The organism is Vibrio sp. 10N.222.52.B12 (assembly GCF_002875385.1).
GTDB lineage: Bacteria > Pseudomonadota > Gammaproteobacteria > Enterobacterales > Vibrionaceae > Vibrio > Vibrio jasicida.
This window is the reverse complement of record NZ_MDAW01000036.1, coordinates 115344-173014: the sequence shown is the minus strand read 5'-3', so window position 1 is coordinate 173014 and position 57671 is coordinate 115344. Positions and strand designations below refer to the sequence as shown.

Below are 57671 nucleotides of genomic sequence, written 5' to 3'. Positions count from 1 at the left end.
TGAATCAGTTCGGAACCAAGTAATGCCAGCGCAATCCACAGTCCAAACATACCGATGATGCCGAGCAGACCATTACTGCCAATCGGCAAGTCATATGGATATGGGCCAACATCGAACTTAGCTATGGTTTGTACTTCCATCATGGTGATCCAACGAACCGTCCACGCTGTGGTCAGTGCCATCCCAGACATGAATAACACTCGAATGAAGTGACGGTTGGTATCACGCAGCGTAAACAGTGCAAGCAGCACGCTACCCAGCAGCAAAGACGTTAGTAATGCGATGTGCTGTACCCATAATGGAGAAGCGTAAAGGGATGAACTGGCATTGTTAGAAGCCCAGATAGGAATCAACAACAGCGATAATGCGCCGCTAATTGCTGTCGTCTGACGCAGTAAACGAGTATCTCCGAAGGTCAGGCGGTCCGACTTCGATGGAATCAAAAGCCAAATAAGTAAGGTAAAGCCGACCGCGCCGATAAATGCCGTGACAAACCAAAGCACAGGCGATGCAGGTTGATGCCACAACGAACGAGATTTCACGATCGCAATCTCTGCGCCAGTGTAAAGCGCGATGGTGAGGCCAGATAAGACGGTCACAATCGATGCTGCCATCATTAGCTTACGGCTGGTTTTCCAACGGCCTAGCGAGAGCTTCGCAAGTAGCGGAAATACCTTACCCGGTTGGTTCTCTAGGTTGATCAAATCATTACGCAGATATAACCATGCCGTTGCCACAGCCAAGCCAGAGAACAGAGGTAAGAACAACGAACCTAATGACATCCAAGACCATGGCGTTAGGTGTGCGTAGAAATGCCACGCGCGTCCCGGCTGGTGGAGATCGCCTGTTAACGCGAGCGGGCCAACGATCGCGCCAATTGCCAAAGTCAGCACCAAGGCCGCGCGCAGACGATGGCTGGTGTGAGATTCAAACAACAGCGCGATTAAGAACAAAATAGCTGCCGCATAAGCTGAGCCGATGTAGAAGAAATATTGCACCGCCCACGGAAGCCAAGCGATGGCCTGAGGCTGTACGAGCACTTCGGTTATGTTCATGCTTTTTCTCCTTGTGGATCGTAAATCGCAGGCTGACCTTCAATGTGTTGAGTGAAGCGTTCATTCATGCCGATGTAGAACACGTGAGGTTTGGTGCCTTCGTTTGGTTTTAGCACCTTGATGTCGTCTTGGTGCTCTGTCATCAGGCGACGAACTTCACTGTTCGGATCGTTGATGTCACCAATCACGCGAGCGCCACCGACGCACGTTTCCACACAAGCTGGCAGCAAACCTTCTTCAAGGCGATGTGCGCAGAAAGTACATTTGTCCGCAGTTAGGGTCTCTTCGTTAATGAAGCGCGCATCGTAAGGGCAGGCTTGAACACAGTAAGCACACGCCACGCAGCGACTGTTATCGACCATCACGATGCCGTCTTCCCGTTGGAATGTGGCTTGCACCGGACAAACGGCCACACACGGTGGGTTATCACAGTGGTTACACAAGCGTGGCAGCATGAAAGACTTCACTTCTTTCGTTGCGGTTGAGCCATCATCGAGGGTGACTTCATACTGTTTTACTGTGGTTCGGAACTGGCCAATCGGGGCTTGGTTCTCGATGCTGCAACCGACGGTACACGCCTGACAGCCAACGCATTTACGCAAGTCGACAACCATGGCGTAGCGTTTACCGACTTGGCCTTTGCGGTCGGGTTCATTGTTGTTTCTGATCACTGTGCCTGCTGTGGCTGTGCCAATTCCGGCGATCGGAATCAGCGCAGCGCCTGCGGTAACGGCACTGAGAAAACGGCGTTTGGTGGAATCCATAACTCACCTGCTAAGATTGATTAGAGCTTGTTTTCATTGTCAGAATTGCAGCCCTTTGCCGATATAGTGGATTTCCACATACCGAGAGCAAAGTTGATCTAAAACAAATGTGGATTCCGCTATGTTGCTGTTATTCTGATGCTCCCAATACCGAGGATTAAGAAACAATTCATGCTGAAAAAATCGCTAAACTTCATTCGCTTATGGATTGTTTTTATCAGTCTTATGCTCGGCTGCCTCACGATTTCTTTTGCTCATGCAGCACCAACGCAGACATTAGATTCCAGCGCTTTCTCTAAACCGCAAGTCGATGTGGGTGTGCTAGCCATACGCGGCCATTTATATGCGGAGCAGCGTTGGCAACCGACGATTTACTGGCTTAATCAACAGATCCCTGAAGTGCGGTTTGTTCTCCATCCGTTAGATCTCGATGGCATGACCAACGCAGTCGAAAACCAAAGCATGGACTTCATTCTCACTAACCCCGGACAAGCAGTGCGTTTGGGGCGTCAGTACGCGTTGTCTTGGATCGCGACGTTGACCAGCCAAGCGCCAGAAAACTCCAATTACGGCATTGGGTCGGCGTTGGTGGTGCGTTCTGATTCGACTTATTCCACTCTCAATGATGTTTCCGGTTTGCCGATTGCGGCGGTGTCAGAGAAAGCCTTTGGCGGTTACCTCACATTGCGTTATCAAGTGATAGAGAAAGGATTAGATCCGAATGACTTCTTCTCGGACGTGCGCTTTTTAGGCTTCCCAATTGATGCCAACCTCTACCAACTGCGTGACCACAATGTGGAAGCGGCGGTGGTTCCAGCTTGTTTGGTTGAACAAATGGAAGGTGAAGGGTTATTGGAAGAGAGGCAACTTCGGGTTTTAAGTCCGCTTAAACTTCCTCAAACCGAGTGTGCAGTATCGACGCCCCTGTATCCAAACTGGTCTTTTGCGAAAACGGAACGTGGATCGTCTCAATTAGCCAAGAAGATCAGTCGAGCCTTGCTTGCGATGCCTGCCGATAATCCCGCTGCGATTGCTGCTAAAGCATCCGGTTGGACATCACCAGTCAGTTTGTTGTCGATAGATAAACTCTACCAAGCGATGGACTTGCACCCATTGCAGCAACCTTGGTGGAAAGAGGCGTTACGCTGGTTGCGTTTTCATCAAGAATGGGCGTGGGCGTTGTTTCTGTTTGTGATTGTGTTGAACATTTATCACTTTTGGCTGGAATATCGTTTCAGCAAGAGTAAACAAGCGCTAGAGAAAACCTTACTGCGTTTAAAAGAGAAGAGCGAAATGCTAGAGCACTCGCAACGAGTGGCTATTGTGGGCGAATTAGGCAGCAGTCTTGCGCACGAGATTAACCAACCTTTGGCGGCGATCCGAAACTACAGCGAAGGTGGCTTGTTACGGTTAGCTAAGAAGCGTCCTCATGAAGATATCGTGCCAGTATTAGAAAAGATCCAGACCCAAGTAGAACGTGCCGATGCGATCGTTTGTCGCCTGCGAACCTTGATTAAAAAGCGCAGCGTCGACATGGCTGCGTGCGATGTTGAGCAACTGATTTCTGATACGGTTGAGCTGCTGAATTTCCGCTTGCAGAAGCAAGGCATTGAAGTGGTTCGCAGCACCGAAGGACAACCTCAATGGGTCGAAGCTGATGCCGTAGGTCTGCAGCAAGTGTTGGTGAACGTGATGAACAACTCGATAGATGCTTGTGTGATGTACGCAGAAAATCACCCTAATAGTTATCAAGGCAAAATTGCGCTTCACACGGATTATCAAGCCCAAAGTATGTCGATTCGAGTGTTGGATAACGGTACGGGCTTGGAGCATGAGAACCCAACCGCCGCCTTTGTGAGTACAAAACAGGAAGGGTTAGGGCTAGGCTTGGCGATCTGTCGTGATGTGATGGAGATGCATGGTGGTGAATTCGTTATTCAATCTACTCAGCCACACGGTTGCTTGGTGGTATTAACCTTGCCGTATCAAACCATGAAAACCGCCAATACAAAACGCAACGACGAAGAACAAACAAAAAGAAACACAGGAGAAGTGAATGAGTGATAAGCAACTACCCGTATTTGTGGTCGACGATGATGAGTCGGTGCGAGATTCGTTGGCGTTTATGCTCGAAGAACATGACTTCTCTGTGACGACGTTTGCCGATGGGCAGGAATTTCTCGATGGCGTGGATATCCATCAAGCGGGCTGCGTGATTCTGGATAGCCGAATGCCGAATCTACGTGGCCAGCAAGTGCATCAAATTCTCAATGAAGCCAAGAGCCCACTGGCGGTGATTTACTTAACCGGACATGGCGATGTGCCAATGGCGGTGGATGCGCTGCAAGCCGGCGCGGTTAATTTTTTCCAAAAGCCCGTAAAAGGGGATGAGCTGGCACAAGCGATTTTAAAAGGCCAAGTTCAGTCTGCGGCGAATTTGGATATTGCGGGCGCGAAAGCTGCGTACGAATCACTGACGCCAAGAGAGAAAGACATTCTGCGTTTGATCATCGCTGGCAAGCGCAATATTCGCATTGCCGATGAGCTGTGCATTGCGATGCGAACGGTGGAAGTGCATCGAGCAAGCCTGTTGAAAAAGTTCTCGGCGAAAACGGTGGCAGAGCTCGCTTACATCTACGGCAAACTGGCTCAATAAGACAGGCATAAAACTTATACTCAAATAAAAAATCCCCAAGCCGAAACTTGGGGATTAAGCCACACTGACGTGTTTTTTGTTTAGGGTATCAATCGATTACTGAGCGGGTTTAAACGTCACTTTGTAAGCGTATTGATTGTCCGTTAACTGGAATTCCTTGTGCACACTTGGGCTCCAAGAGTCATCACCGCCCACGCCCATGTGTTTATGGTCTAGGCGCACGTAAATCTTCTCTTCTGTGACCAAATCGTTGGTGTGTTTCGCTGCTGCTAAGTGCTGCTGAGCGTACTGACTCACACTGAACTGGAAGTCCCCCGAGATTTCTAACTCATTCACCTTCAACCATTGCGTACCACAGCGCAGACCGCTGTCAGTTGGGAAAATGTATGGCGTGTGCATTTGTTCAAGCGTTTGTGTGTGCAGGCCGAAGCGCGCCGCTGCCAAACGGTCAGGGTAGTTTTCAAATGGACCTAAGCCTTGCCATGTGATCGGCGCGTTTTGCTCGTTCAATGGCAGTTCGAACTCCAAACCGATGCGTGGCATTGGTGGTAAATCATCAGCCAATTTCACGTCGACAGCCAATGCCATCTCACCGTTATTGCTTAGTGTGTGTGTCCAAGTCGTGATCGCCTGTACTTCACCATTAAAGTGGTAAGCGAACGTCGAAGTCACTTTCACTGCATGCGCCAGAGTTTCACTGTGGCAAGCGACGCATTGGCGTTCCCACTGGCCGATACCCGCCATGTCCCAACGACACATCCAAGCGTTTGGATCGACGTTGTCGATTTCGCTCACACCGATGTCGTTATCCAGTGGCGCACGGAAGAAGTTATCTTGTGGTGCCGCGAGCATTTGTGCCTCGCCATCGACACGCCAATCGGTCATCAAGCCAGTTTGGCTATCCCAACGCCATTGATGTTTTTCATCCAAGCTAGACACCAAAACGGCGTTGTCTTGCTGCGTTAGCATTGGTGCTGGTTGCGTTTCCAATGTTGGCAGAGCAAGGCCTGCTGTATTGCGTAGTGACATTTGCTCAGAAGCGACGACGTGTTCTGCGTCAGCCCAAGGCGTTGCAGCAATCAGAGTAATGTCGGTATTAAAGTGGTATTGCGCTTCCGCTTTTGGCGTGAAGTTAAGGGCAATCTCAATACTTGCTTGGCTGTCGGCTTCAACATTAAGCGTGAGCGAACCTGTTTGGATCACTTTGCCATCTTCCAACAGAGACCAGTTCAATTGCTCATTATCGGTCGCGCGGAATAAGTTCTCGTTAGTCACCAACAGTGTACAAGCTTCTTTGGTTTGTTCTTGCAGTGATACGGTGATCATACGTTGGCAGTATTTTGCTTCTTCCAACGTTGGATGAACTGTGCGATCTGGGAAGATCAAACCGTTGATGCAGAACTGACGGTCATTGATTTCATCGCCAAAGTCGCCGCCGTAAGCCCAGAAGTGTTGGCCGTTTTCATCCCATTGGCTCAAGCCTTGATCCACCCAATCCCAAATAAAGCCGCCTTGTAAGCGAGGGTAATCGCGGAACGCATCCCAGTAGTCATTAAAGCTACCCAGACTGTTGCCCATCGCGTGTGCGTATTCACACAAAATCAAAGGACGAGTTTCATTTGGTAACGACACCCATTTCTTGATTGCCCATTTAGGAACGGCTTCGTCTTCAATGACAGTGTTCACACGCGCGTACATTGGCGCAATGATGTCGGTTGCTGTGGTGTTTGAACCGCCGCCTTCGTACTGTACTGGGCGAGAAGGGTCGTAGTTTTTAGACCAAGCGTACATGGCATTGTGGTTGCTGCCGTGACCGGATTCGTTACCTAAAGACCAGATGATGATTGAAGGGTGGTTCTTATCGCGCATCACCATTTGGGTGTAGCGACTCATGTAAGCGTGCGCCCATTGTGGGTCGCTCGATAGGCGGTTCATTGGCTGCATGCCATGGGTTTCGATGTTCGCCTCATCGCACACGTACAAGCCGTATTGGTCACACAGTTCGTACCAACGAGGGTGGTTCGGGTAGTGCGCCGTACGTACCGCATTGAAGTTGTATTGTTTCATCAAGCAGATGTCGCGGATCATGTCTTCTTCCGTCATCACATGACCAAGCTCTGGGTGATGTTCGTGACGGTTCACGCCGCGGATCAACAGAGGCTTACCGTTTAGCTTCAATTGGCCATCGGTGATTTCGACTTTACGGAAGCCCACAGGGTACGCTTCGCTTTCTAAGTGCGTGCCATTTTCATCCAACAGTGAAACAACTAAGCGGTAAAGGTTCGGTGTTTCCGCCGTCCATTTCTTTGGCTCGCGTACGTGCAATGTTTGGAATACCACGTCATCCCATGTGCCACGTTCGTCAATGCGACGGTTGTGCGGACGGTCGATGCGTGGCTCTGTCACGGCTTGTTCGCCATCAAACAGTTGCACTTGAACTTGGTAGGTGTCCGGCGCAGAAATCGAAGTCACGACCGACAGTGAACCATCGCGGTAACACGCGTCTAAATCCGGTGTGATGAACACATCTTCAATGCAGTGTTGTGGTTTAGATAGCAAAGTCACGTCGCGGAAGATACCACTTAGCCACCACATATCTTGGTCTTCTAGGTAGCTGCCATCACTCCAACGAATCACCATGACGGCTAAGCTGTTGTCACCCGCAACAAGGTGAGGCGTTAGGTCGAATTCAGAAGGCAGGCGGCTATCTTGACTGTAGCCAACCCAAGTACCGTTACACCAAAGATGGAAAGCCGAGTTCACGCCATCAAAGATAATGCGCTGCGTATTGGCTAAATCTTCTGCTGAAAATGACACGGTAGTGCGGTAGCAACCCGTTGGGTTATCGCTTGGTACAAACGGCGGGTTTACTTCGAATGGGTATTTCACGTTGGCGTAGATAGGCTTATCGTAACCTTGCATTTGCCAGTTTGAAGGGACAGTAATCTCATCCCAGTCTTTGTCATTGAATTGTGACTCGATGAACTCGCCGTCAACTTGCTCTGGCGCATCAAACAGTTTGAATTTCCATTGTCCGTTCAGCGATTGACGCTGGGCTTGAATACCGTCGCGGGCATGGTCAATATCGCGGAAACTGGAAAGAGGGCTGTGAGCCTTAAGACAGTGAATGTTCACTGATTGCGGGTTTTCCCAGTCGCGTCTTTGGAGAATTTCTGAAAATGCCTTCATGGTTTTCCTACTTAACTTTTTGTTTCTAATCTTGTTTCGCTACGGAGTTTGAGCCCGTAGCGAGAGTGTCTTTGTTCTTGTTGTGAAGCGTTATTTCGCTAATTGCTTCACGAGATAATCTTTTGCTTGGGTAAAGCCTTGCTCAGCTGCTTGGTTGGCAACCGCCGCAGCTTGTTTTACGTCGTTGTCTTTGAGCGCTGCATCGATTTGAGATTGGTACAACGTCCATTCATCTTGTGCTTCAGGCGGTGCGGCAGGAGTTAACTCTGCTTTTGTGGTGTCGTTGGTTTGTGTGCCCAATTCCGCCAAAAGCGTTAATACCGCGTTGTTGTCGGAGGCACTCGCCGTAACATCAATAACGCCAAAAGGTTGGAACTGAGCAGTGAGCGGAAGCTGTTTACTGCCAATGACGTTTTGTGTTTCTGCGTAAACTTCTTCTGGGTGCTTACGAGTCAATTCGGTGCCAAGTAGTGTCGAATCTGAAGCGATGACCACGTATTGCGCGCCATTAAGTTGTGGGTTCACCGTGATCACTTGTTCAACACGTTCTAAGCCGCGCATACCCGTTGTGTGGTAGTTAAAGTCTTTCGCCGAGTAATCGGTTAGAAGCTGCCATTTCGCGTCATAAATAAGAACGTTCGCAGCAAATAGCGCATTGTTATCAACATAAGAGCGAACAAGTAGCGAAAATGGCGCGTCAGAAGTGATTTGATAGCTCATCACCGGGAGCGGTTTGGATGAGGCAGAATCTGAAGAAAGTAAAACCGCACTGCTCATGCTTGGCAGATTTGCATCCATAACCACCTGCTGGTGGAAAGGAATCGATAGGGCGGTCAGAGGCAAAGCATCTAACGTTGAGCAACATTGTGGTTGGCTCAAATCGGTATTGAAGGTTTGCTCTGGTAATCCACTGCACGCGCCAAGAGACAGAGCCATGAATAGAGTTGCTAGCGGTTTTAGTTTCATCTGCGTTGTCCTTTGTGGGGTGAGCGTATTACTCACCCCGTTGGGTTCATAAATAGTAGCGGGTTTGGATTACCACCATGTTTCGACGTTAAAGCCGAAGGTGATTTCGTCGACGTTTTGTCCACCAGTGCTGCGAGCATGGCCGTAGACCTCGCCGCCACGGTTCCACTCATCGGTTTTCTCTGAGTAGGTCGCGAATAAGCGCAGTGATGGACGAGCCCAAACGCCTTTGCCTGCTTGGAACATTTGCGCCACCGTTACTTTGTACATGTCGTTGGTGCCAGCGCCGTTTTGTGCTTCGACTGATTCGTAGCCAACTTCAAGTGCGGTTGCCATGTATTCTGTCCAGCTGTATTGAGGGCGAGCGCCCACGCTGAACCATTTCTCACCTTCGTTGTTATCCAGATTTTTGTCTTGGTAAGCGATGGAGTACATCACTTGGAAATCTTCATTCACGTTAAGATCGCCAGAGTTGAAAATACGCCAGCTGTAACCATCGTGCTCAACGCCAGTGTTGTATTTACGGTTTGAGCCGCCTTCAGCACTCATCAAACCGCCCGCAAGCGCATCCGTACCGTATTGGAAAGCGAATGTGTTTGAACCATAGTTCCAAGCTTGACGGTAAAGTGCAGAAAGCATGGCGCCAGAAGTGGTGATGTCACTTTCGTCATAACTAGAGTTTTGCGTGAACACGTAGTTCAAACCGACCGTAAGATCTGCGCTGTCGCTCAGTTCAATGCCGCTTAGACGTGCGTCGATGTTGTGTAAGCTGCGGCCATCTGCGCTAGAGTTTGGCGCCATCCATGCGATGTGGCCTTTAGCAAAGCCAAGATCCCAGTTTTCAATACCGATGCCTGTGCTCGATGTGTCCCAGTATTTAATGTCGATCATGTGCACTTCATGACGGCGGTAAAAACGTTCGCCCGCCCAAACAGTCGCATCTGCTTGGCCTTCAAACAGACCATGACCTGCTGACCACATTTGGATCAAGCTAACGTCACCCCAGCTTTCGCCACTACCAAGGTAAAGTGTGGTATCAAAGTACGCGTCGCCTTGTTGCCAAACGTCGGCTTTGAGGCCCGCTTCCCACCAGTTCAGTTCGTTACCCAAACGGTAGTTACCGTAACCTTGACCAGCACGAATCACATCGTTGCGTTCGCCTTTGCCACCATTGTGTTCATCGTTATCGGTGTAAATGTTGCCCCACTTGGCGTAGCCGAAGTAAGTGATGTTCTCCACTGCAGCCATACCAGCAAGCGGTGCTAGGGCGAGGGTTAACCCAAGCGCTCTTACAAGCGTCTTTTGTTTCATGAAGTGTCTCCATTCTATTTTTATGGATTTATTTTTTATTGGTTTGAGTCCTAACTCGCTGCGCAGTGTAAATAAACTCTGGAAACGTTTTCATGATGAGGTTGGCATTTTTGTCGTAATGAGGGGTTTATTACTATTTTGTGTGATTGCGATCTCTTAAATTGAGGTTTTAAGCGCGATTTTAGATTGATTTCTAACCGCGTAAGTTGGAATCGTTTACTTTGGTTGGGCTGTGTTTGGGGTTGGATATTTGGGTTGATGTTATTTAAGGTGCTGATTTAAATTGGTTTTTATCTAAGGAGAGGGGGTTGTTAGGAAGAAGAGGAAAGAGAGCCCAATTGAAATCAACTGGGCATGTGAGACAAGGAAGCATATACAACAAGTGGTTCGCGGGCGCACTGCACACGAGCATTTGCGGTATCGTCAAACTGGGATTTTGAGTTAGGACCCAAGAGAGACACTTCATAAAGAATCTCGAAGCCTCAAGAATACGGTTGTCGGTTAACCACTTCAAGAGGTGAGGAGTTCAACTGAGCGGTCTGTAACCTTATTTATGATTTTATTGTTGTAAGGTAATGAATTAAATAACGAAAAATTCTTTATAAATCAGCTTAGTATTCGAACTTACGTGCAGTGCATTAAAGAACTCAGTCACCAAAGAATCTGAGGTTTTTGGATCTGATCGCTGCGTAATATAAGAAGGAATAAGGCGTAGTGGGCGATGGCACAAGTTTTAAAAAATAACTGTAAACGTTTCCATGATTTTGGTATGGCTCACAGATTCTTTTGTTTTTTTCATTATGATGCAGCGTAATTTCCAGTTTCAAGGTAAGACAAGATGACGGACAAAACACTGATTGAGCTAACCGGTCAGCAAACTCAATTGATTGTAGAGTTGGGCGAATATGCAGAGATTCTGCATTGGGGACAAAAAGTAAGTGGTGACCTTAGTGGTTTCCGCATGGCTTTACATCGTCCCGTGCCATACGGTCGTTTGGACAGCGACGTATCCATGACTCTACACCCAGAGCTTGGTCGTGGCGTTTTCAGCAGCCCTGGTGTGGAAGGGCATCGCGATGGTCAAGATTGGGCTCCAGTGTTTGTCATCTCCCATATTGAACAACAGCAAGATAGTATTGTGATTGAGAGCGAAGATGCAATCGCAGGTCTTCGTTTACAAACCGAGCTTAAGCTTGATAGCAACGATGTAGTGAAAACGCGTCATACGCTCACCAACAAAAAAGCGGGTGTTTATCATGTGAACCGTCTTGCCAATACGTTGCCTTTGCCAGCTCGTGCGAATGAGTTGATGACTTACTACGGTCGCTGGGTTCATGAATTCCAGACGGTGCGCCAGCCATTGCTGCAAGGCGGCTACCAACAAGAAAACCGTCGTGGACGTACTTCTCATGAGCACTATCCTGCGCTTGTTGCCGGCACGACTCACTTTGATGAAATGAATGGTGACGTGTGGGGCTTTCATTTCGCATGGAGTGGCAACCACAGATTGCGTGTAGACGTGAAAGCCGATGGCCGTCGTTACATGCAAGCTGAAGTCATTTACCTGCCTGGTGAAGTAGCGCTAAAAGAAGGTGAGAGCATTACAACGCCTTGGCTGTATGCGAGCCAAAGTAATTGTGGTTTGAATGGTATGAGCCATCACTTCCACTCTCATGTGCGTGAAACGATTTTGCCGAGTGATTTCACGGTCAAACCTCGCCCAATCCACCTCAACACGTGGGAAGGCATCTACTTCGACCACGATCCAGAATACATCATGTCGATGGCAACTCAGTCGGCGGAGATGGGTGTTGAACGCTTTATCATTGATGATGGCTGGTTCAAAGGGCGCAACGGTGACAAAGCAGGGCTAGGGGATTGGTTTCTGTGTGAAGCCAAATACCCAAATGGCTTGCACCCGATTGTGGAACACGTAAACAAATTGGGCATGGAATTTGGCTTGTGGTTTGAGCCAGAGATGATCAACAAAGATTCTGAATTGTTCCGTACGCATCCTGATTGGTTACTGGCTGTAAACGGTTACGATCAGCCAACTGGTCGCAACCAATACGTAATTAACCTGCAAAACGATGATGCGTTTAACTTCTTGTTTGAGCGATTGGATCACTTCCTCTCGACTTACAACATTGCTTACATCAAGTGGGATATGAACCGCGAAGTGGTTCAGCCTGCGCATTTAGGTCAGGCTGCGGCGCACAATCAAACCCAACGTTACTATCAGTTAGTCGATAAAGTTCGTGAAAAGCACCCGAAAGTCGAGATTGAATCTTGTGCAGCTGGTGGTGGTCGTATTGATTTTGAGGTTCTGAAACGTACGCATCGATTCTGGGCTTCAGACAATAACGATGCACTTGAGCGCCAAACCATTCAACGCGGTATGAGTTACTTCTTCCCGCCGGAAGTGATGGGCAGCCATATTGGTGCTAGCCACTGTCATAGCACGCGCCGTCGTCACAGTATCGAGTTCCGTGGGCTTACAGCGCTGTTCGGTCATATGGGGATTGAGCTTGACCCAGTGAAAGAAGAACAAACGGAAAAAGAAGGTTTTGAACGCTACATCAAGCTGCACAAGATGCTGCGCCCATTACTACACAGCGGCAGAACTTGGCGAATCCCAACGGACGATAAAGCACATCAAATTCATGCGGTTGTCTCAAACGATCAATCGGAAGCCGTGGTGATGATTGCTCAGCTCGCGATGCCAACGAACTCTTTAAGTGGGCATTTGCGTGTACCGGGCTTGGATCCACAAGCGACATATCGAGTGACGGTACTGGACAAACCGTCTAACTACGATGACATCGTGAATTACCAACCGCCTTGGACTGAATCTGGTTGTGAGTTATCTGGTGCATGGTGTGAAGAGGTTGGCTTAACCATGCCAATCCTCGATGCAGAAAGTGCCATGTTGGTGAAGTTCGAACGTATTCACTAAGTCTTACCGATTTAGAACCTTGCCTATTTAGAATCATAGCTATTTAGACGATTTCATCGTTTCTCATTGGTTTTCTATCGCCGTACAGACATCAGGTTTGTACGGCTTTTTGCGTTGGTTTTAATTGGCCGTTTTGAAATCGTTCTCATGCTTAATGAGCGTAAAGTGTTGATAAAATGACGTAAATAACACGATCTCCTCACATTAATAGGTCTAAATATTGTTCGATGTCTCATTTTGAAAACTTGTCTGTAAACGTTTCCATAAAGCGGTTTTTGATCACAGTAAGGCATTCAGTGTGTGAGTAGCATTAGCATCGAAATATAAATAAAAGACGTCGACGTTATGAATTCTAGTTAGGGGAATGAATAGCAGTACGACACTAAGGAACTATTATGTCTGATAAAATTACGCTACAAACCAAGCTGTCCTACGGCCTTGGCGCACTCGGTAAAGACTTTGCCTGTGCACCTATCTACATCTTCTTAATGTTCTACTTCACTGACGTAGCCGGCTTGTCTGCTGCTTTCGTTGGTACTATCTTCTTAGCCGCTCGTGTTATCGATGCCATCACTGACCCAATGATGGGAGTGATTGTTGACAACACGCGCTCAAAATTCGGTAAATTCCGTCCTTGGATTGTGATTGGTACGCTTTTAAACGCAGTAGTGCTGGTCGGCCTTTTCAGTACTCACATGTTTGAAGGCACTACGCTTTACATCTACGCAGCGGCGGCATACATCCTTTGGGGCCTAACGTACACCATTATGGATATCCCATACTGGTCAATGATTCCAGCGCTATCAAGCTCTCGCCAAGAACGTGAAAAGCTTGTGGTATGGCCACGTTTGTTCGCGAGCCTTGCATGGTTCATTACTGGTACTTACGGTCTGCACATTGTGGGCGAGTTAGGTAACGGCAACCAAGGCGACGGTTTCTTCAATGTTGCGATGCTGATTGCGGTTCTGTTTGTGATGAGCGCATTCTTAATTGCTCGTAACGTAAAAGAGAAAGCAGCACCAGCTAACGCAAAACCAGCAGAGAAATTCAGCTTCAAAGACGTTTTGACTATCATCGGTAAAAACGACCAGCTTAAAGCGCTAATCGGCACGGTTCTGTCTTTCCAAATTGCGAACCTATTGGTTGGTGGCTTTGCGATTTACTACTTCTCTTACGCACTGGGTAACGCAGAGCTATTCCCAGTTTACATGGCGGTCGCAGGCGCGGCAGAAGTCGCGGGTGTGTTCTTATTCCCACGTCTTGCGGCATTCCTTCCACGCAAGCTTCTATGGCCTATCGCGTGTGGCTTCCCAATTCTGTCTTGTGTACTTCTACTGTTGATGGGCTTTATCGCTCCAGCTAACGCGCTAATGATTGGTATGGCGGGTGCAGCAATTAAGTTTGGTGTGGGTATTGCGAACGCGCTGCAAACTGTAATGCTGGCTGACGTTGTGGACTACGGTGAGCACAAAACAGGTCGTCGTAGCGAGAGCGTTATCTTCTCAGTACAAACCATGCTTGTGAAGTTCGCAGGCGCAGCAGGTGGCTTCATTGTGGGTGTTGGTCTGTCTGTTGTGGGTTACGTACCAAACGTAGAGCAATCAGCAAGCACCATTATGGGCTTAGAATTTATGATGATTGGTCTACCTGCCATCATGATGACCATCAGTGGCGTGATTTACCAACGTTACTACCATCTACACGAAGGCTTCAACAAAGAAGAAGCTGAGCAACAAACTCAAGTTGAAAGCGTTCCAGCACAAGCATAATCGTTACGTTTTCACTTAAGTACCCCAACTCAATTTAGTCACTAAGATAAAGCGCCTCCCGATGGAGGCGTTTTTGTTTGCTTCGATCAAATTTCGTGATTGGCTTAAATTCAATTTTTAGACAATAATTTCAGTTGGTTAAAGGATTAAGGCGCTTGGATTACTCCAAGCTGAAACGATGAAGAAACGTAAACGGATTTCGTTAAGGACAGTGCTAGGGTTGATGTTTGTCTTCTGTACCCTAGTGACAGCAGGTGTGGCGATTACTTTGCAATACCATTTTGCAAGGAAAACTGAGCTGCAACACACCCTCACCCGATATCAAACCATCGCGACAGGTGTATCGAGTCATTTATCTAATCTACAAAATTTAGCTGAGAACGTGGCACGAAGCGGCGCGTAGTTAGTGTCGCTCATCGGGGTAGATACGCCCGAAGAGAGCATCATTATCCCTTTGTCTAAATTGTTGGTAAGAGAGCCCGGCATTCATAGTATTTTTGTTGCCAAAGCGAACAACGACTTCTTCCAGTTGATCAACCTTTCCTCAGAGGAAATTCGCTCACGTGTAGATGCTCAACCAGGGGACAAGTGGTTGTTGATCGCGCATAGCGGAGTGAAGCGAGATCGTCGTAAGGTAAGTATTTACTATGATGAAAACTTTGTATCACGCCATGCTTCAGATGAGTTCAGTAACTTTATTCCGACTCAGCGTAGCTGGTTTGAAAATGCCGATTACGATGATACTTACAACACCTCTCCGTATCTGTTTAACACGCTAAAAGTGTCGGGGGAAACCTTCTCGATTAAGGTGCCAGAATCCGATACTGTGGTGGGTGTGGACATTCTTCTCTCCTCGTTAGAGGCGCAACTCACCAACCGTTTTGTCGAAAACAAGAAAGCGCCAGAAGCGGAGGCGTTTATCTATCAAGCCAATGGCCGATTGATTGCAACTAACAAGATGGTCGACATCGAAGATCGCTTACCTTTGGTCTCTCCGGTGAACTTAACTGACGAGCAACGAGCACTGGTCGCCCAAACGCCAGATTTGAAAGTGTCGAACCAAAATAACTGGGCTCCGGTTGATTACACCGTTGGCGGTCGCCCAAATGGCTTCTCGATTGATTTGTTCAAGATGATTTCTGAAATGACCGGCTTAAAGTTTAAGTTTGTGAACGGTCGACGTTGGAATGAGCTCGTCAACGATTTTAAAAATGGCAATATCGACATTCTTCAATCGATTGCCAACCAAGATGACCTTTCGAGCATCGGTGTCGTCGGTGAACCTCTTTATCACGCAAAGTTTGCTTTGCTCACCACAGAAGAGAACAAGCACATCAATACCTTAGAGCAAGTGAAGAACGAAAGAATTGGCTTGCTGAAAGGGTGGAGCATTCAAGATGACTTGTTAGAAGCTTACCCACAAATGACCATCGTCAATTACGCTTCTTTGCACGATGCGATCGACGGGGTATTGAATGGTGACATCGTAGCTGTGCTCGACATCCGTCAAATATTGGCCAACAAAATACGCGAAACATTTCGTCAGAACTTAGCCATCACTTTGGTTAAGGATTCAAACCTCTCCAACGCGTTTTACTACTTGGCGAATGAGGAACAAAGACCTTTAGTTGAGATCATTAACCGCGCTATTGACGCGATTACGCCAGAGCAAAGAAAAGAGCTGCGTGAAAAATGGTTTGAGGGTAAGGCAGCAGTGTCGACCTATACCTTTACGCCATACGAAGAGCTGGTCAAATTTGCCAAAGATCCTAAGTTCATCAATTCCGTTCAACTAGTGACGCTCAATGGGAAAGACAAGTATGTTTTTGTCTCCAAACTCACTCATAAGGAAGAGCGTTACTTTGCTGTCGTGATTCCACAGTCTTACGTCATGTCAGGCGTAAATGAAGTGACGCTATATGCTGTGGGCGCATCGTTGTTTGTTCTTGCATTACTCATTCCAGTCGCGTGGGAAATGGCAAAACCGATCTCAGACCCCATCAATGCATTGAGAAAGCAAGTCAGGTTTGTACGTGATCGCGAATACGACAAAGTGCAGCGTGTTCATTCTCGCATTGAAGAAATTCATCAACTTAGTCTTTCGCTGATGCGAGGCAGCAACTCGCTTAAGCAGTTTGAACAAAGGCAAAATGAGTTTTTTGATTCCGTGATTCAACTTATCGCACGCGCCATCGATGAAAAATCACATTATACGGCAGGTCACTGTAACCGTGTGCCGGAGATTGCGTTGATGCTTGCGGAAGAAGCAGAGAAATCTGACCAAGGCGTGTTTGGAGCTTTTGAGTTTGCCAATGACGAGGAGCGCCGTGAATTCCGTATTGCCGCTTGGCTTCATGATTGCGGTAAGATCGCCACGCCGGAATACGTGGTAGATAAAGGCAGTAAGCTAGAAACCAACTACAATCGAATTCACGAAGTTCGCATGCGCTTTGAGGTGCTGTGGCGAGATGCGCAGATTCAATATCTACTCAAAAAACTAAAAATTATGGGTGTCGATGAACAACCTGAGCAAGCACTTGAACAAGAATTTTCTGCGCTGAAAGAAGAGTTCGAATTTATCGCCAGTGCGAACGTGGGGGCGGAGTTTATGTCGGATCAAGGCATCGAACGTTTACACAAGTTGGCTGAGAAAGAGTGGACGCGTTACTTCGATTGCGGGCTTGGCTTATCGCCATTAGAAGAAACACGCTATGAACCACAACCAACGCCAGCAACGGAGAAGCTGCTTTCTGACCGTCCTGAGCATGTGATTGAGCGTGAGCAGCCGTTTGATCTTGACCCTGAGTTTGGCATTAATATGACGGTGCCAGAGAAGCTTTACAACCATGGTGAACTTTATAACCTGGCGGTGCAGCGCGGTACGTTATCAGCAGAAGAGCGCTTTAAAATTAATGAGCACATGATCAGCGGCATTAAGATGCTAGAGAGCATCCCATTCCCGCCAGAGTTAGAACGTGTACCTCGTTATGCTACGACTCACCACGAGGCGATGGAAGGGTTTGGTTATCCGCGTGGATTGATGGGCGAAGACCTGTCGATTCCGGAGCGTATTCTTGCGGTTGCTGACATCTTTGAAGCGTTAACCGCGGCCGATCGACCTTACAAGAAAGCCAAATCCTTGAGTGAGGCAATCAGCATTATGTCGAAAATGGCACTCGGTGGTCACATTGATAAAGACGTATTTAAGCTGCTGTTAACCAGTGGCACTTACCTAAGTTACGCCAAGCGCTATTTACCGGATGAGCTTATCGATGATGTCGATATAGAGAGCTATTTAGAAAAGTTATCTTAGCCTTCAATCCAGCTTGAAAAATGTGCGTAAGAGCTTCGGTTCTTACGCACTTTTTTATGCGCCAAACTTAAACATCAAAGTCTTGTGAAAATTTGGTTTTGACGAAATCGATGAAGGTGCGCAGGCGCTTAGGTTGGTAGCGATCACGGTGGTAAATCGCTGATAGCGGCACCGACGGAATTTCCCATTCCGGCATTACTTTAACCAGTTTGCCTTGTTCGACCTCGTCATCACAATAACTGAGAGGGACACGGATGATGCCGTTATCGAATAGCGCGCCCATTACCAGTGCACGTCCGTTTTTACAGCGTAGATTACCTTTCACGATGACATCGCTGTGCTCTTGTGGGTTAGCCACGTTACGGTAACTCCAGCGAGTGACTGAGCCTGTCAGAGTACGATGCTTCGCCAGTTCTTTTGGCGTGACAGGTTCGCCGTACGTTTTGAGATAGTTCGGACTTGCAAGCGTAACCATATCGATCATCATCAATTTGCGTGCGACGAATCCTGCGTCTTCCAACTCGCCCATGCGAATCGCGACATCGAATTGGTCTTCAATCAAATCAATACGTGGTGAAGAGAAATCCAAATCTACGGTGATGTTCGGATATTCCAACATGAACTCATTGACGTATTTAGCAATGATGTCTTCACCGATGTAGCCACCCACACAGTTCACTCTAATCAAGCCGCGCACTTCTTGAGTATCGTCAACAGCAGCGATTAACGCTTGGTCGATGTCGTGCAGCGCTTTTTCGCACTCTTGATAGAAATGCTCGCCAGCGTGAGTGAGGCGTAATGTTCTCGTGGTGCGAGTCAGTAAGGTCACACCCATTTGTGCTTCAAGTCCACTGATTTGGCGAGACACATGAGACCGAGAGACGGAAAGCGCTTCTGCCGCTTTGGTGAAGTTACCCAGTTGAGCGATCAAAACGAAGGAGCGAATATCAGCAAGATTAACTTTATTGAGCATGTTGAATTATTTACAGAAACGGTAGTCATAAGACTATCACAGTTAGTTACGAAAACGCGCTGTTCAAAAAATCATACTACTTGAGGTTTATATTAACTTGCGTATGATTTCCCGCGTTTCCACATTTATCGAAGTTAGAATGCACTCATCCACTCTACAATCTGCCGCGTCCCGACAACAGGGAAAATGGTTCCTAGCACTAATCGGCTGGGTGATTGTTGTGTGCTTGATGAAAAATTCTGGCTTGATGTTCAGTTGTGCTATGCAATATGACTCTAGCTCTAGCTCTACCTCTGTGCTCATTGGCGATGAAGTTAAAATCGTAAAAGCAGAAAAAGGGCATGACACGAGTAAATGTGAATTGTCTGAAAAGCTGATTCAATTTGCTCAGCAACAACTGGAAACCTTGGTCGTTGTATTATTTGTTGGCATTTTCGCGCTTGTCGTGTGGCGCTGTTGTGCGTTCGCTAGCAAAAGACAATGGACCGAACCGATAGTCCAAAAGTATCGAGTCCATCTCACCCTGTGTGTATTCCGCGAATGACAAGTGATTTCTGACGAGTTTCGTATCGTCAGTTTTTCTCTACACTTGTTTTTAACTAGGAATAACTATGAACCACATGAAAAAAACGACTCAAGCCGCGTTGATGCTTATCATGACGCTGGCACTGAGCTTATTCTCGCTAATTGCCCAAGCACAAACGACAGACACGGGATGGTTGACCAACCCTCAGCATCCACCTGTGCAAACGCGCTTTGTCCTTACTGGCCAACACGATCCTAAAGCAAAAACGCTGACGGGATATCTCGATGTCAAATTGAGCGGCGACTGGAAAACCTACTGGCGTTCGCCGGGCGAGGGCGGTGTTGCGCCATCCATTGATTGGGAAAAATCACAAAACCTAACTAAGGTGGATTGGCAGTGGCCATATCCGCAGAAATATGAACTGCTTGGTATTGAAACGCTGGGTTACAAAGGCGACACGCTTTTCCCGATGACCTTGCACGTTGAAGATATGAGTAAACCTGTGACGATTGATGCGACATTGACGCTTTCTTCGTGCACAACGATTTGTGTCCTGACGGATTACCATATTCAATTGTCCTTCATGCCTTCTGACTTACAAGTCGATGAAGGTGTGATGTTCAGCTATGCGCAAGCGGTGAGCAGTGTGCCTCAAGCTTCGCCATTTATTGATGTGACAGAAGCAAACTGGGATGCCAACCAATCTAAACTACAAATCAAACTGACCAATTCACAAGGTTGGCAAAAACCAGAGGTGCTGGTTGATGGTGTCGATGAAAACACCAGCGATTACAGTTTCAAACTGCTTGGGCTGCACCAAGAAGGCAATACCCTGACAGCAAACTACAAAGTAAACACGTGGCTGGGTGATGTGGAACTGGATAACCAATCGGTTTTCGTTTCAATTAAAGACAGCAACTTGCTAGCAGAAGAAGTGGCACCTGTTAAAACAGGATTGATCACAGAGACGTTGCCAAGTACATCACTGGTGAGCATCTTCCTATTTGCGTTGCTCGGTGGCTTGATTCTCAACATTATGCCTTGTGTGTTACCGGTTCTGGGCATGAAGCTAAGTAGTATTGTTGCCGCGCAGGGGGTAGAACGCCGCCAAATTCGCACGCAATTCATCGCGTCTTCATTAGGTATTTTGACTTCGTTCTGGATCTTAGCTGGCTTTATCTTGGTGCTTAAGCTTACAGGCAGCGCTATCGGCTGGGGCGTTCAATTCCAAAGCCCTTGGTTCCTTGGTGTGATGGTTTTAGTTACTGCACTGTTCGGTGCCAATATGTTGGGCTTGTTTGAGATTCGTCTTTCTTCAGGTACCAATACTTGGTTGGCGTCAAAAGGCGATAACTCGTTAGTGGGGCATTACGTTCAAGGCATGTTTGCGACACTATTAGCTACGCCTTGCTCTGCACCTTTCCTTGGCACAGCGGTGGCTTTCGCATTGGGTGCTGATGTCATCACGTTATTCGCAGTCTTTACCGCACTTGCGATTGGTATGGCGCTGCCATGGATTTTAGTGGCGATCTTCCCAGGTATTGCCTTAAAACTGCCAAAACCGGGTCAGTGGATGAATGTCGTAAAAATCGTCTTTGGCATCATGATGCTGGCAACTAGCGTTTGGTTGTTGTCATTGATGGCAAACCACTTACCAATCTTCTGGGTTATCTTGATTGGCTTGGTAGCGTTTATCGCGATCATGGCACGTGTGAAGCATATTTATGGCAACAAAGCGTTAGCTATCTCAGGAGGCGCCTCTTTGATTCTGATCGCTGGTGGTTTGGTGTTAGGCAGTGTGACTGCAAATCATTGGGCTACGCCATTGCCAGAAGATTTGGCTTGGGAAAAACTCTCTAACGAAGCCATCACTGAGCATGTGAAAAATGGTCGTGTGGTATTTGTCGATGTGACGGCAGATTGGTGTGTGACCTGTAAAGCCAACAAGATTGGTGTGATCTGGCAAGATCCGGTTTATTCACTGTTGCAAAGTCCGAACGTGGCGACACTGAAAGGCGATTGGACACATCCGAACGGCTCAGTGACCGACTTCCTACGTGCACACGGTCGCTTTGGTGTGCCATTTAACATCGTATATGGACCAGCAGCGCCAGAGGGTATTCCTTTGCCTGTGATTCTGACTGACGATGTTGTGGTGAAAGCAATCGAACAAGCAAGTGGAGGCACGATTAAGTGAACACAGTAAAAAAGCGCAAATCGCTGAAATACTGGCTTAGTCAAGCGTTGCAAATGGTGCTTATGGTGACAGTGATTTCGGTCGCCATGGATTGGTATCGCACCAAAGACATTCCTAAAGAGCAAGCGCCGCCGCTAAGCGTAGTCATGGCTGATGGTGAATATATGGACGTGATCGCCAAAAGTCATGAAGAGCCCGTTGTGGTCTACTTTTGGGCAACCTGGTGTCCGGCATGTAAGTTTGTTAGCCCAAGCGTGAGTTGGCTGAGTGATTACTATGAAGTGGTTGCGGTATCTGGCGCGTCTGGCCCGCAAGAACGGGTAGACCAATTCATGCAGGTGAAAGGTTACCAGTTCGATAACATCAACGATCCGAAAAGCGCCATCATGCAAGAATGGAGCATCAGTGTGACGCCCACTATCTATGTATTAAAAGATGGAGAGGTGAGCTCAATCACCACTGGCGTTACGACACCGGTTGGCATTCTGGCAAGGATCTGGATGGCATAAACTAATGCGTAGCACGTCGACTTTTTTCACGCTTTTACAATGACATAAGTGTGCAGGTGAGTATGGCGTGCTACATTGGCAAACGTTCAAAGATCAAGGAGGAATCATGGACGTTGCCAAAATGTATGATGAAGTATCTGAGCGCTATCAGAAATTAATCGAAGACAGCCAATATGTTGGTCCGCGTTGGATAGATGGAAAGCTAAAAACATTCAATCTCCAACAAGCTTCTGCTCTTGATTTGGCTTGTGCCACAGGCAGTATCGGGGAGGTCATCAAATCTCACTATCCAGACGTTTATCTGCACGGTTTGGATATTTCATCCAAAATGGTCGATAAAGCGCGCGAGACAAACCTCTATCAAAGCGTCAACGTTCATAACCTCGACCAACCTTTCTCTCCAATTTTCAATCAAACCTTCGACATCATTACCGCACTCGGTTTCACGGAATTTCTTACCAATCCCCAATCGCTACTTCAATGCGTTGCCAACAAGCTAAATGCTGACGGACGCTGTTTTATCAGTTTCCAATGTCACGACCCAGATGGAAAAGACCTGCCAAGAAATACCTACAGTGGCACCGTTGTACATACGGCTTACACTGAGAGCGAAGTCCGCGAATTCAGCCAAAATGCAGGGCTAGAAGTGGTGTCTTTAGAAAACCTCGTCGGCTACACATCAGGTGCAGGTTATGTATGTCGTTACCTGCTCTTGGAGCTAAAAAAGCAAAGTTAATTAACTGTCACAGAGAGCAACATGCAAGGATATCGTATTAGCACCGTCTTTGAAGAGATGGATCTGGATTGCATCCATCAGTTCATTTCACAGAGCTATTGGGCGAAAGGAGTGCCAAGGGACACGCTAGATAAAGCAATACGAAACTCCTTTTGCTTTGGTGTGTTTACCGAGTCGAATCAGCAAATCGCGTTTGCTCGCCTTATTACTGACAAAGCCACTTTTGCTTATCTCGCCGATGTTTTCGTGCTCCCTGATTACCGCGGCAGTGGTATTAGTAAGTGGTTGGTTTCTGAAATTGTGTCCTACCCAGATCTTCAAGGTCTACGTAGAATGATTCTTGCGACGCGCGATGCACATGGTCTTTATGAACAATACGGCTTTAAGCCTATCGAGCCTGCCGAAAACTTTATGCAGATTTGGAACCCGGACGTGTATCAAGGTGAGAACCAATGAGGCTAGAAGCGCAAGAGATAGCAATCAGGTACCTTGAAGAAACAGATGCCGTTCCTTTGTTTGAAAACTACCTTGGTGATGAGCAAACGTGTTTGTATCTCAATCGACAAGCACATCAAAGCCCAATTCAAACGCTACAAGCGATCGGTCGATGGCGAGCTCAGTACGAGTTGGATCACCCTAATATCTTGGTACTCGCAATTGAAGAAAGCGCGACACACGTTCCCATTGGTTGTTTGGTCTTAATCCCTGAAAGCAGTCATAGCGAAATTCACTTTGGGATCTCTAGAAATTATCAAGGTAAAGGGTATGCAACTCAGGCGTGTAAGCTTGGCATTGAGTATCTGAAAAGCATCGGAATCGAGGAGATTCACACAGCTCCTCATATTGACCATCAAGCCAGTATTCGCGTGCTCGAAAAATGTGGATTTAAGAAACAAGGTGTCTTGAAAGAGTATGCGGTATTTCCTGCCCTTAGCGACGAACTTCAGGATTGTTTGGATATGCAGCTAAAAGAGTTGAAAGCATGAAATGGCTAATATGCCTAATGACTCTCATCGGATCTGAAGCAGTAGCAAATGAGAGGCTTCAAACTGCCGTTGAAGAGACTCCATACTCGGCTGTTGTGATACTAACTGGTTTTGAGGGGCCGGAGAAAGACGGGGGAGATAACTACTATAAGGTTAAAGCTAAGGTGCTGGATGGAGTTCGAGGCCACATTACTACCAACATTACTTTCGGTATGTACACAGAGATTGGAGATTCCCCTACAATTGGAATTGATCCAATAATCATCACTCTTTGTCATGATGAGCAGGGGTACTACTGGCCGGGAACAGGCTCTGAATTCAAAGCTACCCAAGAACAAATTTTGCTAGCGAAAGAAGCCGCTAAAAACCTATCTGACAAGCAAAGAGTCTTTGCACATTGTGACCAGTAGAATCTTATTCACAAAAGCCCAAAACAAGTGTTTTGGGCTTTTGTTATTTAGGCGTTATTGAACCTGCTCGTCTGGATGACTCCATATCAATGGATTATAAAAAATCCCATGTTGGTGAGATAAAAATCAAGCACGATCGAAAACGAACACCGTAAACCCCTGTCTAATCACACAATTACCATTACTTTTTTCTACAAGCATCAAACCTCGTTATTGTCTCATCCACTAAAGCGGTTCAACGTCATTAGGAGACACCATGATCGTTACCACTCTTGTTGATAATTCTCGCGTTGAGGACCGAGCCGATCTCTGTGTTGAGCGCGGTTTATCGCTGCATATCGATACAGAAGGAACCAAACTGTTGTTCGATATGGGCAGTGGGCGAACGTTTTGCGACAACGCGCCTTTACTAAACATCGATATCCAAGAAGTTGATCTCGCGGTTATTTCTCATCGGCATCATGACCATTGCAACGGCACATCTCATTTTCTAGAGCAAAACGATGTAGCCAAAGTCTATTTAAAATCGTGTGGAGATCAGGATTACTACTTTCGAGCTTTTGGTTTCAAGAGTGATGTTGGTATCGACAAAGCTTTGTTAGACACAACCAATGACCGTATCGTGCTGGTCACTGAAACGACACAAGTTGCTCCGAATGTTCATGTTATTACGAAGATCAGCGACAAGTACCCACAACCCAAAGGAAATCAGTACCTCTATACTCAATCGAAAGACGGCGGTTATGAGCAAGATGCTTTTGAACACGAGTTACTTTTGATGATCAAGGAAGAAGATGGCTTGGTTGTGTTCACGGGATGTGCGCACAGCGGAGTATTGAACATGGTTGAAACCGCCATTGAATTATTTCCAGACTGCAGAATCAAAGCGGTAGTAGGTGGCTTTCATCTTGTGGGCTTACCTGTATTTAATGGCATCGGCGGCACTAAAAACGACATAAAAGCATTAGGTAAAGCCCTGTCTGAATACCCCATTGAGAAGTTTTACACGGGCCACTGCACGGGCATGAAAGCGTATCATTTACTGAAAGAAGTGCTTGGTGATCGTCTGGAGCATTTGCCAACGGGTCGTTGTGTTGAGGTTTAATCATCGACCCTGTTAACGTTTATGATTGTGAGTGAGCCAAATTCCAATCTCAGCTATTCACCTTGCCTATTGTCAAAGCGCCCTGACAAAACCTTACCAAATATGACAGTTTTAGCGGCTTCAAACCACGGTATCCTTAGAACTTTATGTTCATCAGATGGTCACAAGACTACAAAACAATAATTGGAATCAATAATGGCAAAAACTTGGCTTGTCGCTGCTGTGAGCGTTGCATTACTTGGCGGCGGTGCGTATTTCTATCTGCAATCTTCGGCTCAACCAGAGGCGTTTCCGACGTTGGCAGTGGAAAAGGGAACCATTGAGAAACAAGCGGTGGCAGTCGGCAATATTGTCCCTGCACACTCAGTATCTATTAAGTCACAAATCGATGGTATCGTGGGCGAGATGTACGTTCAGGTCGGTGAAAAGGTCAAGCAAGGCCAACCATTGATTAAGGTTCGTCCGAACCCGACGCCTCAAGCGCTTACTGATGCTTCAACAGACTTAATGCGTAGTGAAGCGGACCTCGAATCAGCCAAACAAAAGCTCGCCAACCTAGAAAGCTTGGTGAAGCAAGACATCATTCCAAAGAATTACGATGAATACGTTAGTGCGCGTTCAACCGTGAAATCGGCTCAAGCGAACGTACTGCAAAAACGCCAGAACCTCGAATTAATTCGCAGCGGTGAAGCTTCCATTGGTGACGCTCGTTTAACCTCAACCATTTATGCACCAATTGATGGCACAGTATTAAACCGTAAAGTCGAAGTCGGTGAGCCAATCATATCAACTGAATCTAGCCAAGCCGCGACAGAAATGATGTCTCTGGCGGACATGAATAGTCTGATCTTCAAAGGCAGCGTGAGCGAGCATGATGCCGCGCAGCTTTCTCCGGGTATGCCAGTTCTACTAACCGTGGCGCCGTATCCCGATGTGGAAATCTCTGGTGTGCTAACCAAAGTGGCGATTCAATCAGAAAACCTAAATTCGCCTGAAGGCAATGCCTCTGCAAAAAGCTTCGATAACGGATTTGAGGTCGAAGTGGGTGAGCTGAAGATCCCGAAAGAAGTATTGCTGCGTTCAGGCTTTTCATCAACGGCACAAATCACACTGAAGAAATCTGAGAACGTATTAACCTTGCCAGAACGAGCGCTGCAATTTGATGGCGATACGCCAAACGTATTGATCCCTGATAGTTCAGAGCAAGGCTTCCACAAACAGGAAGTGAAGCTAGGCTTGTCGGACGGCATCAATGTAGAAGTGTTAGATGGTGTTGAGCTAGATGAAGAGATCATCGATAACAGCATGATGATGGGAGCCGCACATGGCTAAGCTGCACTTATCTAAAATTGGTGTTGCGATATTAGCGGCAACACTCAGCTTACCAAGCTATGCAATTTCGATTGAACAAGCGTGGCAACAGGCAAAGCAAAGTGATCCAAATTACGAGAAAGCCAAAATTGGTGTTCAACTTGGTGAAGTGGGTGTCGATGCAAGCCGTAGTTCACTCTTACCCGGTTTGAGTGCGACAGCATCAGCGAATTGGAGCGAATCTGCCGACAATACTAATAGTTATGGGGCATCGCTTTCTCAAACCATTTGGGACAGCAGCTTGTGGTCGGATCTAGATCAAGCGAATGCCAACTACATCAAAGCTCAGCTTGAACTGGCTCAATCACATAATGAATTAGCACAAAGATTGCTTTCATCGTATTTGGATGTTGCGAGTGCACAAGGTGATTTGCAGTTGGCGCAATCCAAGTTGGAAGAAGGCAACAAACTGCTGAAGATCATCGAGAAGCGTTATCTCGCGGGTAAAGTGAAATCGGTGGATGTCGAAGAGATTCGAGCAACACAAGTTGCGGACAGAGCCGGTATCTTGAATGCGCGTTCTGACTTAGAAGTGAAGCGAGCCGAACTGGCTGCGTTGATCAATCAAATCCCGCAAAACGTCGATCAAATTCGTACTGATTCCCTTGTTCAACCGCCCTTGCTGGTGGACTCTCAAGAGCAATGGTTAAAGCTCGCGAAGGACAGTAGTCCAGAGCTTTTAGTGGCTGCGCAAAACGTGAAAGCCAGCGAGTTTGCAAAAGATTCTGCACAAGGTGGGTATTACCCAACGTTAAAAGGGAATGTTGGCTACAACGATGATGACCGACGTAAAGACGGCGAGTTCAATGCAGGCATTACACTCAGTGTGCCCATTGATTTGAACGGCGCAACACGAGCCAGAGTCGATGAGGCGTCACTCAATACCCTAAGTGCAAAGCAAGATCTACGTCGAGTGGAAATCGATATTCAAAAGCGCGTGATCCAGCAGTTTACTCAAGTCGACATCAACTGGAATCAAGTTTTGATGGCGGACGAATTGGTTACATCCCGTGAGAAAGTGCTGCGCAGCAAAGAGAAGCTTTATGATGCGGGTTTGCTCGAAGTATCAGAAGTGATTAGTGCACACAACAGCTTGTTTGAGGCGAAAAACAGCCTACAAACCAACTTGTACAACTATTGGCGTCAGCGTATCGGCTTGTTGCAAACTGCAGGTAAGTTAGATGACGACACCATGGCACTGATCTCTCGAGCGTTTAATTCATGACCAGTTTATTGCAGCAAACATGGCAAACGCTGATGGCACACCGCATGAAAAGCATGCTCACCATCATTGCCATTGCGTGGGGCGTAATATCTGTGGTGGTTTTGATTGCGCTGGGAGAGGGCTTTTATCGCCATCAAACTCAGCAGTTGTCGTTTATGGTCAATAATGTGCAAGTCGTGTTTCCATCGAACACCAGCAAACCTTGGCACGGATTACCTTTACGACGTCAGATTCAGATCCCGCAGGATAAAGTCGATATGATCAAACAATCTGGCTTTGTAAAATCTGCATCCAGTGTGTATGCCAAGTGGGATGCAAACATCACCAATGAAAAAGGCCAAAAACTCACGAGTTTTGTTAGCGGCATAGACCCGTACTATTTCTCATTGATTCAACGCAAGTTGGAGTCGGGTTCGCGTAATCTGTCGCCTAGTGATATTGCCAATCACACTCGCGTAGCGATTTTGGGCGACCAAATTGCCAAGATGGGTGAAATCAGTATTGGTCAAATGGCCAAAGTTAACGGCGTGCCTTTTTTGGTGATCGGCATTATGAAAGACGAAGATGCGGGCATTTCATTTGGTGATAGCCGTAAGGTCTTCATCCCTCAAACTACCTACCTTGATTTGTGGGATGCCAAACCTTGGATGCTGCTACTCAAGCCAGTTGAAGGTATGGATGGCAACGCATTCCGACAAGCCATTGTTAACTTCTATGCCAAGCAATTGCACTTCGACCCGACCGACAAAGAAGCGATTAACTTGCCAGACTTCAGCGAGGGCGCAACGGTGATAACGGGTATTTTTCGTGGCATTCAAATCTTCCTTGGGGCAAGCGGTGCGATGACCATGGCCGTTGGCGCTCTTGGTGTCGCGAATATTATGTTCCTCTCTGTGACAGAACGAACGCGAGAAATCGGCGTACGCTTGGCGATTGGTGCAACGCAAAAATCCATACTCAACCAGTTCATCCTTGAAGGACTCATTTTGGTGGCGGTCGGTACAGCTCTCGGCTTAATGGTTGCTTATTTAGTGGTCGCATTGCTTGGTTCCATTACCTTACCGGAGTGGTTAGGTTTTCCGGTTATCACGCCAGACTCTATCGCCTGGTCACTGTTAGTCACGCTGGTTTTGGCGTTGCTGGCGTCTTACTTTCCGGCAAGGCGAGCATCGCGTCTCACCCCCGTAATTGCATTAAGTGCGAGGGCGTAATCATGTTGCTACCGATGAGACAAATCTTTCAAGAAATGGCAGCAGAAAAGCTGCGTTTGGGTTTAACCATTCTTGCTGTGGCATGGGCGACCTTGTGTATCGCCGCAATGCTGGCCGTGGGCGAGGGCATTCGTCAGGGCGTATTAAGAACCGCGCAAAATGGCAACGGTAATCTGATTTACTTAACCGGAGGCATGGCGACTGTCGATTATGGTGTGTTCCACCAAGGTAAGTTTCTAACCTTAAAAGCTGACGATACCGATGTCGTTAAAGCCCTACCAGAGGTGAAAAGCGTTGCGCCAACCGCAGTATGGGATGAGCGTATCACCGTGGACGATAGAGGTTCATGGCAAGAGCCATTAGCGGTCACGACGGATTTTGCGTCCATGACCAATCTGATCCCAATGGATGGCGGTCGTTGGCTCAATCCGCTCGACCAAAAGCAGATGCGTAAAGTGGTTGTCTTGGGTTATTCACTCGCCGCGGATCTGTTTAATCCTAATGAAGACTTCAGCTGGTTTGCTCCTGTGACGTTACAAGCCGATCCTGTGGGTAAAAAGGTCAAGATTGGCAGTGAAGAGTTCACTGTGATTGGCGTGTTGAAGAAAAACAGTGCTGAAATCGAACAGGGTGATCAAATTAACTACGCCAGTTTTGTGCCGTTAGCCACGTGGCAACGCTTTCACACTAATGGTGATATTGGTGGTATCAACGTAGAGCCGAATACTAATGCAGATCGTGAAAAACTCGCAGAGACCATTCGTCAGGTGATCGCTCGTAAACATGGTGCCAGTGTGAGTGACGAGCAAGTCGTCCAAGTGGAAGACATGTTCCTTAAACAGAAAAGCATGCAACAGTTCTTAGTTGGTCTACAAAGTTTTCTTGGCATCATTGGCTTTGTCACGCTTGCAGTGGCGGGCGTCGGGATTGCGAATGTGATGTACGCAACCGTGAAACGTTCAACCAGAGATATTGGCGTGCGCATGGCCGTTGGTGCTACGCCAACCGCGATTCGTCTGCACTATTTGGTGCAATCGTTGATTACCATGATGTTAGGTGGCGCATTGGGATTAGGAGTGACTTACGCGCTTGTTAGCGCAATTAGTGCGATTAATTTAGAAGGCGACATGTTTTATGAACGCCTTGGCAGACCCGTTCCTGAGCTCTCTTGGATAGTCGTTGCAATTGTAATTACCACCTTGGTGTTTATTGGCGTCGCATCTGCTTGGTTACCTGCTAACCGAGCAGCAAAAGTGAGCCCGCTGGAGGCGCTGCAAAGTGAATAATAAAAAGAATTCTGGAGAGAAAATGTCAAACGCCCCATTGGTTGAGCTGACTAACATTTGCAAATACTACGCAAGCGGAGAGGCCGAAGTGCGCGCTCTAGATGGCGTCGACTTAACCATAAACCAAGGGGAATTTCTGTCGATTCTTGGCCCATCTGGTTCGGGTAAATCGACTTTGATGAACATGCTTGGCTGTTTAGATAAACCAACCGATGGCCAATACCAATTGGGTGGTCAAAACGTCGCAAGTTTAAGCCCGAACGAGCTAGCCGGTATTCGTAACCAAAAGATAGGTTTTGTCTTCCAAAGCTTTAACTTGCTGGAATACGCCACAGCGTTGGATAACGTGGCTCTGCCGTTGGTTTACTCTGGCATTAAAGCCAAAGAACGTCGCCAGCGTGCCGCTAAATTGCTAGAGCAAGTCGGGCTAGGGGATCGTCTCGACCACAAACCAAACCAGCTTTCTGGCGGTCAAAAACAGAGGGTCGCGATTGCAAGAGCCTTGGTCAACGATCCGCAAATCATCCTAGCCGATGAGCCTACTGGTGCATTGGATTCGAAATCTGGCGCAGAGATTGAAGCCTTGTTCAATCAACTCCACGCTGAAGGCAGAACCTTGATCATCGTGACGCACGATAACACCCTAGCAGAGCGCACCAAGCGCATCATCACCATCAAAGATGGCAAGGTGATTTCGGATAGAGTGCCGGCGTGAAATTCTCGCAGTTTGGAGCTTTATTAAAATAAAGACCATTTGCCTATAAATATGGTCATTTTGGAAGTGGTGTTTTAGCCGGCCTTGTTTAAAATTTACATCTCAATTTTAAACAAGGCTGTAATATTGTAATGCATATAAATCACGCACTTTATAGAAGCGAAAAATATAGCGATGAACCAATAGAAGAGATTCTTTCTCGGTTAAACAATACTGATTATTTTTATTTGAATGAGAGTAACCCTAGTGAAGGTGCTTACTTGACTAAGAAGAAGGAAAATATCCTAATAATACGAAGAAAAACTTCTCGAAGTTTTGAAGCTCATCAAGACAGATTGTTTAATACACGTGAGCTCACAAACTCAAGTTCAATTCTTGCGGGGAGTGAAATTGGGGGCGAGCTTCGATGTAAATTAGAACAAGAAAAAAATCAAACGAAAATAACGTACTCTTGGTATCCCGATGAGTTTGTTCAAAAGTTTTGTTATGCATTTATCCTTCTAGCTTTTTTAATGTCAGCTCTTAAATTTACTCCTGGTGATTACCATATTATTTTAAATTTATTAAAAGCTGTAGTCATATTTTCAATGCCTAATTTGTTACAGATGATTTATCTTCCTGGTCAAATAAAAATGGCAAATAAGATTTTAAAGATTAATTAGTGATTTATATCGTATGGTTCTATATGAATAGTTACTATTAATCTTTCTAAGAGTCTTTTCTCTATGTGAGAGAAGGATTCGCTCAAATCAACAAAACAACGACCATGACTAACAGCCCAACTTCATCGCTTTGGTTAACCTTGCAGCATACAAAAATAAACAAAGAAAGCAGGTAGTTATGCAAGGTATTACTAATATTTCCTCTATCAGTGGACCAATCATCTCTGCACCAGTCAGCCAACCACAAAACCAAGGTCAACTTGGTGGCTTGAGTGCAAGCACGCAAATGACGCCAGATGCCATTCGCAACTTGATGCTGCAACAGATGAGTAGTGGTGCTACTGCAAACCCAGCACCAATCAGTTCGTTCTCTCTGCAAAGCGCGACACCAGAACAAAGCGCAGAGCCTCGCTCAAAGTTACAAAACTTCAAAACAGCGGTACAAACGCTGGGCGATCGTATTTTGCACGCTCTGGTTAGCACTAAAACCGCTTCATTGCGTAACTCGGCAGCAAAACACAACGGCGAAGTGACCATGAAGGTCTCTCAGGTAACGGGCAGCATCAAAAACGCCATCCTAAAAGACACCAACACCTCTGGCGGATGTTGTGAAGCACTGAGCGCTCACTGGATGAAGGCACGAGCAGAAGGCTCTAACCTTGGCGAACAGCTATTTCAATCAGGAACGGCAAGCGACAAAGGTAAGCTGAACAAAGAGACAATGCAGTCTGTCGCGCAACTGCAAACCGATGGCATGGTGGGTTATGACCAAGAAGCGATCACAGAAGGTTGGCTAAGAAGCAACAACATCGAATCGCCTTACCGAGAACTTGGTGCATTATCACGTGTGCATGGACAAACAAGCCGTGGTCGAAATGGTGCTGCTGAGCTTGCGGCGAAGATCGTTGATAACGGCCCTAAAACATCGCTATTGAAGAAGATCGGCCTTGAAGGCCCAAGTAATGCACACGCCGTTGCAGCCGCGGTTGATGGGGAGAAAGTGACCTTCTTTGACCCGAACTTTGGTGAGTTTTCTTTCCCAAGCAAGGAAGATTTTACCAGCTGGTTTGTTCAGGATTTCTGGCACAAATCAGGCTACGACCTACCGAAATTCGGCTTATCGGGAGAATTCAGCATCGTCAACTTGGAGGCTAACCACTAATGACAACCACATTCGATCACCTAGTTAAACACTTTTTCGAAAAGAACGGCCTAGAGAACCCAACCGCGCAAGATGGTATCTACAGCCTGTTGATTGACCAAAAGTATCAACTTCATTTCACGCATCAGAATGAAGAGTGGATGGTACTGTATGTAGAACTTGGTGAGGCAAACCCGATATCGGAGCAGCTGGCAAAGAGCAATATCTTTGGTGAATACTGGCCTGCACACATTGTGTCGCATCAGGAAAACAGCGCCGTTTTATGGTCGCAACAACCGATGGCGATGCTAAATGTGGCAGCGTTAGAGGCGTGGACAGAGTGCTTTATTCAAGATCTTATTGAAAAGCAGGCGGCGATTTCTGGTGTAGAGCCAACGCCAGCAAGCGCTGAGCCAACCAATATCCGACCTCATATGATCTCGGTGTAAACCCTAGAATCTAAATTCACAGGGCATAAGTAACGCCCGCATGATTGGGCGTTACTTGTTTGTGGTTTAAGCACGGCTTTTAGCCAGTAGCTGATCCACTTTTCCTTTCGCTGTCTTACTTACCGTCTGCATAAACTTAAAGCTTGGCGCGACAATGCCCGATTGCTCAAGCTCTTCTACCATCAGCAACCACAGCTTTGCCGTTACCTGTGCATCGGCTAACGCGCGGTGGAATACGCCGTCGTTTTCGATGTTCTTGTAACGAACCAATTCACCCAGCTTGTGTGACGGCGCATCTTGGATAAGGCGTCTTGCTACCAACAAAGAACAAGCGAACTCGCCAGAATAACCACAGCCGATTCGCTCTAGCTCTGCATCCAGAAATCGCTTATCGAACGACGCGTTGTGCGCGATAAGATTCTCCCCCGCAATAAACTCACTGAACGATGCCATCACTTCATCGCAGCTCGGCGCGGTGCGCAGCATGTTATTGGTAATGCCTGTGTAACCCTCAATAAATGAGCTCACACGAAAGCCAGGATTCATAAGTTGCTGAAAACTATCGACCACCTCACCATCAACGATCTTAACCGCACCGATTTCAATCGCGCGATCCCCCATATTCGGAGACAGACCTGTGGTTTCAAAGTCGAGTACGACAACGGAGTTAGCTTGAGGCATGAAGTTTTCCAACTGAACAATAAGGCGCAAGAGTATCGTTGAAAGTGTGGGAAAAGGGAAGGAGTGGGGAAGTGTTAGTTGTGTGGGGAATCATTATAAGTAGAGATAAATGAATAGGTGTTTAAAGATGCGCTGACGAGGCGTGTTACACAGGAGAACACCTAAACATTTCACGTTTAGATTAGTAAAATATAATTGCCTAAATGAAAACTAATTCAATCGAATACTCTAAATTAGCCTTTACTTGCTTTACGAACAACGCGTAGTTATGCGAACGTGATGCTAGGGCGACTCTCTGAGGAGCACTAAGAAAATATGGCGATAAAAAGCGGTCTGGCTCTTCACTTCAGCGAAACAGTATGTATTTGGGTGGCAAATCAAACGTGAAACCGATCAAGTGATATCAAATTATCATTAAAAGAGTAGTTAGAAACAAGCTCAGTATCCTCCAAGAGTCGTAGCAATGGCATAATTAAGCTGGAAGAGATAATCGTTAAATCCAACGTCAAAAAGAGTCTCAACTTAGGTGGCGAAGTATTGCTGTTACTGGGAGCGTAACTAATAAAGATTGGCATAGCGTAAAAGAATTAACCTATGGGGTCTTTGGTACAGTTTGTTGATGGTATAGTAGACCAACATACCTATAAGACGTTGTGCAAAGCCCTTGGTTGAACTACAAATTTTAATGTCATCATGGGGAGCCCCATTCCCAGAAAAAGCGCTAGAAGCTTTGGGAATCAACGCTATAGCTGACGCAAAGTAGCAGTTCGCTCGAGTCTGTCCTGAACTGCAAATATACCCTCAGGGAGCGAGCAGAACATACCCATGCTGCGACCGTTACCAGGATGGACACAAAAACTATTCGCACTCTTATGCCAAAAGCTATCCATCACGTTGTCACACTAAGATAGTTAGCGAAGTTGCTTAAACTATCTAACCAACTGGCATAACTTTGTAGCCTTGGCGTTGCCTTAAACGAAAATTAGAAACTATAAACCCACAAGCTGCTCGCCTACACTATATGTGTTGGCGAGCAGGTGAGTGTTTATGTATGATCTGAAAACTGTTTTTTCTTAATGATTTCAGTAAAACCATATTCAGAAAGGTTATTACTGTTGTACTCTAATAAAGCTTCTTTCATATCACCATTATTTAGTGCTTTAATGAACTTATTAAACTTTTGGTAATGGCTAGATAAAATTTCGAGCCGTAAAGATTTTGCGTGGCTATTAGTATGAGAAAACGTATCATAATGGCCGATACAGAACATTTCTATTGTCTTTAAAGCCTTTTCATATTTGTAACCATTACTGTGTTTTGGTGTTAATTCCAATAACTTGCGTCCACTTAATGAATTTATCAATCGGATATCAAATAGGTCATCTAATTGATCTATCAAAGGATTGACAATGAGTGGTTGCTCTTGAGTAATCGATTGTTGACAAATTCCACGAACTGAAGGTGGATATAATGGAAACTCACACCCTTTATATAAGTTGTTACAGTCTGCACACATTACAATATAATTCTTGTGGTCATAAGCAAGAAATGGATATAGTGTGGATTTCTTAGGTCTATAATGATCCATTGTGGCGTTAATTGTAATGTTAGCGCTATTATTACTTGCTCTAGTTACACTTCCGTCTAAGAGGCATTCACAGATAGGACACTTCCCTTTAGTTACCTTTAAATGTACAGGCGTAAAAAGAGACCATCGGCGTTCAGCCGTTGAAGAATTGAACGCTGTCAATGTATCAGCATAATCACCGTGACTATATAGCTCGACCATGCTAATCATTGAATAAGTCTCCAAATTCAGAAAGAAACGCATCCATTTCCTCTTCTCCAATACTTTCAAATTTATTAAAGTCAATATCTTTATGGTCTCTTAGAAACTTTAGAAACTTGTAATAATTTCTATTGTAAAGGACTTCGCTTGTGAAACTATTATCAAGAGTGCATTTTATCTCACTAATACGTTTTTGCTCTTCTTCACTAGGTTGGTCAGTTAATTGTAGAGATGAATACTCTTTAATCATCTCTTTCATGTCATTTCCAATTAGTGAAGATAAGTTAAAGTGTTCAAGAAGTATTGAAGAAATATCTAAAAATTTCGTCCCAGATTTGCTTGTGTCAATGTTAATACTATTTTGCTCAATAACTCCAATTTCATTTTTATTTCGATTTAATAAAATTAATGGGTTATGAGTAGTCGATATTATTTGCATTTTTGGATTTAATTCTTTCACACTGTCTATAAATGATGACTGCCATTCAACGTGTAAAGATGATTCAGGCTCATCCATGATTAAAATGGATGACTTTCCGGAGTTTAAAATTACGTTTAGAAATATTATTAATAACTGCTTTTCACCAGAGGAAAGTTGGTTTAAATTAATTCTTTTATTTTCATTTGACGACAATTCAATTACTAAAGCTTCATTTTCATCATCAATTATAATTTTCTTGTCTGTATCCTTAAAATACTCATCCATTATTTCTTTAAATTGATGTAGTAACTTTAATTCACCTTCTTTGATTCTATTAATTTCGACTGTTAAGTTCTTAAAGTCTAATAAAGATTCTGGTGTACTATCAGAAATGTTTTCGAGTATACTATTACGTTTTTTTTGTAATTCTTCGGTTTTGTTCGATATAATTTGATTAACATTTCTTTGATATTTACTAAACTTATTAGTCAAGTTTTCGATGACAGTATCTAGAGTTAAAACCTCATTTCTATTAGAGAACCTACTAAGATCACTAGGTGATGAGACTATGATAGGGTTTAAATCTAGAGATGGTGTATTAGCCTTTAGAACTTGTTCTATATTTTCCCCATGATCATACTCTTTCTTTATTGTTATTTCTACATATGGATAATGGTAATACTCAAGAATATCTTTATCATTAGATATACAAGCACTAAGTAAGTTTAATACAGTGCTTTTACCTGTACCATTTTTACCAACTAATAAGTTAATATCCTCTTGGAGGTTCCATACTATATCTCTCTTTCCAAAAATGTTAGTAATGGATATTTTACTAATGGTTGTTCTAATAGGTTCTTTCATTTCTAACGCTCCGGAAATAATTAGCAATTTTTTTAAATTTTTTCTAAAACTTTCAAATTCAGTGCTATTTTCACTAGGTAGAACCTTAGAAATTATGTATTTATATATAAAGTCTTTTCTATCTTGATGGGAACCGCGCCCTTCCATTTCATACGCTTGTTGCCATAAATGAGCTCTTTTAACTATTAGCTCACTATAGATGTAATTTCTAAGATTTTTAGAAAAATTTCTTTTTATTTTATTTTGCGAATCGTATATTTCAGAAACTAAGTTGTTTTTAATCAAGAATAGGTTTATATCTCGCATGATAAACGTGAGAATCCAACTCAATGGCTTTAGGTGGCGATATTCAAAGTCATGCCAGCTTAACCGCTTGCTGAATGCTTTTAATACAGCCCAATGTTCATTATTTAAACGATCAATGAACTCTTCATGAAACTCATCATTTCGTATCGTGGAGTAAAATTTTGAATAATCATACTCTAGGTCAATAATCTTTCTTTCTCTTTTACTATTTATAGTATCTAATAGTTTTCGTATTTGTCCCTTTGTGTGTGTGTTAAATTTTTTTTTATTAAGCTCCCCAAACTTAAATGTATCTTTGTTCTCAATATTAAAATCTATACTTTGTTTACTGAGTGCTGAAGATAAATTATGTAGATTTCTTCTAATGTAGCCATTGATATCTGTGTTATCTAATTTGTCTGTTTTTGAAAATACAAGTTGAAACTTATCCTGATAACCATTCAAGCATATACTTTCGATTACACTTTGTCCCCCAGTAGCAAAAGCTTCTTCAGCGTCACCTATTAGAATTATATGGTTGCAGAAATCAAAGTAGTCGTAGTGCCTTGTTGATAATGTATCGCGCTTTTCACTGTATGAGTGACCAATACCCTCACCATCAATCAAGACGAAATTCAAGTTTTTATCAAAGTTATCAGATATTAGGTCGCCTTCAATCCTGATGTATTCTACTAATGCTGAAATTGAGCCGAAGTCATTTTTTAATAGTTCTTTATTCTTGGAAATAAAATCATCTTTATTATTTATCCCACTAATTTCAATTATTTCTTGCTCAAAAAGATCTCCAGCGTCAGGGCATACTCTATGGAAGTTAGATTTAATATCATAAAGGAAATTGTTTTTTATGGTTTCAATGATGCTTATGAGCTTTGAATTTTCAAATAAATCATCATCATTGATATCTAGCGATAGAGGCTTTAATCTAGATATCAATATGGATGCCTGAGCTTCAATTTCTTTTTCAGATACTATATGCTTTAATTTAAATCTTTCATCAGGAGACTGTTCAAATTCATAACATACATCGTTCAAGCTAGAATTTGGATCTAAGGATTTTTTTATAGCTTCAAAAATCAGATCTTCGATTGCGAATAATAAATCTTCTTTTTTCTTTAGCAAGATTGTGCTTTTATATTGTAAATTCCTATTAATTACATATTCAGTTGGCGCTACTGTAGTTCTACGTTGTGTAGTTGTAGGAAAGTTAACGTCTGTTGTGCCCAGTATATGTTGTACAAGTGAGCTTTTTCCTGCACCAGTACTACCAATCAGGTAAGCTTTTGTAATGTCTTCTGGGAGATCGCCCATAAGAGTTTGTATCGTTTTGAAATCGCGCACTCTAACCTCTGACTCTTAAATTTATAACTTTGGCATATTATGCCTACGCTATATATTTTTGTTAACTATTACTTTTATATTCATAGCATTAACTAAAGAATAAAAACAGATTTTACTAAAAATATCACTTGCCATACAATCTCTGATGAGTAGGCAGGTTGTCAAAATCCTCATCTAATTGGCGAGACTTAGTTTTTCTGGCCATAAAGCGCCACTCTCTATTGTGAATATTATATGCAAGAGAACATTTCTTAACCTGTGGTTTGCTTGCGCTCACTTGCATGTTCTTGCTGTTACTATTGTCTGTAGCACTGTGTCTAACATGCAAACGATCCAACACGCCTGCAATGGAAGCTTTTTCCTCAAACCATGAAATTCCTTCATGTTCAACGTGAAGTATTACCAATGTTATTCAAGTAACGAAGCAAGTATAAAAAGCAGACTGCTCTGGTGTTAGGCACTGTGACAGCTGTTTTTGAACTGAATTTTCGAAGTAAACGCTGCACACACTGACGATTGGGAAAATCAAAAAATACAACCATCCCCAAAAACAGAGTTAGGAATCAGTCAGCGTTTATCTAAGGAAATAGGATACCAACTCACCATGAATAACGATTTCAATTTTGCTATTAAAAGCATCCGTTTTGATGAGAATTACCAACCATCAGACAGCACGCGAATCACCACCAACTTTGCCAACCTAGCTCGTGGTGACAGCCGCCAAAATAACCTTCGTAATGCACTGCGCATGATCGACAATCGTTTCAATGCCTTGGCACATTGGGATAACCCGAATGGCGATCGTTACAGTGTCGAGTTGGAAATCATCTCTGTGGACATGGATATTCAAGGCAGTGGTGAAGCGTTCCCTTCCATCGAAGTGCTCAAAACCAACATTATTGACCGCAAAACTAATGAACGTATCGAAGGCATTGTCGGTAACAACTTCTCTTCTTATGTGCGCGATTACGACTTTAGCGTTCTGCTTCTAGACCACAACAAAGACCAACCTCAATTTAGCATCCCTGCTGATTTTGGTGAGCTGCACGGTAAGCTGTTTAAAGCGTTCGTGAAATCGGAATCGTACCAACAACATTTCCAAAAGCCGCCAGTGATTTGTTTGAGTGTGTCGGACAACAAGGTTTACCGACGTACTGACAACCAGCATCCAGTGTTGGGTTTTGAATACGCGCCAAACGAATCGTCATTGACCGAGCAGTACTTCAAAAAGATGGGCTTGCAGGTTCGCTACTTTATGCCGCCAAACAGTGTTGCTCCGTTGGCGTTCTACTTTTTCGGTGACTTGTTGAATGACTACTCAAACCTAGAGCTGATCAGCACAATCAGTACCATGGAGACGTTCCAAAAGATTTATCGCCCAGAGATTTACAACGCGAACGCGGTAGCCGGCCAGTGTTACCAACCGAACTTGAAGAATCTCGATCACTCGTTAACCCAAATCGTTTATGACCGCGAAGAGCGCAGCCAGCTTGCTAAAGAGCAAGGGAAGTTTGCTGAGGAGCACTTCATCAAGCCTTATCAAGCCTTATCAAGCGATCCTTGAGCAATGGTCTGCAAATTACGCGTAATCGAAAACGAGAATTTAAAAGGGAATGACGATGAAAACACTATTACCGACTTCAACGGCGGGCAGCTTACCTAAGCCTTCTTGGCTGGCTCAACCAGAGACGCTTTGGTCACCGTGGAAACTGCAAGGTGACGAATTGATTGATGGCAAACGTGATGCGCTGCGAGTCTCTTTACAAGAGCAAGAACTGGCAGGGGTCGATATTGTCAGTGACGGTGAACAAACTCGCCAACACTTTGTGACGACGTTTATTGAACACCTTAGCGGAGTAGACTTTGAGAACCGCAAAACCGTGACCATTCGTAATCGCTATGACGCGAGTGTACCGACGGTTGTTGGCCCAGTCAGCCGAACCAAACCTGTGTTTGTGGAAGATGCGAAGTTCTTGCGTCAGCAAACCAAACAACCCATCAAGTGGGCGCTACCGGGGCCAATGACGATGATCGACACGCTGTATGATGATCACTACGGGAGCCGAGAAAAACTGGCTTGGGAATTCGCAAAGATTCTTAACCAAGAAGCCAAAGAGCTTGAAGCGGCAGGCGTCGACATTATCCAATTTGATGAGCCCGCATTTAACGTGTTCTTTGATGATGTGAACGAGTGGGGCATAGCTTGCTTAGAACGCGCCATTGAAGGACTTAAGTGCGAAACCGCAGTGCATATCTGCTATGGCTACGGCATCAAAGCCAACACGGATTGGAAGAAGACGCTAGGCACTGAGTGGCGACAATACGAAGAAGTATTCCCGAAGCTGCAAAAGTCCAACATCGATATTATCTCGCTTGAGTGTCACAACTCACGCGTACCTATCGAACTACTTGAACTTATCCGTGGTAAGAAGGTGATGGTTGGCGCAATTGATGTAGCAACCAACGAGATTGAAACACCAGAAGAGGTTGCAGAAACCCTGCGCGAAGCGCTCAAGTACGTCGATGCCGACAAACTTTACCCATGCACCAACTGCGGCATGGCGCCTCTACCTCGCGAAGTTTCAACTGCGAAGCTCAATGCACTCAGCGCAGGCGCAGAGATCATTCGTAAGGAGTTGTCGGGCTAATATCAGAGTTTAAGTTCGACGCAGCTAACTCAAGTTGGGTCATTCCAGCGAGTCTAGACGAGACTAGGAATCTGCTAACCACTCGCTGGGAAATGGCGATAGCCTTCGAATTTAACAGCACTGGGTCGGTAGATCCTGAATCACCTCGTTCCTCAGGATGACGGATGTTGGGAATTATGTCGTTCACAACAAACCCAAGAGTTCGGGTCTTGGGTTTTCTCTCTATAAAATCACGAAAATCGCAGCCGTTAATAATTAATCACTTCCTGCTCGGTCGGGAGCTTCTTACGATACTCGAAGAACTGAGCAATCAAGTTGCTGACCACCATCAATACCATCACACCAGTTTGCACGTGAGTCAGTGAATCTCCCATGAGCGTGACGCCTAAGATCATTGCCAGAATTGGGTTAAAGGTGCCAAAGAAACTGAGCTCATTCGTTGTAATTAAAGGGATGGTATAGACATAAGCCCCGTAGGCTACAGAGGTTAATCCGATAATAATCCAACCCATTGCTAGCCACTGTTCAAAGTTGTTTGGGACTAAAGGTACGACGGCTTTTCCACCTGAAAAAACATCCCAATAGGCGAGAGGTAATAAGATGATGCCGCCAAAGATGAGTTTCCATGTCAGTAATTTCCACCAGTGGATTTTTTTCATCACGTGTTTAGCAACAACACTTCCCGCAATCAATGCACTCATAGCACCAACCAAGAGTAATACCGCTGATAAGCTGATGGGCGCGTGACTGGTCAAGAATAGATAAGCAGAACACCCCATCAGCACAAATGCCGACACCAATTGGATCATTGATGGTTTGACTTGATGCGCGATCCCCATGATTGCCAAGCTCACAACAGGCAAGGCGATCATTCCGACGCCAACCAAAGTACTCGGTAGTCTCAACGCCGCAGCGAACAATAAGCCAAAAAATAACGCGATATTAAGGAAGCCAATCAGAAATAGAGCGGGGAGCTCTGATAACTTGGGCATTGTTGGCTTTAAAATCAATAGGATGAAGCCAGCAGGTAGGGCTCTCCATACTGCTAGCGCGAACGGTGACCAACCAACAAACTCCGATGAAACAACAGCGTAGGTCGTTCCCCAAAGTAAGGGGGCTAATATCGCTAATATGATTTTCATGATTCTCCTTCAACTGCATTTTTGCAATTATGTTTATGTAAACATAATTTACTTAAACATAAATTAAGAGTAAAGTCACCTCTGTTGATCTTTTCTTTGATCCTCTGGTGGTGGTTTTAGAAGGCTAGGGCCTTCTTTTGACAGTAGGTTTTGATTCTAAAGTTAGTGCTAGTGGATCCGGAGTTGAGAAGGAAGAAGGTTTAGTCTCAGATAATTAGGAGGTGATGGACAATGAAGGTGATGAATTTAATTAAAGCACTTATGGCCTTTTCCGTAGATGTTCTCGCAATTTTAGTAATGGTACTATTTACGTTAGGCCTTATTCTTGAGTTTCTCTACTTGGATTCAAAGATGACGTTTAAGAGATGGCGTTGTCGGTTATTGCAAAGTAGTAGAAAGTGACGAGAATAAAATAGTACAGAGCGTTATTACATGGATTCATTATTTTGAAGATGACGAGCAAGCAAGTTGCTGATCAGTGGCTATCAATAAACAAAGAGTTGGACGGAAACATCATTGAACTTGTGACGTTATTCGTTCGATTCGGTACATCACTTTCTGATGCAAGAAGCCACTTTTGCAAAAAACATGGGCTTAATCCTTCTGAATTTGATGTTCTTGCAACATTGTATCGTTCTGGGGAACCTTATGAGTTGACGGCAAAAGCACTCAAAGAGCAGACATTGCTACCATCATCAGGCGCACTATCAAACCGATTGGAGCGCTTAGAAGCAAAAGATCTCGTCGTCCGTAAACATGACTTAGTTGATAAGCGCTCAGTCAAAATATCGTTGTCAAAACAAGGGCTAGGGTTGGTTTCCTCGATGGGGCCTGAGTTTTTTGGTGAAATGGCAACGCTATTTGCAGTACTTCCTAATGAGCAGCGACAATCGCTCTTGAGTTTGATGAGTTCACTTCAGTCTTAGTGCCACATAACCTAAGCAAAACGGAAAAAGGAAACGGGGTTTTCTAACACCGTGTACTTTAAGGAAAGCCCTTTGTCCATTAGTAGAGAGTTGGCGAGTTAGTATCGAAATTTATCTTCGATACAGAAACTTAAGACAGGGTCATTCCAGCGAGTCTAGACGAGACTAGGAATCTGCCAACAACTCGCTGGGAAATGGCGATAATCTTAGAACTTCTCAGCACTATGTAGGTAGATCCTGAATCACCTCGTTCCTCGTTGTTCAGGATGACGGACGTTGGTAGATACGTTGCTCGCGATATTTTTATATTTGGTCTGTATCCAAAGTTGGGTCATTCCAGCGAGTCTAAACGAGACTAGGAATCTGCTAACAACTCGCTGGGAAATGGCGATAACCTCAGGACTTAATAGCACTCTTTGGGTAGATCCTGAATCACTTCGTTACTCGTCGTTCAGGGTGACCGGTTCTAAATAAAAATGCCGCTAACAGCAAGGTGAGCGGCATACTTCGTTTCTCGTTTTCCGTCAATTCAATTCCACATTCTTCATCTCTGGATGCTTCAATAACATCACGCGAATCCAGTGGTGTACTACCCACATCACCATTGCGGTAAGCATTACCGCTACGAATATCGAACTGAATCGGTACAAGATGGAGAAGAACGCGTCTTTCTGCTCAGGCACCAATGACGTGGTCAGTGGAACAGACAGGGCAGACATCGCCGAGAACGCAATGGCGGCTTTGACTTGTCCTTTCGTTAGCCACAAACAGAATGGCCCCATAGCGATGGTAAACGCCAGCCAGAACAGCAACCCATGACCAAACCAGCTTCCCAAGATTAACTGCACCGCCATACCTGCGATACAGCCTAACGCTGTGCCGATGATACGGATTTTCGCCATGGCCATTGAGCCGGCGAGTGTCATTGGCGTTAGGATGATGAGGATCGAAGCCTGCGCCGAAAGTGAGTCGTACAAATCACCTATTTGGAACACCAAAAACGCCGCCATTGCTACCACCCAGCCCATTGCTACTTGGCTGATGTAGTCGATATCGCTTTTTACTGGCGTAGTCATTTCTGTTTGTAAGATCTTTGATTCTGGCTCTGGGAATAGCCAATAGGCGAGAGCACAGACAAAGATATTGCTGAACGAAATCACCCAAAGGTTGACGTTGAACTCTTCGATATCCATGAAATCGTAGCTCGCGAAGTTCAGTACGATTGAGCCAACCAATAACCCCATGTAGCCAAACAGATAGGTTTTTGGGTTCATCATTGCGATGCATTTAAACAGCATCATAATGCCCACTGCCGCGAACATCAGTGTGGGGTGGAACTGTAAGTATTCGAGAATAAAGGTGGCTTGAACTGTCGTCCAAACCGCCGAGAACAGCACCATCAAGACGAGTGGCAGACTGAAGTGGTCCATACGGCCGAGTACAAACAGTGGTAGCATGACGGCAAAGAAACCGTAAGACCAACCAAAGATCATGCTCAATGCCAAACCCATTGAGCAGCCAAACCAAATACGTAAGGTTTTCATCGCAGCCGCCTAGTAGATAAAGTGGAACCAGCTAGCAAGGTAGATTTGAACTTGTGCCATCAACGCCCAAAACGGACTGTTGTCTGGGTAAAGTACGATGGTGGCACGAGAACCAACGAACAGAGAGGAAGGCAGTGCTTCTTCGCTGGTTAGGTTCACACGAGTGCGCTGCGCATCACGTACCCAACGATTGTTCACTTCGACTTTGGTCAGTGCACCGTTTGGAGTTTGCTGTGCAGCGGCAACGCCGTAATCTCGACTAGATAGGTCGAAGTCATAAACTGAACCTGGGTTAGCATCAAACGCAACCATGGCGTGGTAACTGTTGTCGACGCCCGCTACCGATTTCTCACGAAAATCCGCAGCAACCCACATTGATCTGGTTGGTACAAAGGTAAGCAATGGCATGTTGGTGCTTGCCATGGTGCCGACTTCCAATTGCAGGTTAGTTACTACGCCGTCACTCGGAGCAAGGACTGCGGTATTAGTTAGATCGAGTTGAGCTTTCTCAATGCCATTTTGAGCAATGCGTACTGCGGTGCTTTGGCCTTTTTTGTCCCCAAGTTGTGCTTCAATCACTTTCAAGTTTTGTTGCTCGGCTTTTAGTGCCGCACGAGAAACTTGGTTTTGTGCGTAGGCACTGTCTAAGTTGGATTGAGAAATGACTTTTTGCTTCGACAACTTTTGTAGACGTGAGTACTCACTGTGCGCGTTGTTGTAAGTCGCTTGAGCACGAGCAATGTTTGCCAGTGCAGCTTCACGTTGCGAATACAGTGTTGCTTCTTTTTCGTAAGCGGATTGCAGTGATAGCTGCGCTTGTTCTAAAGCGATTTTGTATTTACGAGCATCAATGGTGAACAGCACATCGCCTTTGTGTACAGACTGGTTGTTGGCAATCAGCACATCGGTCACTTTACCTGAAACTTCTGGTGCAACTTGCACCACGTAACCTTGGACTCGCCCTTCGGTCGTGATTGGAGCGTGTCGATCCGCAATGATGATGTAGAAAAATAGTACAATGAACAGGACAATAAGTGTTCGCATCCAGTGTTTGAATTTATGATCTGCCGTCATAATAGATACCTGAATTTATGGTGCTCGCAAGCAAATTAGACAAGCGATTATAGAGAACTTGGTCACAATTCAGTAGAATGACAATAAGCGCATGAGTGACCTAAAAGTAGGACAATGAACGTTAGTTTTGATGATCTTCACCTGTTTAGCCAAACTGTCGTGCACGGTGGTATCAGTGCGGCGGCAGAGGCGAACCAGTTACAACGCTCTAAAGTGAGTCGACGTTTGCAAGAATTAGAGAAAGCGTTGGGCTGCCAATTGCTGATTCGAACCACGCGAACCATTGAGTTGACCGAGCACGGCAAGCGTCTGTTTGAGCTGGTGGGGCAACCCATAGAGCACATTCAACAAGGTTTGAATGTGATGCATGAATACCAACAAGAGTTGACGGGTAAAGTGCGTGTTGCGATTCCCTCTGCATTGATGAGCTCGGCGGCGTTTAATTCGATCATTAACGAATATACGACCCGTTACCCTGAGATGTCGGTAGAGATTGAGAACCACCAAGAGAGTGTCGATCTTAAGCGACAAGCGTTTGATCTTCAGCTTTTACCGAGCGTGGCGAAAGTCTCGGACGACAGCTATGTTCAGTTCAGCTTATTGCCTTACCGCAGTCACTTTGTCGCTTCTCAAGCTTATTTAGATGCCCATCCTCCTCTAAAAAGCATGGACGATTTAAAGCATCATCGTTTGCTGACTAACCGATACAATGCCGGATTGTTAGATCCAGAATTGCATGTGGCGGTTAGGTCGGACGATTTGAACTTGCTGCGGTTAATGGCGATTACAGGTAACGGCATCGCCTTTATCCCGCAAGTGCACTCTAAGCCAGCTTTAGAAGACGGCCAACTGGTGGAGGTGTTGCCGGAGTTCACCCATCCTAAGCAACATCTGACGTTGATTTACCCATCCAATCTGTTTTTGCCGAACAAGGTCAAAGTGTTAATCGAACTGTTTCGAGAGCGATTCAAATAGCGTGAGCGGACAATAATTTTGCGAATTTGCTCATCTGATTATGCTGGGCTTCTGGTACATTCTTTATATTCAAATGCTTGAGCAGAGTGATGCTCTTGTCGCTCTAGGAGATGAGAATGTTATCGAAGAATACCACGGGTCTAATTGTTGTCGACGTGCAGGGTAAACTGGCAACGCTAATGCACGAAAGCGAAGCGCTGATTGAAAGTACGACTAAGTTAGTCAAGGGCGCAAAGGCTCTCAAGCTCCCTATTGTTTGGCTTGAGCAAAACCCAGACCGATTAGGCCCGACGGTAGAACCGATTCGTGAAGTATTAGCGAAAGAGCACTTGGCGATTGCAAAGCATACCTTTGATGGTTGCAAAGAACCGACATTCAAACTCGCGGTAGAAAACGCCAAAGTCGATACTTGGTTGGTTTGTGGTATCGAAGCGCACATTTGTGTGTATCAAACCGCGGTGTCGCTGCGTCAAATGGGTTACAAAGTGGAACTGGTGACGGATTGCGTTTCTTCTCGAACGCCAGCCAACAAAGCGCTCGCGCTCGCAAAACTGACTGCGAATGGCGTTGGCCTAACAGGCGTAGAAATGTGTTTGTATGAAATGGTAGAAGATTGCCGAGCACCAGAGTTTAAAGAGATCTTAGGGCTCATCAAATAATAAACAATGGCAGAGACGAAGATGGAACTGAGAGCATTTGAAAAGGAAGATTACGAGGCACTCATCCGTTGGATTGATTCAGAGCAACTGAACTATCAATGGGGTGGGCCAAATTTCAATTTCCCTCTAGATCACCAACAGATTAGCCTCCATTGCGCGAAACCTGAAGTCTTGCCGTTTATGCTCGTTTGTGACGGGAAGCAGGCTGGCTATGTTGAGCTGTTTAAAGAGTCTCAATCCCAATTTCGAATTTGTCGTGTTTTTGTTTCCAATGATTTTCGAGGGAAAGGTCTTTCGAAAGTCATGCTCACGCAACTCATCGAACTGTCTCAAACTCAGTATCATGCTCAAGTCTTGTCGTTGGCGGTCTTTGAGCGTAATACTGTCGCGAAGAATTGTTATGAATCTCTTGGGTTTGAAGTGACGTCGCGTGAATCAGGAGAGCGTTCTTTTGATGGCGAGATCTGGGATTTGTTATTCATGGAAAAGCGTTTTTAGCACGAATATAACCCCCTTACTATCGACAAATTCAGGAAGGAAGAAACACCACAACGCGAGCATTATGAATTTGTATTCATCTCCCCTGGTGTTATCGGCCTGCCAAGGGAAACACGTCTTATTATGGCTTACGCTTCATCATGTGTATGACTCGACTCTTCATATGGATAGAGTGCGGCATTCGTCTCATCCAACCCTTCCGGCTCAAACTGATAGCCAGACCCCATGCTCATGTCTTTGTACTTCACCAACATCTTTTCAATAACGAGAGACTGAATACGCAGAGGATCTTTTCCTAACGTTGAGGCGATGTATTCACTGAACGCCTGAACCGTCACGTTATGCTTTTGTACGTTTGGTTTTGTACCAGTTTTCACTTGAATGACGAGGTTTTTTTCGTTCTCAGATATTTGAGTCAGATGCGCTTTAAACTTGTCATTGTAAACGTTGGATGTTGCCTTTAATCGCAGCTTGTTGATTCTTGGATACTGACTTTCGAGTTCGTCATCGAGCTTTTGGTGCAGCTTCAGATCTTTTAACGCAATGGATTTTTGCTGATCAATGCTGTTGAAGAACTTCATTTCGTTGGAGACATCAATATCTTCTGAAGAAGAGATAAATGCAGGGTCAAACAACACATTGCGGTTGAGCATAGTGAACTGTTCGATTGGTCGGCCTTTTACTGCCCCTTCATTGAGCAAGCTGTTTGGTGCTTTTGTGCCTTTCTCGTAGGTGTCACCACTTGTGACGCCAAGTGCAATATACAGCGTGGTATCGTCTTTGACTTCTGATGTTGCCTCTTCTGCGGCTGAGATTAGATCCATTTCAGACATGAGCACGTTGCAGTCCATCATGGTGATTTTTTTAAGGTGGTTGAGTTTGCAAAAATCCACGACAGCTTTTCTTGTTGCACCGAAACCAACGGTACCGGACTCGAATGACCACCCAACCAAACCTACGCCAGCGGCTTGAAGTAGTGTCCCCATTTGCTCTTGATATAAGTTCAGCTCACTTTGGTGGACGAACAGATAGACGGGGCGACTCATCCCCTCAGTGTACCAATATAGTTCTTGCAGCTTTTCTTTGGATTTAAACTCTTCCGGCATTCCGACAGAAGGTACCATTAACGCGGTACCTGAGTTGGATTGAGGTGGGATCTTAATATCAAATTGAGACATGCTTTCCGAAGCAGAATCGCGGCTTTGTTGCCGAGTTTGCATTGGGCTTGGGTCATTGATTTGTCGGCGATAATAAACGCGCTCTAGCTCATCATAGTTATTTAGAACTTGATCGACGGTGACTGGCTCGTACTTCAATGCGCCGGTGTTGTCGTTAACGACATAACGGTAGTTAAAACGAATCAGCGCTTCTGGCGGTCTGTCTTGGATTGCCAAGTCATTTTCTTCAACGTGGTTTTGCCAGTTGAGTTGGAACTCGTTCCACTTCGCTAAGTTTTGAACGTCTCGTAATCGTTTCGTCGGAGCGCCTTCTTGTGAATGGTGAGACGCGTCATTCTTTCTTTTTTTTGCTTGGCTTGAAGAAGAAGCCGGTTGGTTATTTTCACCGTACATAAACGTGTTCACTTTTTTAAATTCAGGCGACGATAGGCTGATTCTTATCGTATTGGCATTTGGTTAGGCGCTTTGTTCGAGCGCAGCTGGCGGCCGTTAAGCCTTTGATACACTGGTTATATGCGTCAGTTGTATGTCGTCTTCAATAAAAGAAACGGCCACACGTAACAACCGATTTTCCACCTTCTGTACATTCAACACAGGTGTATTCTGTGACAAGTTGGAATGGTTAAAGATATTGATGACGGTTGATGGTTGGTTTGCACCGCAATACTCTCCCCATACATCTCGCTTTGAATATTTTCCCCAAATATCCCCAAGCGGATAGGCATGCCCGACGATGAAGTCGTTCTGTGGGCAACTTTGGTCAGAATTGCCCGTTGCTTGAGCCGGCTGCGTAATGTTGACCGTTAGCACATCGCCAACTTTTAATGAAATAGGATCACTTTCAAACGTCGGATTGAGTTTGAGCAGCGCTTTTGCTGACAAACCGTAGAGAGGAGCAATGTCTGTCCACCATTCTTGTTTTCCGTCGTCTTTTGTTCTCACCTTATGATTTTTTATGTGGACGGGTTTAATGTCCGATTCAGTGGCTGCTTTGGTTCGTGGCAGCAAAGGCTGCTTCCCCACAGCTTTAAGTGCAGCAATATCGATTAAAGTGGCGTGTTGATCGAGCCAAGTTTGGTTGATTTCTGCAAGCGCGTCATTGGTAAGTTTTTCGCGACGATAGAAAATATGTTGCGCCGCTGCCTTCTTACCTTCAATAGCGACAGGGGCGAGTATCATGTTAAACGTTTTTGGGCTAATGAGCTCATCTGTCATGCCGTTGGCCGTAGAAGCCGTCACTTGCCAAGAGAATTTATCATTCCCTAGGATCGCCATTTCATACATTAGCTTCCCGTCATGGAAATAATAGTAATAACCTTGCGCTGCCCATCCTAATAACCCCTTGGTTTCTACCGCTGGAATAAATGGTAAGAACTCAGCATTAATATATTCACTACCAACTGGCTTGGGGGTGATTTTAAATTTTTGATTCAGGCCGATGTCTTGAAAAAGTTCATGTAAAAGGGTTTTGTCTTCGGCTTCGAAACACTCGGCAGATAACACCGTGCAGAGTGATGGTTGATTTTGCTCCAATTTGCTCCAGCGTTTTATCAACGGTTCATTTTGTGTTTTCGCTAAAGAAAAAACACCAGACTGCAGGGTATTTAAGTCATCTTTGGGAGCATGAATTTTTATTCGACATTCGAATCCAGCCTCGGCTTGAGATTGACTGTTGCTAACAACCGCACCGTAGCTTGCTTGAGTCGCGTTCTTTGACGTTGATGAGTAGTTTGTGCGTGAGCGGTTACTTGACGAAGACGTTACTGGGTCGATAAGTGGCGCGTAGCCAGCTCCCCTCACACGTGTTGATGTTGGACGCTTCATTAATATCGCCTCTTGAATTTAATTGGTGATAGCTTAGCGGCAAATAAAAGAACGCACTATAGACAAAACAACCAATTCCTTTTGCTTACTTACTAAATCTATAGTCAGAACGAAAGTCACGCAGGGTAAGGTATTTAATGATAATAATGTTTTTTAAAGCGAGGAGGTGATGCAATAAATATTATTAATGCGAAGGGAGGGTAGATATATTTAAGGTTTATTTTAGCAAAGCGTGAAGCGCTAATTATTGGTTATTATTGACGAAAGCTTAATAACCAATAACTGTTAATCACTCACGCTGCGGCTTATTAGAAGTACTAACAAGCTTATTCAAACTCTCTTTGGTATCTCGGCAGCATGGATTCATTGCCAAGCAACCCGCCTTGATGGATGTATATGAGCGTTTTGTCTTCGTTTTCTGCTAACCACGGCTGCAAACATTGCCACATGTAAGGATCATAAAGCAGGTCAAACTCGAGGTTGGTATGGTCGTACAAGGCATTCCAGGTTTCGTAGTCGCTTTGGTATAAACGGCCAAAATGGTGTTTATTGCGCACCGAAAGTATGGTTGGGTGGTTTTCAGTTTCCAGTGTATTGAATTGCTCAGTAAGGTAGTCGGCATCCCCTACGCAAGCACAGGTAAGGACTTCGATTCCATGTGGCTTGAGGTGTTTACTCAGGTATAACGCGGTGGTTCCTGTTCCCGATGGCAACGCTACGGCAAACTGTTTTTTGCCTTCAAGGCGTGTCCAATCAAGCAGTTCACGCGCCAGTTGTTTTACCCCGGCTTCGGCAATCGTCGCTTTTCCGCCTTCTGGGACAACCAAGGTTGTGTCGTCCAACCCACGTACTTGCTCGATATACTCGGTTGGATGCAAAGTGGACTCGATGTCCTGCATCGCCGTGATATTCATACCTAAATCGAGCGCGCCTCGATAGTTGCCGATAGGGGAGTCTTTAAGCCAAGACGGAATATGTTGAACGTAGAACTCGAAGTTCCAGCCTTTGATTTGCGCCAGAGCGGCAAGGGAATACATCGCGTTGGATTGAGCTGAACCGTAACTGATGAGTGTTTTGATTTGGCTATTTTGCGCTTCCATCAGCGCCATAAACTTACGTGCTTTGTTGCCCGAAAAGTGAGAATGAAGCATGTCATCACGTTTAAGAAAAAAGGTGTGACCGTAAAAGTTATGTTGAGTTATCGGGCTTTCAGAGAGTTTCATGCTACTGCTGACGTGTCCAACCACGCGACCTGCCGTTCAAAAGGGCGCGTAGTGTAACGCCATTAAATCCAGATCAAAAGTCTGTGTTTGAGCGGTAGCCGGATTCGACTTCTTGTTAAAGTGGCAACCTTTCTTCACGCCCCGTTTCAGTTAATGTCCTTTTTTGAGTGTTTTTTCTTTGTGACATTCTTAACGTTCCTCGCCTTTCAAGGTTAAGACACGTAAACTACGCCGCTTATTTCAACTCAATCAGAAGGCTTGGTTTTGCAAACTCTAGAACAATTAAAAACAGGACAATTAGTAGGAACGAAACAACTGAAGTTGGCGGAAGGGCTAACTGAGTTTCCTATGGAAATTTTAGAGCTTGCAGAAACGCTTGAAGTGTTAGATTTATCTGGTAACGCACTGTCAGATTTGCCACCAGAACTGGAACAGTTGACCAAGCTAAAAATCATCTTTGCTTCTAATAACCAGTTCACCCATTTGCCTGAAGTATTAGGCAAGTTGCCAAACCTAGAAATGGTTGGCTTTAAAACCAACAAGATCAACGTGGTGAGTGAATCCTCACTGCCAACTCAGTTACGTTGGCTTATTCTGACCGATAACGAGATTGAAGTTCTCCCCAACAGTCTGGGTGAAAGACCGCGCCTAAGAAAGCTTGCACTGGCGGGCAATCGCATCAAGCAACTGCCAAATAGCATGGAAAACTTGGTTAATTTGGAATTGATTCGTCTCTCTGCGAACCAGCTAGAGCAGTTCCCTGATGTGTTGATGAAGCTGCCTAAGTTGGCGTGGTTTGCTTTTGCAGGTAACCCATTCTGCAAACACCCATCGTCGCTAGACAGTGTGCCGAAAGTGACCACAAACAGTTACTCGCTTAACCATGTTCTCGGGCAAGGCGCGAGTGGCGTGATTTCTCATGCTAACTGGACTGACGTTCAATACGACTTCCCGAATGAAGTCGCGGTAAAAGTGTTTAAGGGCGAAGTGACTAGTGATGGTTACCCACATGATGAACTTGAAGCATGCTTGCAAGCAGGGCATCACAACAACTTGGTGAAATCCATCGCACAAGTCGATGATGGCGATGAACTGGCGTTGGTGATGGAGCTGATCCCAAACAGTTACTACAACTTAGGTTTGCCGCCAACGTTGGAAACCTGCACCCGAGATACATTCCCACAAGGGTTTACACTGACAGTCGAGCAAGTCAATTCTATTGTGGAGCAGATGGTGGACGTATTTAATCACCTGCACGACAACAAGGTGTGCCATGGTGACTTGTATGCGCACAATACTTTGGTGAATGAGCAAGGTGAGATGATCTTCGGCGACTTTGGCGCGGCGAGCATTTACGGTTACTTATCAGACGAGCAGCAAGCCGCAATCAGAGCCATTGAATCTAGAGCGTTGAAGTATTTTATCGAAGATGTGTTTTCTGTGTGTGAAGCGTCGGAATCGGCATCACAGGCATTCAATCGACTCGCTGCGCTTGCGGCATAAGACTTTATTTAACCGCGAAAGGTCGACAGACGATAGAAAGAGGTATCGAATTGCTCGTTTTAATACTGAGCCAATGAGATACCTCTTAATTGAATCAAGTGCTGAGGAAGTTACTCCGAGCAAGTCTCTTGATGCTCTGACGCAAGATCAATCATTGCCTCACATCCACCCTCTGGATGTGTACCAATCTTAAATTGCCAGCCATAACGCTGGCATAAATCATCCACAATCATCAAACCCAATCCGTGCCCATCAGAATGTGGAATGGTCGAAAAGCCTTCGCCTTCATCACGTACCGAGATGGTGTTTTCCCCCATGCTGATATGAATTGATCCCGATGGTGTCGCGGCGATGCCGTTGCGAATCAGGTTGCCAAGAATAATGGTCAACACAGCATTGGTCGCGCGCGTTTTTGGGTTTCCGTCGATCTGTACATCAAAGCTGAGTGCTTTCTCATCCGCCTGAGCTTGGCTTTGAAAGATGATTTGTTTCAGCTCTTCTTCGGTGATGCTACGCACCGGTGAATCGTCTGCATTGCGTTCATAACGCACTAAGCCGAGTAGGGCATCCACCATGGTCGACATTTGCTGCGTCGCATCCTGAATTCGGTTCACTTGGCGGGTTTGGAAATCCGTGTTCGCACTTCTCGCCAGTAAGCTGCTTGAGCCTTTCATTACGGTTAATGGTGTGCGCAGTTCATGGCTCGCGTATCGTGCAAATGCTTGTTCGCGCGTGATGACCTGATTAATTTTATGACGGTATTCATTCAACTCATCGGCAAGGGCTTGGAACTCTTTGGCTGAGCTGTCTGGAACATTGAACGTTTGTGAAGGGTCACCTTGATGTTGGTCTAGCTGGTTTTTCAGGGTGTTGACTGGTTCAATCAAACGTTGCGACAGACGGAGCAATAAACTGCCAAACAAGAAAATCAAAACCGCAACGATAGAAAGCACCATGGCGACGACCATAATGAATTCTTCAGAGGTAATTTCGATTTCATCGATTAAGGAAATCAGAATGATGGGGTGTTCGACACCTTTGTAAGTGTACGTGCTCATGTAGATCATTCTGGAGCTTGGCTCGTCACCCACTTCGTCTAAAAATCGGCTTTTTCCAATCAGGTATTGTTGGAACTGTTCTGGTATGAGCTGGATGTCATTGTATGCGGTAGTGAGAAAGTCGAGTTTAATCACGCCTTGCTCAGGGTGAGACTGAAAGTGCTCGATGGCTTCTTTTTTATCGATCATGATACGGCGTTCACCGACACGATCCTCAGACCAAAGCAGTGCGCCTGTAATCAGAAGAAAACAAAAAATGCCAATCACGACCGACACCAAAGAGAAAAACAGAGCGAGTCGCCCTGTCATACTTTGTGTGCTTTGCGTGCTAGCAAGTAAGCGATTGATCATGCGCCTGTCTCCAAGCGGAAGCCAACTTTCGGCACGGTGATCAGCACATGTTGTTCAAATGGCTTATCAAGTTGGTTACGCAGTTGGTAAATGTGGCTGCGCAGAACGTCGTTGTTCGGCTCGTTCTCTTGCCAAAGTTGGAAGGCGATTTCTTCGCGTGTCACTACGTCTGGCGCGCTTTTCACAAGCATTTCCAGAATGGTGTAAGTGGTTGGGTTTAGCGCCAGCAGTTTATCTTGGCGGTAAGCTTTACGTGTTTTTTGGTCGATAGATACTTCACCGTATTCCAACTTACTCGATGCGACAGTGCCACGGTAACGGCGGATCAGCGCCATCATACGCGCTTCAAGAATATCCAGGTCGAAAGGTTTGGTCAGGTAGTCATCGGCGCCGTGTTGGAAGCCTTTGAGCATATCGTCACGGCTATCAAGTGCGGTCAGCATAAGTACCGGTGTGTTGTTGCCAGCATCGCGAAGTTTATTACACATGGTCAGGCCATCCATGCGTGGCAACATGAGATCGAGCAAGATGATGTCGAAGGTGTTTTCCATCGCCAGTTTCAGGCCGAGCTCGCCGTTGTCTGCATAATCGAGTTCCATACCTGCACACTCGAAATAATCGAACAACATGCCTGCGATTTCTCGATTATCTTCGACTAAAAGTACGCGTTTCATGTATTTCTCTCCAAGTGGGCGGGTTTTCGAAAATAAGACTTCGTCTTAACCGAACATTATTCACTAAGAACGTGAAAAAGATGTCAACAACATCTCTTTCACATTGATGTTTGTAGACTGGATTCATTCATCGGATTTAGTGGAAGAGTAGCATGTCAACCTTCAACATTCACGCTGCAGCCTTTTCAAAGGTGAGCCAAAACACTGAGCCTAAAACAGTTTTGTCTGTTGTGGTGCCATTCTTTAACGAGCAAGAAGTCTTGCCTGAATTTCATCGTCGTTTAGCCGCCGTTTTGGATGAAATGCCAGAACGCTGCGAAATCGTTTATGTCGACGACGGTAGCAAAGATGACAGCCTAATGATCGCGCAAAGCTTTTCTCAATCTTCTAGCAACGTTCGTTGTATTGCATTAAGCCGTAACTTCGGCAAAGAGTCCGCCATGAGTGCGGGTTTGGAACACTGCCAAGGTGAAGCGGTGATCGTGATTGATGCCGACTTGCAAGATCCGCCGGAGCTGATTCCGCAAATGGTATCAAAATGGCGTGAAGGGTATGACGTAGTGAACATGCAGCGCAGTGAACGCCACGGTGAAACTTGGTTCAAACGCTTCTCGGCCGCTTGTTTTTACAAAGTGCTTAACAGCATGGCGAAATTGGATGTGCCTGAGAACGTGGGCGATTTCCGTTTATTGAGCGCAAAAGTGGTTAAACACATCAATGCGCTGCCAGAGCGTAACCGATACATGAAAGGCATTTTTTCTTGGCCTGGTTTCAAGCAAGTGACGGTGCAGTTTGAGCGTGATGCTCGTTTCTGCGGCGAAACCAAGTGGAACTACCTCAAGCTGATTGGCCTTGCAATGGACGGCATTACCTCGTTTTCCATTCGCCCTTTGCGCTTAGCGACACTTGCTGGTGTCTTAGTGGCGGTCAGTGCTTTTATTTATGGTGCATTCATTGTGATGAAAACCGTTGTGTTTGGTGAGCCTGTCACTGGCTACCCATCCATGATGGTCGTCCAACTTGCATTGGGTGGTGTGCAATTGCTGTCGATTGGCCTTTTAGGCGAATACATTGGCCGCATTTTTGTCGAGACCAAGCAACGTCCTCTTTATCTTGTTCAGTCTGTTTATGAGCAGCCTGCAAAACATCAATCCATCCAAACCATGAAGTTTAAACTGGGAGAAACCGCGTAATCATGAGTATTAATAAAACCCATCTGTGGTTGTTGTTGGCGTTTGCTCTTTTACTCCGTCTTATTTCACTTGCCGCTTACCCTTTGATGGACACCACAGAAGCCCGCTACGGCGAAATGGCGCGCTTAATGGTGGAAACCGGCAATTGGCTTACCCCACAGTTTGATTACGGCGTGCCTTTTTGGGGGAAACCACCCTTATTCACGTGGATGAGCGCTTACGGCATTGAGTTGTTTGGATTGAATGAATTTGCAGTGCGCGCGCCTCATTGGTTAGCGGGTGTTGCGACGATTGTTTTTATTGCTTTCATGGCGTATCGCG

General features: G+C 45.5%; 46 protein-coding genes and 1 pseudogene (2 of these 47 cut by a window edge). 30 read left to right on the top strand and 17 right to left on the bottom strand.

Going from position 1 to position 57671, the window contains the following annotated elements; all coding sequences use genetic code 11:
* Positions 1-1055, bottom strand: partial view of an NrfD/PsrC family molybdoenzyme membrane anchor subunit gene (nrfD, locus tag BCT11_RS02770; protein WP_102387019.1) — the 5' portion only. Its footprint begins 43 nt before the window's first position; 1055 of the gene's 1098 nt are visible here — the first part of the coding sequence; its start codon is at positions 1053-1055; its stop codon lies beyond the left edge, outside the window.
* Positions 1052-1819: a sulfate reduction electron transfer complex DsrMKJOP subunit DsrO gene (dsrO, locus tag BCT11_RS02765; protein ID WP_102387018.1), complete on the bottom strand. Its 768-nt coding sequence runs from the start codon at positions 1817-1819 to the stop codon at positions 1052-1054. The genes nrfD and dsrO overlap by 4 nt, the downstream gene beginning before the upstream one ends.
* A gap of 171 nt (positions 1820-1990) precedes the next feature.
* Between dsrO and BCT11_RS02760 the strand changes: the two genes are divergently transcribed.
* Both BCT11_RS02760 and BCT11_RS02755 read left to right on the top strand, forming a co-directional pair.
* Positions 1991-3883, top strand: a complete 1893-nt coding sequence (locus BCT11_RS02760; protein WP_102387017.1) for a sensor histidine kinase — start codon at positions 1991-1993, stop codon at positions 3881-3883.
* Entirely contained in the window at positions 3876-4475 is a 600-nt protein-coding gene (locus BCT11_RS02755; RefSeq protein WP_102387016.1) for a response regulator, read from the top strand. The genes BCT11_RS02760 and BCT11_RS02755 overlap by 8 nt, the downstream gene beginning before the upstream one ends.
* 96 nt (positions 4476-4571) lie before the next feature.
* Here the strand turns inward: BCT11_RS02755 and BCT11_RS02750 are convergent, their stop codons facing one another.
* The 3 genes from BCT11_RS02750 to BCT11_RS02740 all read right to left on the bottom strand — a co-directional run bounded on the left by BCT11_RS02750 (position 4572) and on the right by BCT11_RS02740 (position 9941).
* Positions 4572-7664 (bottom strand): beta-galactosidase, encoded by a 3093-nt coding sequence (locus BCT11_RS02750; protein ID WP_102387015.1) that lies wholly within the window; start codon positions 7662-7664, stop codon positions 4572-4574.
* A 90-nt stretch (positions 7665-7754) separates the two neighbouring features.
* Positions 7755-8630 (bottom strand): MalM family protein, encoded by an 876-nt coding sequence (locus BCT11_RS02745; RefSeq protein ID WP_102387014.1) that lies wholly within the window; start codon positions 8628-8630, stop codon positions 7755-7757.
* A gap of 69 nt (positions 8631-8699) precedes the next feature.
* On the bottom strand, positions 8700-9941 hold the full coding sequence (locus BCT11_RS02740; protein ID WP_005438917.1) for a carbohydrate porin: 1242 nt from the start codon (positions 9939-9941) through the stop codon (positions 8700-8702).
* A gap of 838 nt (positions 9942-10779) precedes the next feature.
* Between BCT11_RS02740 and BCT11_RS02735 the strand changes: the two genes are divergently transcribed.
* The 3 genes from BCT11_RS02735 to BCT11_RS02725 all read left to right on the top strand — a co-directional run bounded on the left by BCT11_RS02735 (position 10780) and on the right by BCT11_RS02725 (position 17979).
* Positions 10780-12897 (top strand): alpha-galactosidase, encoded by a 2118-nt coding sequence (locus BCT11_RS02735; RefSeq protein WP_102387013.1) that lies wholly within the window; start codon positions 10780-10782, stop codon positions 12895-12897.
* A gap of 395 nt (positions 12898-13292) precedes the next feature.
* Entirely contained in the window at positions 13293-14666 is a 1374-nt protein-coding gene (gene melB / locus BCT11_RS02730) for a melibiose:sodium transporter MelB (protein ID WP_038870574.1), read from the top strand.
* 406 nt (positions 14667-15072) lie between these two features.
* On the top strand, positions 15073-17979 hold the full coding sequence (locus tag BCT11_RS02725; protein WP_241908969.1) for an HD domain-containing phosphohydrolase: 2907 nt from the start codon (positions 15073-15075) through the stop codon (positions 17977-17979).
* A 67-nt stretch (positions 17980-18046) separates the two neighbouring features.
* Here BCT11_RS02725 and BCT11_RS02720 read toward each other — a convergent pair whose 3' ends face one another.
* Positions 18047-18952 carry a LysR family transcriptional regulator gene (locus tag BCT11_RS02720; protein WP_038870579.1) on the bottom strand — a complete coding sequence of 302 codons (906 nt, stop codon included), beginning with the start codon at positions 18950-18952 and terminating at the stop codon, positions 18047-18049.
* A 139-nt stretch (positions 18953-19091) separates the two neighbouring features.
* Here BCT11_RS02720 and BCT11_RS02715 point away from each other — a divergent pair, with 139 nt between their 5' ends.
* The 16 genes from BCT11_RS02715 (at position 19092) to BCT11_RS02640 (ending at position 33481) form a co-directional block, all read left to right on the top strand.
* The gene (locus tag BCT11_RS02715) at positions 19092-19496 is read left to right on the top strand and encodes a hypothetical protein (protein ID WP_241908968.1); all 405 of its coding nucleotides are present in this window, start codon (positions 19092-19094) and stop codon (positions 19494-19496) included.
* A gap of 67 nt (positions 19497-19563) precedes the next feature.
* Complete coding sequence (locus tag BCT11_RS02710; RefSeq protein ID WP_102387012.1) at positions 19564-21675, top strand: protein-disulfide reductase DsbD domain-containing protein; 2112 nt, start codon at positions 19564-19566, stop codon at positions 21673-21675.
* Positions 21672-22184 carry a protein disulfide oxidoreductase gene (locus BCT11_RS02705; protein ID WP_102387011.1) on the top strand — a complete coding sequence of 171 codons (513 nt, stop codon included), beginning with the start codon at positions 21672-21674 and terminating at the stop codon, positions 22182-22184. The genes BCT11_RS02710 and BCT11_RS02705 overlap by 4 nt, the downstream gene beginning before the upstream one ends.
* A gap of 106 nt (positions 22185-22290) precedes the next feature.
* Positions 22291-22920, top strand: coding sequence for a class I SAM-dependent methyltransferase (locus BCT11_RS02700; protein ID WP_102387010.1), 630 nt, complete (start codon positions 22291-22293; stop codon positions 22918-22920).
* Between the two features lie 21 nt (positions 22921-22941).
* Complete coding sequence (locus tag BCT11_RS02695; protein WP_102387009.1) at positions 22942-23376, top strand: GNAT family N-acetyltransferase; 435 nt, start codon at positions 22942-22944, stop codon at positions 23374-23376.
* On the top strand, positions 23373-23906 hold the full coding sequence (locus BCT11_RS02690) for a GNAT family protein (protein WP_102387008.1): 534 nt from the start codon (positions 23373-23375) through the stop codon (positions 23904-23906). The genes BCT11_RS02695 and BCT11_RS02690 overlap by 4 nt, the downstream gene beginning before the upstream one ends.
* Positions 23903-24316 carry a hypothetical protein gene (locus BCT11_RS02685; protein WP_102387007.1) on the top strand — a complete coding sequence of 138 codons (414 nt, stop codon included), beginning with the start codon at positions 23903-23905 and terminating at the stop codon, positions 24314-24316. The genes BCT11_RS02690 and BCT11_RS02685 overlap by 4 nt, the downstream gene beginning before the upstream one ends.
* Positions 24317-24572: 256 nt before the next feature.
* Positions 24573-25421 carry an MBL fold metallo-hydrolase gene (locus tag BCT11_RS02680; RefSeq protein WP_102387006.1) on the top strand — a complete coding sequence of 283 codons (849 nt, stop codon included), beginning with the start codon at positions 24573-24575 and terminating at the stop codon, positions 25419-25421.
* 195 nt (positions 25422-25616) lie between these two features.
* Positions 25617-26753 carry an efflux RND transporter periplasmic adaptor subunit gene (locus BCT11_RS02675; protein WP_038870601.1) on the top strand — a complete coding sequence of 379 codons (1137 nt, stop codon included), beginning with the start codon at positions 25617-25619 and terminating at the stop codon, positions 26751-26753.
* Complete coding sequence (locus BCT11_RS02670) at positions 26746-28017, top strand: TolC family protein (protein ID WP_038870603.1); 1272 nt, start codon at positions 26746-26748, stop codon at positions 28015-28017. The genes BCT11_RS02675 and BCT11_RS02670 overlap by 8 nt, the downstream gene beginning before the upstream one ends.
* Positions 28014-29228, top strand: a complete 1215-nt coding sequence (locus tag BCT11_RS02665; protein WP_102387005.1) for an ABC transporter permease — start codon at positions 28014-28016, stop codon at positions 29226-29228. Before BCT11_RS02670 ends, BCT11_RS02665 begins: the two co-directional genes overlap by 4 nt.
* Positions 29229-29230: 2 nt before the next feature.
* Entirely contained in the window at positions 29231-30514 is a 1284-nt protein-coding gene (locus tag BCT11_RS02660) for an ABC transporter permease (protein ID WP_102387004.1), read from the top strand.
* Positions 30515-30536: 22 nt separating this feature from the next.
* Positions 30537-31229, top strand: coding sequence for an ABC transporter ATP-binding protein (locus BCT11_RS02655; RefSeq protein WP_198593900.1), 693 nt, complete (start codon positions 30537-30539; stop codon positions 31227-31229).
* Positions 31230-31360: 131 nt separating this feature from the next.
* Complete coding sequence (locus BCT11_RS02650) at positions 31361-31891, top strand: hypothetical protein (protein ID WP_102387002.1); 531 nt, start codon at positions 31361-31363, stop codon at positions 31889-31891.
* 178 nt (positions 31892-32069) lie between these two features.
* Positions 32070-33053 (top strand): YopT-type cysteine protease domain-containing protein, encoded by a 984-nt coding sequence (locus BCT11_RS02645; protein WP_045372687.1) that lies wholly within the window; start codon positions 32070-32072, stop codon positions 33051-33053.
* Complete coding sequence (locus BCT11_RS02640) at positions 33053-33481, top strand: CesT family type III secretion system chaperone (RefSeq protein ID WP_102387001.1); 429 nt, start codon at positions 33053-33055, stop codon at positions 33479-33481. Before BCT11_RS02645 ends, BCT11_RS02640 begins: the two co-directional genes overlap by 1 nt.
* 66 nt (positions 33482-33547) lie before the next feature.
* On the opposite strand, the gene BCT11_RS02635 is transcribed toward BCT11_RS02640, so the two are convergent.
* The 3 genes from BCT11_RS02635 to BCT11_RS02625 form a co-directional block, all read right to left on the bottom strand.
* Positions 33548-34162: a 3'-5' exonuclease gene (locus tag BCT11_RS02635; protein WP_047480877.1), complete on the bottom strand. Its 615-nt coding sequence runs from the start codon at positions 34160-34162 to the stop codon at positions 33548-33550.
* 1045 nt (positions 34163-35207) lie between these two features.
* Positions 35208-35960, bottom strand: a complete 753-nt coding sequence (locus tag BCT11_RS02630) for a hypothetical protein (RefSeq protein ID WP_102386999.1) — start codon at positions 35958-35960, stop codon at positions 35208-35210.
* Positions 35953-38880, bottom strand: a complete 2928-nt coding sequence (locus BCT11_RS02625; RefSeq protein WP_102386998.1) for an ATP-binding protein — start codon at positions 38878-38880, stop codon at positions 35953-35955. Before BCT11_RS02625 ends, BCT11_RS02630 begins: the two co-directional genes overlap by 8 nt.
* Positions 38881-39484: 604 nt before the next feature.
* On the opposite strand from BCT11_RS02625, the pseudogene BCT11_RS02615 reads away from it, so the two are divergent.
* Together BCT11_RS02615 and BCT11_RS02610 are read left to right on the top strand one after the other, a co-directional pair.
* A pseudogene (locus tag BCT11_RS02615) lies at positions 39485-40469 on the top strand (DUF1852 domain-containing protein).
* A gap of 30 nt (positions 40470-40499) precedes the next feature.
* Entirely contained in the window at positions 40500-41528 is a 1029-nt protein-coding gene (locus tag BCT11_RS02610) for a methionine synthase (protein ID WP_102386996.1), read from the top strand.
* 248 nt (positions 41529-41776) lie between these two features.
* On the opposite strand, the gene BCT11_RS02605 is transcribed toward BCT11_RS02610, so the two are convergent.
* Positions 41777-42670 carry a DMT family transporter gene (locus BCT11_RS02605; RefSeq protein ID WP_102386995.1) on the bottom strand — a complete coding sequence of 298 codons (894 nt, stop codon included), beginning with the start codon at positions 42668-42670 and terminating at the stop codon, positions 41777-41779.
* 452 nt (positions 42671-43122) lie between these two features.
* Between BCT11_RS02605 and BCT11_RS02600 the strand changes: the two genes are divergently transcribed.
* The gene (locus BCT11_RS02600; protein WP_039975335.1) at positions 43123-43596 is read left to right on the top strand and encodes a MarR family transcriptional regulator; all 474 of its coding nucleotides are present in this window, start codon (positions 43123-43125) and stop codon (positions 43594-43596) included.
* Between the two features lie 524 nt (positions 43597-44120).
* Here the strand turns inward: BCT11_RS02600 and BCT11_RS02595 are convergent.
* Positions 44121-45140, bottom strand: a complete 1020-nt coding sequence (locus tag BCT11_RS02595; protein ID WP_042602515.1) for a DUF2955 domain-containing protein — start codon at positions 45138-45140, stop codon at positions 44121-44123.
* A 9-nt stretch (positions 45141-45149) separates the two neighbouring features.
* Entirely contained in the window at positions 45150-46214 is a 1065-nt protein-coding gene (locus BCT11_RS02590) for an HlyD family secretion protein (RefSeq protein ID WP_042603996.1), read from the bottom strand.
* A gap of 114 nt (positions 46215-46328) precedes the next feature.
* On the opposite strand from BCT11_RS02590, the gene BCT11_RS02585 reads away from it, so the two are divergent.
* The 3 genes from BCT11_RS02585 (at position 46329) to BCT11_RS02575 (ending at position 48346) form a co-directional block, all read left to right on the top strand.
* A complete protein-coding gene (locus BCT11_RS02585) occupies positions 46329-47189 on the top strand; it encodes a LysR family transcriptional regulator (RefSeq protein ID WP_038880582.1) in 861 nt (286 codons plus the stop codon).
* Positions 47190-47305: 116 nt separating this feature from the next.
* A complete protein-coding gene (locus BCT11_RS02580) occupies positions 47306-47848 on the top strand; it encodes a hydrolase (RefSeq protein ID WP_038880579.1) in 543 nt (180 codons plus the stop codon).
* 21 nt (positions 47849-47869) lie between these two features.
* A complete protein-coding gene (locus BCT11_RS02575) occupies positions 47870-48346 on the top strand; it encodes a GNAT family N-acetyltransferase (RefSeq protein WP_038880675.1) in 477 nt (158 codons plus the stop codon).
* Between the two features lie 128 nt (positions 48347-48474).
* Here BCT11_RS02575 and BCT11_RS02570 read toward each other — a convergent pair whose 3' ends face one another.
* The 3 genes from BCT11_RS02570 to BCT11_RS02560 all read right to left on the bottom strand — a co-directional run bounded on the left by BCT11_RS02570 (position 48475) and on the right by BCT11_RS02560 (position 52571).
* Positions 48475-49917 carry a hypothetical protein gene (locus BCT11_RS02570; RefSeq protein WP_102386993.1) on the bottom strand — a complete coding sequence of 481 codons (1443 nt, stop codon included), beginning with the start codon at positions 49915-49917 and terminating at the stop codon, positions 48475-48477.
* 96 nt (positions 49918-50013) lie between these two features.
* The gene (locus BCT11_RS02565) at positions 50014-51348 is read right to left on the bottom strand and encodes a peptidoglycan-binding protein LysM (protein WP_102386992.1); all 1335 of its coding nucleotides are present in this window, start codon (positions 51346-51348) and stop codon (positions 50014-50016) included.
* A 326-nt stretch (positions 51349-51674) separates the two neighbouring features.
* A complete protein-coding gene (locus BCT11_RS02560; protein ID WP_038871923.1) occupies positions 51675-52571 on the bottom strand; it encodes a 1-aminocyclopropane-1-carboxylate deaminase/D-cysteine desulfhydrase in 897 nt (298 codons plus the stop codon).
* 264 nt (positions 52572-52835) lie between these two features.
* On the opposite strand from BCT11_RS02560, the gene BCT11_RS02555 reads away from it, so the two are divergent.
* Positions 52836-54074: a leucine-rich repeat-containing protein kinase family protein gene (locus tag BCT11_RS02555; protein ID WP_198593899.1), complete on the top strand. Its 1239-nt coding sequence runs from the start codon at positions 52836-52838 to the stop codon at positions 54072-54074.
* A 110-nt stretch (positions 54075-54184) separates the two neighbouring features.
* On the opposite strand, the gene BCT11_RS02550 is transcribed toward BCT11_RS02555, so the two are convergent.
* On the bottom strand, positions 54185-55483 hold the full coding sequence (locus BCT11_RS02550) for a HAMP domain-containing sensor histidine kinase (RefSeq protein ID WP_102386990.1): 1299 nt from the start codon (positions 55481-55483) through the stop codon (positions 54185-54187).
* Entirely contained in the window at positions 55480-56157 is a 678-nt protein-coding gene (locus tag BCT11_RS02545; protein ID WP_005389368.1) for a response regulator transcription factor, read from the bottom strand. Before BCT11_RS02545 ends, BCT11_RS02550 begins: the two co-directional genes overlap by 4 nt.
* Positions 56158-56309: 152 nt before the next feature.
* Here BCT11_RS02545 and BCT11_RS02540 point away from each other — a divergent pair, with 152 nt between their 5' ends.
* Both BCT11_RS02540 and BCT11_RS02535 read left to right on the top strand, forming a co-directional pair.
* Positions 56310-57350 (top strand): glycosyltransferase family 2 protein, encoded by a 1041-nt coding sequence (locus BCT11_RS02540; RefSeq protein ID WP_102386989.1) that lies wholly within the window; start codon positions 56310-56312, stop codon positions 57348-57350.
* Positions 57351-57352: 2 nt separating this feature from the next.
* On the top strand, positions 57353-57671 hold the 5' end (the start) of the coding sequence (locus BCT11_RS02535; protein WP_102386988.1) for a glycosyltransferase family 39 protein. Its footprint extends 1088 nt past the window's final position; the window shows 319 of its 1407 coding nt (coding positions 1-319); it begins with the start codon at positions 57353-57355; its stop codon lies off the right edge, out of view.

Excerpts from the sequence above, each read along its gene's own strand:
- dsrO (WP_102387018.1), bottom strand. The coding sequence starts at position 1,819 with ATGGATTCCACCAAACGCCGTTTTCTCAGTGCCGTTACCGCAGGCGCT.
- BCT11_RS02760 (WP_102387017.1), top strand. The coding sequence starts at position 1,991 with ATGCTGAAAAAATCGCTAAACTTCATTCGCTTATGGATTGTTTTTATC.
- BCT11_RS02755 (WP_102387016.1), top strand. The coding sequence starts at position 3,876 with ATGAGTGATAAGCAACTACCCGTATTTGTGGTCGACGATGATGAGTCG.
- BCT11_RS02750 (WP_102387015.1), bottom strand. The coding sequence starts at position 7,664 with ATGAAGGCATTTTCAGAAATTCTCCAAAGACGCGACTGGGAAAACCCG.
- BCT11_RS02745 (WP_102387014.1), bottom strand. The coding sequence starts at position 8,630 with ATGAAACTAAAACCGCTAGCAACTCTATTCATGGCTCTGTCTCTTGGC.
- BCT11_RS02740 (WP_005438917.1), bottom strand. The coding sequence starts at position 9,941 with ATGAAACAAAAGACGCTTGTAAGAGCGCTTGGGTTAACCCTCGCCCTA.
- BCT11_RS02735 (WP_102387013.1), top strand. The coding sequence starts at position 10,780 with ATGACGGACAAAACACTGATTGAGCTAACCGGTCAGCAAACTCAATTG.
- melB (WP_038870574.1), top strand. The coding sequence starts at position 13,293 with ATGTCTGATAAAATTACGCTACAAACCAAGCTGTCCTACGGCCTTGGC.
- BCT11_RS02720 (WP_038870579.1), bottom strand. The coding sequence starts at position 18,952 with ATGCTCAATAAAGTTAATCTTGCTGATATTCGCTCCTTCGTTTTGATC.
- BCT11_RS02715 (WP_241908968.1), top strand. The coding sequence starts at position 19,092 with ATGCACTCATCCACTCTACAATCTGCCGCGTCCCGACAACAGGGAAAA.
- BCT11_RS02710 (WP_102387012.1), top strand. The coding sequence starts at position 19,564 with ATGAACCACATGAAAAAAACGACTCAAGCCGCGTTGATGCTTATCATG.
- BCT11_RS02700 (WP_102387010.1), top strand. The coding sequence starts at position 22,291 with ATGGACGTTGCCAAAATGTATGATGAAGTATCTGAGCGCTATCAGAAA.
- BCT11_RS02695 (WP_102387009.1), top strand. The coding sequence starts at position 22,942 with ATGCAAGGATATCGTATTAGCACCGTCTTTGAAGAGATGGATCTGGAT.
- BCT11_RS02690 (WP_102387008.1), top strand. The coding sequence starts at position 23,373 with ATGAGGCTAGAAGCGCAAGAGATAGCAATCAGGTACCTTGAAGAAACA.
- BCT11_RS02685 (WP_102387007.1), top strand. The coding sequence starts at position 23,903 with ATGAAATGGCTAATATGCCTAATGACTCTCATCGGATCTGAAGCAGTA.
- BCT11_RS02680 (WP_102387006.1), top strand. The coding sequence starts at position 24,573 with ATGATCGTTACCACTCTTGTTGATAATTCTCGCGTTGAGGACCGAGCC.
- BCT11_RS02675 (WP_038870601.1), top strand. The coding sequence starts at position 25,617 with ATGGCAAAAACTTGGCTTGTCGCTGCTGTGAGCGTTGCATTACTTGGC.
- BCT11_RS02670 (WP_038870603.1), top strand. The coding sequence starts at position 26,746 with ATGGCTAAGCTGCACTTATCTAAAATTGGTGTTGCGATATTAGCGGCA.
- BCT11_RS02665 (WP_102387005.1), top strand. The coding sequence starts at position 28,014 with ATGACCAGTTTATTGCAGCAAACATGGCAAACGCTGATGGCACACCGC.
- BCT11_RS02660 (WP_102387004.1), top strand. The coding sequence starts at position 29,231 with ATGTTGCTACCGATGAGACAAATCTTTCAAGAAATGGCAGCAGAAAAG.
- BCT11_RS02655 (WP_198593900.1), top strand. The coding sequence starts at position 30,537 with ATGTCAAACGCCCCATTGGTTGAGCTGACTAACATTTGCAAATACTAC.
- BCT11_RS02650 (WP_102387002.1), top strand. The coding sequence starts at position 31,361 with ATGCATATAAATCACGCACTTTATAGAAGCGAAAAATATAGCGATGAA.
- BCT11_RS02645 (WP_045372687.1), top strand. The coding sequence starts at position 32,070 with ATGCAAGGTATTACTAATATTTCCTCTATCAGTGGACCAATCATCTCT.
- BCT11_RS02640 (WP_102387001.1), top strand. The coding sequence starts at position 33,053 with ATGACAACCACATTCGATCACCTAGTTAAACACTTTTTCGAAAAGAAC.
- BCT11_RS02635 (WP_047480877.1), bottom strand. The coding sequence starts at position 34,162 with ATGCCTCAAGCTAACTCCGTTGTCGTACTCGACTTTGAAACCACAGGT.
- BCT11_RS02630 (WP_102386999.1), bottom strand. The coding sequence starts at position 35,960 with ATGATTAGCATGGTCGAGCTATATAGTCACGGTGATTATGCTGATACA.
- BCT11_RS02610 (WP_102386996.1), top strand. The coding sequence starts at position 40,500 with ATGAAAACACTATTACCGACTTCAACGGCGGGCAGCTTACCTAAGCCT.
- BCT11_RS02605 (WP_102386995.1), bottom strand. The coding sequence starts at position 42,670 with ATGAAAATCATATTAGCGATATTAGCCCCCTTACTTTGGGGAACGACC.
- BCT11_RS02600 (WP_039975335.1), top strand. The coding sequence starts at position 43,123 with ATGACGAGCAAGCAAGTTGCTGATCAGTGGCTATCAATAAACAAAGAG.
- BCT11_RS02595 (WP_042602515.1), bottom strand. The coding sequence starts at position 45,140 with ATGAAAACCTTACGTATTTGGTTTGGCTGCTCAATGGGTTTGGCATTG.
- BCT11_RS02590 (WP_042603996.1), bottom strand. The coding sequence starts at position 46,214 with ATGACGGCAGATCATAAATTCAAACACTGGATGCGAACACTTATTGTC.
- BCT11_RS02585 (WP_038880582.1), top strand. The coding sequence starts at position 46,329 with ATGAACGTTAGTTTTGATGATCTTCACCTGTTTAGCCAAACTGTCGTG.
- BCT11_RS02580 (WP_038880579.1), top strand. The coding sequence starts at position 47,306 with ATGTTATCGAAGAATACCACGGGTCTAATTGTTGTCGACGTGCAGGGT.
- BCT11_RS02575 (WP_038880675.1), top strand. The coding sequence starts at position 47,870 with ATGGAACTGAGAGCATTTGAAAAGGAAGATTACGAGGCACTCATCCGT.
- BCT11_RS02570 (WP_102386993.1), bottom strand. The coding sequence starts at position 49,917 with ATGTACGGTGAAAATAACCAACCGGCTTCTTCTTCAAGCCAAGCAAAA.
- BCT11_RS02565 (WP_102386992.1), bottom strand. The coding sequence starts at position 51,348 with ATGAAGCGTCCAACATCAACACGTGTGAGGGGAGCTGGCTACGCGCCA.
- BCT11_RS02560 (WP_038871923.1), bottom strand. The coding sequence starts at position 52,571 with ATGAAACTCTCTGAAAGCCCGATAACTCAACATAACTTTTACGGTCAC.
- BCT11_RS02550 (WP_102386990.1), bottom strand. The coding sequence starts at position 55,483 with ATGATCAATCGCTTACTTGCTAGCACGCAAAGCACACAAAGTATGACA.
- BCT11_RS02545 (WP_005389368.1), bottom strand. The coding sequence starts at position 56,157 with ATGAAACGCGTACTTTTAGTCGAAGATAATCGAGAAATCGCAGGCATG.
- BCT11_RS02540 (WP_102386989.1), top strand. The coding sequence starts at position 56,310 with ATGTCAACCTTCAACATTCACGCTGCAGCCTTTTCAAAGGTGAGCCAA.